Source organism: Sphingopyxis sp. P8 (genome assembly GCF_020622175.1).
In the GTDB taxonomy this organism is placed as follows: domain Bacteria; phylum Pseudomonadota; class Alphaproteobacteria; order Sphingomonadales; family Sphingomonadaceae; genus Sphingopyxis; species Sphingopyxis jiangsuensis.
This window is the reverse complement of the sequence record NZ_JACNMK010000001.1, coordinates 394,805-450,170: the sequence shown is the minus strand read 5'-3', so window position 1 is coordinate 450,170 and position 55,366 is coordinate 394,805. Positions and strand designations below refer to the sequence as shown.

Annotated in this window: 55 protein-coding genes and 2 tRNA genes (2 of these 57 cut by a window edge); 28 read left to right on the top strand and 29 right to left on the bottom strand. The window is 63.8% G+C overall.

The window, feature by feature from the left end; genetic code table 11:
• Positions 1-803 carry the 3' portion of a YeeE/YedE thiosulfate transporter family protein gene (locus tag H7692_RS02260; protein ID WP_201925513.1) on the top strand. Its footprint begins 139 nt before the window's first position, so only the last 803 of its 942 coding nucleotides appear in the window; its start codon lies off the left edge, out of view; the stop codon is at positions 801-803.
• A 68-nt stretch (positions 804-871) separates the two neighbouring features.
• Entirely contained in the window at positions 872-1,765 is an 894-nt protein-coding gene (locus tag H7692_RS02255) for a LysR family transcriptional regulator (protein ID WP_201925511.1), read from the top strand.
• An 11-nt stretch (positions 1,766-1,776) separates the two neighbouring features.
• Here the strand turns inward: H7692_RS02255 and H7692_RS02250 are convergent, their stop codons facing one another.
• Positions 1,777-2,166 (bottom strand): carboxymuconolactone decarboxylase family protein, encoded by a 390-nt coding sequence (locus H7692_RS02250; RefSeq protein ID WP_201925509.1) that lies wholly within the window; start codon positions 2,164-2,166, stop codon positions 1,777-1,779.
• Positions 2,167-2,277: 111 nt separating this feature from the next.
• Complete coding sequence (locus H7692_RS02245; protein ID WP_201925507.1) at positions 2,278-2,727, bottom strand: cupin domain-containing protein; 450 nt, start codon at positions 2,725-2,727, stop codon at positions 2,278-2,280.
• 228 nt (positions 2,728-2,955) lie between these two features.
• On the opposite strand from H7692_RS02245, the gene H7692_RS02240 reads away from it, so the two are divergent.
• From H7692_RS02240 to H7692_RS02220, 5 genes are all read left to right on the top strand, one after another.
• Positions 2,956-3,777: a 3-hydroxybutyrate dehydrogenase gene (locus H7692_RS02240; RefSeq protein WP_222136096.1), complete on the top strand. Its 822-nt coding sequence runs from the start codon at positions 2,956-2,958 to the stop codon at positions 3,775-3,777.
• Positions 3,689-5,197, top strand: a complete 1,509-nt coding sequence (locus H7692_RS02235; RefSeq protein ID WP_227339703.1) for an NAD(P)/FAD-dependent oxidoreductase — start codon at positions 3,689-3,691, stop codon at positions 5,195-5,197. The genes H7692_RS02240 and H7692_RS02235 overlap by 89 nt, the downstream gene beginning before the upstream one ends.
• Positions 5,194-6,327: a patatin-like phospholipase family protein gene (locus tag H7692_RS02230; RefSeq protein ID WP_222136097.1), complete on the top strand. Its 1,134-nt coding sequence runs from the start codon at positions 5,194-5,196 to the stop codon at positions 6,325-6,327. Before H7692_RS02235 ends, H7692_RS02230 begins: the two co-directional genes overlap by 4 nt.
• Before the next feature lie 138 nt (positions 6,328-6,465).
• On the top strand, positions 6,466-6,714 hold the full coding sequence (locus tag H7692_RS02225; RefSeq protein WP_390881105.1) for a DUF2282 domain-containing protein: 249 nt from the start codon (positions 6,466-6,468) through the stop codon (positions 6,712-6,714).
• Positions 6,715-6,977: 263 nt separating this feature from the next.
• Positions 6,978-7,517, top strand: a complete 540-nt coding sequence (locus H7692_RS02220) for a hypothetical protein (protein ID WP_222136098.1) — start codon at positions 6,978-6,980, stop codon at positions 7,515-7,517.
• 74 nt (positions 7,518-7,591) lie between these two features.
• On the opposite strand, the gene H7692_RS02215 is transcribed toward H7692_RS02220, so the two are convergent.
• Together H7692_RS02215 and folK are read right to left on the bottom strand one after the other, a co-directional pair.
• Positions 7,592-7,667 (bottom strand) — tRNA-Lys (locus tag H7692_RS02215).
• Positions 7,668-7,710: 43 nt separating this feature from the next.
• Complete coding sequence (gene folK, locus H7692_RS02210; RefSeq protein ID WP_201925496.1) at positions 7,711-8,232, bottom strand: 2-amino-4-hydroxy-6-hydroxymethyldihydropteridine diphosphokinase; 522 nt, start codon at positions 8,230-8,232, stop codon at positions 7,711-7,713.
• Positions 8,233-8,255: 23 nt separating this feature from the next.
• On the opposite strand from folK, the gene H7692_RS02205 reads away from it, so the two are divergent.
• Positions 8,256-8,945 carry a uracil-DNA glycosylase gene (locus H7692_RS02205; RefSeq protein WP_201925494.1) on the top strand — a complete coding sequence of 230 codons (690 nt, stop codon included), beginning with the start codon at positions 8,256-8,258 and terminating at the stop codon, positions 8,943-8,945.
• Here H7692_RS02205 and H7692_RS02200 read toward each other — a convergent pair.
• The 3 genes from H7692_RS02200 to H7692_RS02190 are packed head-to-tail and all read right to left on the bottom strand — an operon-like array spanning position 8,906 to position 10,490.
• Positions 8,906-9,382 carry an RNA pyrophosphohydrolase gene (locus tag H7692_RS02200; protein ID WP_201925492.1) on the bottom strand — a complete coding sequence of 159 codons (477 nt, stop codon included), beginning with the start codon at positions 9,380-9,382 and terminating at the stop codon, positions 8,906-8,908. The two genes, H7692_RS02205 and H7692_RS02200, sit on opposite strands and share 40 nt — an antisense overlap.
• Positions 9,379-10,326: an alpha/beta hydrolase gene (locus H7692_RS02195; protein WP_222136099.1), complete on the bottom strand. Its 948-nt coding sequence runs from the start codon at positions 10,324-10,326 to the stop codon at positions 9,379-9,381. Before H7692_RS02195 ends, H7692_RS02200 begins: the two co-directional genes overlap by 4 nt.
• Positions 10,327-10,346: 20 nt before the next feature.
• On the bottom strand, positions 10,347-10,490 hold the full coding sequence (locus tag H7692_RS02190; protein WP_201925488.1) for a hypothetical protein: 144 nt from the start codon (positions 10,488-10,490) through the stop codon (positions 10,347-10,349).
• 36 nt (positions 10,491-10,526) lie between these two features.
• Here H7692_RS02190 and H7692_RS02185 point away from each other — a divergent pair, with 36 nt between their 5' ends.
• The 5 genes from H7692_RS02185 to H7692_RS02165 all read left to right on the top strand — a co-directional run bounded on the left by H7692_RS02185 (position 10,527) and on the right by H7692_RS02165 (position 16,981).
• Positions 10,527-12,389, top strand: coding sequence for a 2-oxoacid:acceptor oxidoreductase subunit alpha (locus H7692_RS02185; protein ID WP_201925486.1), 1,863 nt, complete (start codon positions 10,527-10,529; stop codon positions 12,387-12,389).
• Positions 12,386-13,423, top strand: a complete 1,038-nt coding sequence (locus tag H7692_RS02180) for a 2-oxoacid:ferredoxin oxidoreductase subunit beta (protein WP_201925484.1) — start codon at positions 12,386-12,388, stop codon at positions 13,421-13,423. Before H7692_RS02185 ends, H7692_RS02180 begins: the two co-directional genes overlap by 4 nt.
• 40 nt (positions 13,424-13,463) lie before the next feature.
• Positions 13,464-14,420: a metal-dependent hydrolase gene (locus H7692_RS02175; RefSeq protein WP_201925482.1), complete on the top strand. Its 957-nt coding sequence runs from the start codon at positions 13,464-13,466 to the stop codon at positions 14,418-14,420.
• Positions 14,421-14,498: 78 nt separating this feature from the next.
• Positions 14,499-15,779, top strand: coding sequence for an SAM-dependent methyltransferase (locus H7692_RS02170; RefSeq protein ID WP_227339702.1), 1,281 nt, complete (start codon positions 14,499-14,501; stop codon positions 15,777-15,779).
• 173 nt (positions 15,780-15,952) lie between these two features.
• Positions 15,953-16,981: a serine hydrolase domain-containing protein gene (locus H7692_RS02165; protein WP_227339701.1), complete on the top strand. Its 1,029-nt coding sequence runs from the start codon at positions 15,953-15,955 to the stop codon at positions 16,979-16,981.
• A 12-nt stretch (positions 16,982-16,993) separates the two neighbouring features.
• On the opposite strand, the gene H7692_RS02160 is transcribed toward H7692_RS02165, so the two are convergent.
• From H7692_RS02160 to purF, 3 genes are read right to left on the bottom strand one after another with little or no spacing between them, the layout of a single operon-like run.
• Positions 16,994-17,386: a hypothetical protein gene (locus H7692_RS02160; protein WP_201925476.1), complete on the bottom strand. Its 393-nt coding sequence runs from the start codon at positions 17,384-17,386 to the stop codon at positions 16,994-16,996.
• A gap of 60 nt (positions 17,387-17,446) precedes the next feature.
• Entirely contained in the window at positions 17,447-18,181 is a 735-nt protein-coding gene (locus H7692_RS02155; protein ID WP_201925474.1) for an SDR family NAD(P)-dependent oxidoreductase, read from the bottom strand.
• Between the two features lie 4 nt (positions 18,182-18,185).
• The gene (gene purF, locus H7692_RS02150) at positions 18,186-19,643 is read right to left on the bottom strand and encodes an amidophosphoribosyltransferase (RefSeq protein WP_222136100.1); all 1,458 of its coding nucleotides are present in this window, start codon (positions 19,641-19,643) and stop codon (positions 18,186-18,188) included.
• Positions 19,644-19,785: 142 nt separating this feature from the next.
• On the opposite strand from purF, the gene hisI reads away from it, so the two are divergent.
• The 5 genes from hisI to H7692_RS02125 all read left to right on the top strand — a co-directional run bounded on the left by hisI (position 19,786) and on the right by H7692_RS02125 (position 24,580).
• Positions 19,786-20,148, top strand: a complete 363-nt coding sequence (gene hisI, locus H7692_RS02145; protein ID WP_222136101.1) for a phosphoribosyl-AMP cyclohydrolase — start codon at positions 19,786-19,788, stop codon at positions 20,146-20,148.
• A gap of 2 nt (positions 20,149-20,150) precedes the next feature.
• Entirely contained in the window at positions 20,151-20,678 is a 528-nt protein-coding gene (locus H7692_RS02140; RefSeq protein WP_227339700.1) for a hypothetical protein, read from the top strand.
• 64 nt (positions 20,679-20,742) lie between these two features.
• Positions 20,743-21,174 carry a MerR family transcriptional regulator gene (locus tag H7692_RS02135; RefSeq protein WP_201925468.1) on the top strand — a complete coding sequence of 144 codons (432 nt, stop codon included), beginning with the start codon at positions 20,743-20,745 and terminating at the stop codon, positions 21,172-21,174.
• Positions 21,175-21,241: 67 nt separating this feature from the next.
• Positions 21,242-23,041, top strand: coding sequence for an acyl-CoA dehydrogenase C-terminal domain-containing protein (locus H7692_RS02130; RefSeq protein WP_227339699.1), 1,800 nt, complete (start codon positions 21,242-21,244; stop codon positions 23,039-23,041).
• Between the two features lie 45 nt (positions 23,042-23,086).
• A complete protein-coding gene (locus tag H7692_RS02125; protein ID WP_227339698.1) occupies positions 23,087-24,580 on the top strand; it encodes a phospholipase D-like domain-containing protein in 1,494 nt (497 codons plus the stop codon).
• Between the two features lie 17 nt (positions 24,581-24,597).
• Here the strand turns inward: H7692_RS02125 and H7692_RS02120 are convergent, their stop codons facing one another.
• The 5 genes from H7692_RS02120 to H7692_RS02100 all read right to left on the bottom strand — a co-directional run bounded on the left by H7692_RS02120 (position 24,598) and on the right by H7692_RS02100 (position 29,985).
• Positions 24,598-25,449, bottom strand: coding sequence for an HpcH/HpaI aldolase/citrate lyase family protein (locus H7692_RS02120; protein ID WP_222136105.1), 852 nt, complete (start codon positions 25,447-25,449; stop codon positions 24,598-24,600).
• A 102-nt stretch (positions 25,450-25,551) separates the two neighbouring features.
• Positions 25,552-26,001 carry a MaoC family dehydratase gene (locus H7692_RS02115; protein ID WP_222136106.1) on the bottom strand — a complete coding sequence of 150 codons (450 nt, stop codon included), beginning with the start codon at positions 25,999-26,001 and terminating at the stop codon, positions 25,552-25,554.
• A 132-nt stretch (positions 26,002-26,133) separates the two neighbouring features.
• Positions 26,134-28,077, bottom strand: a complete 1,944-nt coding sequence (locus H7692_RS02110) for an acetyl/propionyl/methylcrotonyl-CoA carboxylase subunit alpha (RefSeq protein WP_222136107.1) — start codon at positions 28,075-28,077, stop codon at positions 26,134-26,136.
• On the bottom strand, positions 28,074-28,379 hold the full coding sequence (locus H7692_RS02105; protein WP_222136108.1) for a hypothetical protein: 306 nt from the start codon (positions 28,377-28,379) through the stop codon (positions 28,074-28,076). The genes H7692_RS02110 and H7692_RS02105 overlap by 4 nt, the downstream gene beginning before the upstream one ends.
• Positions 28,380-28,389: 10 nt before the next feature.
• On the bottom strand, positions 28,390-29,985 hold the full coding sequence (locus H7692_RS02100) for a carboxyl transferase domain-containing protein (protein WP_261312237.1): 1,596 nt from the start codon (positions 29,983-29,985) through the stop codon (positions 28,390-28,392).
• A gap of 206 nt (positions 29,986-30,191) precedes the next feature.
• On the opposite strand from H7692_RS02100, the gene H7692_RS02095 reads away from it, so the two are divergent.
• Complete coding sequence (locus H7692_RS02095; RefSeq protein ID WP_222136110.1) at positions 30,192-32,270, top strand: M13 family metallopeptidase; 2,079 nt, start codon at positions 30,192-30,194, stop codon at positions 32,268-32,270.
• Between the two features lie 21 nt (positions 32,271-32,291).
• On the opposite strand, the gene H7692_RS02090 is transcribed toward H7692_RS02095, so the two are convergent.
• Genes H7692_RS02090 through H7692_RS02080 form a run of 3 tightly spaced genes read right to left on the bottom strand, consistent with a single transcriptional unit; the run spans position 32,292 to position 34,080 of the window.
• Positions 32,292-32,579, bottom strand: a complete 288-nt coding sequence (locus H7692_RS02090) for a hypothetical protein (protein ID WP_222136111.1) — start codon at positions 32,577-32,579, stop codon at positions 32,292-32,294.
• Positions 32,576-32,914, bottom strand: coding sequence for a hypothetical protein (locus H7692_RS02085; RefSeq protein WP_227339697.1), 339 nt, complete (start codon positions 32,912-32,914; stop codon positions 32,576-32,578). Before H7692_RS02085 ends, H7692_RS02090 begins: the two co-directional genes overlap by 4 nt.
• Complete coding sequence (locus tag H7692_RS02080) at positions 32,911-34,080, bottom strand: isovaleryl-CoA dehydrogenase (RefSeq protein ID WP_227339696.1); 1,170 nt, start codon at positions 34,078-34,080, stop codon at positions 32,911-32,913. The genes H7692_RS02085 and H7692_RS02080 overlap by 4 nt, the downstream gene beginning before the upstream one ends.
• Before the next feature lie 133 nt (positions 34,081-34,213).
• Between H7692_RS02080 and cysD the strand changes: the two genes are divergently transcribed.
• The 4 genes from cysD to H7692_RS02060 all read left to right on the top strand — a co-directional run bounded on the left by cysD (position 34,214) and on the right by H7692_RS02060 (position 39,100).
• Complete coding sequence (gene cysD, locus H7692_RS02075) at positions 34,214-35,119, top strand: sulfate adenylyltransferase subunit CysD (protein ID WP_227339695.1); 906 nt, start codon at positions 34,214-34,216, stop codon at positions 35,117-35,119.
• Complete coding sequence (gene cysN, locus H7692_RS02070) at positions 35,119-37,020, top strand: sulfate adenylyltransferase subunit CysN (RefSeq protein ID WP_222136115.1); 1,902 nt, start codon at positions 35,119-35,121, stop codon at positions 37,018-37,020. The genes cysD and cysN overlap by 1 nt, the downstream gene beginning before the upstream one ends.
• Before the next feature lie 5 nt (positions 37,021-37,025).
• Positions 37,026-37,772, top strand: coding sequence for a 3'(2'),5'-bisphosphate nucleotidase CysQ (locus tag H7692_RS02065; RefSeq protein WP_222136116.1), 747 nt, complete (start codon positions 37,026-37,028; stop codon positions 37,770-37,772).
• 191 nt (positions 37,773-37,963) lie between these two features.
• The gene (locus H7692_RS02060; protein ID WP_222136117.1) at positions 37,964-39,100 is read left to right on the top strand and encodes a zinc-binding dehydrogenase; all 1,137 of its coding nucleotides are present in this window, start codon (positions 37,964-37,966) and stop codon (positions 39,098-39,100) included.
• Between the two features lie 50 nt (positions 39,101-39,150).
• Here the strand turns inward: H7692_RS02060 and H7692_RS02055 are convergent, their stop codons facing one another.
• The 3 genes from H7692_RS02055 to H7692_RS02045 are packed head-to-tail and all read right to left on the bottom strand — an operon-like array spanning position 39,151 to position 42,544.
• The gene (locus tag H7692_RS02055; RefSeq protein ID WP_222136118.1) at positions 39,151-40,299 is read right to left on the bottom strand and encodes a cell wall hydrolase; all 1,149 of its coding nucleotides are present in this window, start codon (positions 40,297-40,299) and stop codon (positions 39,151-39,153) included.
• 11 nt (positions 40,300-40,310) lie between these two features.
• Positions 40,311-41,231, bottom strand: coding sequence for a cysteine synthase A (gene cysK, locus H7692_RS02050; protein ID WP_201925425.1), 921 nt, complete (start codon positions 41,229-41,231; stop codon positions 40,311-40,313).
• Positions 41,228-42,544, bottom strand: coding sequence for an MFS transporter (locus H7692_RS02045; RefSeq protein WP_222136119.1), 1,317 nt, complete (start codon positions 42,542-42,544; stop codon positions 41,228-41,230). Before H7692_RS02045 ends, cysK begins: the two co-directional genes overlap by 4 nt.
• Positions 42,545-42,675: 131 nt before the next feature.
• Here H7692_RS02045 and H7692_RS02040 point away from each other — a divergent pair, with 131 nt between their 5' ends.
• Positions 42,676-44,397, top strand: coding sequence for a DUF885 domain-containing protein (locus H7692_RS02040; RefSeq protein WP_227339694.1), 1,722 nt, complete (start codon positions 42,676-42,678; stop codon positions 44,395-44,397).
• 12 nt (positions 44,398-44,409) lie between these two features.
• Here H7692_RS02040 and H7692_RS02035 read toward each other — a convergent pair whose 3' ends face one another.
• Entirely contained in the window at positions 44,410-45,705 is a 1,296-nt protein-coding gene (locus tag H7692_RS02035) for an RsmB/NOP family class I SAM-dependent RNA methyltransferase (protein WP_227339693.1), read from the bottom strand.
• Positions 45,706-45,760: 55 nt separating this feature from the next.
• Here H7692_RS02035 and H7692_RS02030 point away from each other — a divergent pair, with 55 nt between their 5' ends.
• Entirely contained in the window at positions 45,761-45,964 is a 204-nt protein-coding gene (locus tag H7692_RS02030) for a DUF1674 domain-containing protein (RefSeq protein ID WP_227339692.1), read from the top strand.
• Positions 45,965-46,043: 79 nt separating this feature from the next.
• Here H7692_RS02030 and H7692_RS02025 read toward each other — a convergent pair whose 3' ends face one another.
• The 3 genes from H7692_RS02025 to H7692_RS02015 form a co-directional block, all read right to left on the bottom strand.
• The gene (locus H7692_RS02025; protein ID WP_222136122.1) at positions 46,044-46,820 is read right to left on the bottom strand and encodes a SapC family protein; all 777 of its coding nucleotides are present in this window, start codon (positions 46,818-46,820) and stop codon (positions 46,044-46,046) included.
• Between the two features lie 109 nt (positions 46,821-46,929).
• A complete protein-coding gene (locus H7692_RS02020; RefSeq protein ID WP_227339691.1) occupies positions 46,930-48,354 on the bottom strand; it encodes an FAD-binding oxidoreductase in 1,425 nt (474 codons plus the stop codon).
• A 211-nt stretch (positions 48,355-48,565) separates the two neighbouring features.
• Positions 48,566-48,835, bottom strand: a complete 270-nt coding sequence (locus H7692_RS02015; RefSeq protein WP_227339690.1) for a hypothetical protein — start codon at positions 48,833-48,835, stop codon at positions 48,566-48,568.
• On the opposite strand from H7692_RS02015, the gene H7692_RS02010 reads away from it, so the two are divergent.
• Both H7692_RS02010 and H7692_RS02005 read left to right on the top strand, forming a co-directional pair.
• Complete coding sequence (locus tag H7692_RS02010; RefSeq protein WP_227339689.1) at positions 48,834-49,085, top strand: hypothetical protein; 252 nt, start codon at positions 48,834-48,836, stop codon at positions 49,083-49,085. The two genes, H7692_RS02015 and H7692_RS02010, sit on opposite strands and share 2 nt — an antisense overlap.
• Before the next feature lie 114 nt (positions 49,086-49,199).
• Positions 49,200-50,546, top strand: a complete 1,347-nt coding sequence (locus H7692_RS02005) for a DEAD/DEAH box helicase (protein WP_227339688.1) — start codon at positions 49,200-49,202, stop codon at positions 50,544-50,546.
• A gap of 232 nt (positions 50,547-50,778) precedes the next feature.
• Here H7692_RS02005 and H7692_RS02000 read toward each other — a convergent pair whose 3' ends face one another.
• Complete coding sequence (locus H7692_RS02000) at positions 50,779-51,795, bottom strand: NADP-dependent oxidoreductase (protein WP_222136123.1); 1,017 nt, start codon at positions 51,793-51,795, stop codon at positions 50,779-50,781.
• A 97-nt stretch (positions 51,796-51,892) separates the two neighbouring features.
• On the opposite strand from H7692_RS02000, the gene H7692_RS01995 reads away from it, so the two are divergent.
• Positions 51,893-51,968, top strand: a tRNA-Ala gene (locus H7692_RS01995).
• Between the two features lie 44 nt (positions 51,969-52,012).
• Here H7692_RS01995 and H7692_RS01990 read toward each other — a convergent pair.
• The 3 genes in view from H7692_RS01990 to H7692_RS01980 are tightly spaced (at most 50 nt apart) and all read right to left on the bottom strand, a layout consistent with a single transcriptional unit that may run on beyond the window.
• Positions 52,013-54,310, bottom strand: a complete 2,298-nt coding sequence (locus H7692_RS01990) for an ATP-dependent helicase (protein ID WP_222136124.1) — start codon at positions 54,308-54,310, stop codon at positions 52,013-52,015.
• 50 nt (positions 54,311-54,360) lie between these two features.
• Complete coding sequence (gene rsmD, locus H7692_RS01985; RefSeq protein ID WP_201925403.1) at positions 54,361-54,906, bottom strand: 16S rRNA (guanine(966)-N(2))-methyltransferase RsmD; 546 nt, start codon at positions 54,904-54,906, stop codon at positions 54,361-54,363.
• Positions 54,903-55,366, bottom strand: partial view of a pseudouridine synthase gene (locus H7692_RS01980; protein WP_227339687.1) — the 3' portion only. The gene runs 370 nt beyond the window's last position; 464 of the gene's 834 nt are visible here — the last part of the coding sequence; its start codon lies beyond the right edge, outside the window; its stop codon occupies positions 54,903-54,905. The genes rsmD and H7692_RS01980 overlap by 4 nt, the downstream gene beginning before the upstream one ends.

The following is a 55,366-nucleotide window of genomic DNA, read 5'->3' as shown; positions in this document are numbered from 1 at the left end:
CGCTCGCCGAGGCTGCATTGTGGGTTGGCGGAATGACCGCAATTGCCGCGGCGCTCGGTTGGCTGGCCATGCCGTCGGCGGCCTATACGGTCACAGGCGCGACGGTAGCTGGCGGCGTGCTGCTCGGCATCGGCGCATGGATCAACCGCGCGTGCGTGTTCGGAGCGGTGGCGCGCATCGGGTCGGGCGAGTGGGCCTATCTCGCGACTCCGGTCGGCTTCTTCATCGGTTGCCTCGTCCCGTTCGCCGCGCCGATGCGCGATGCTGCCCAAGTATCTGCGACCGACACGAGTGTTTCGCTCGTGGTCGCCATCCTTTTCATACCCTTTGCGCTTTGGCGGCTAGTCGAAGCGGTACGTGCGCCGCATCTCGGCAGACATCTGTGGCATCCCCACCGTGCAACCCTGCTTATCGCCCTCAGCTTCGTCACGGCGCTGCTCAGCGTCGGTTATTGGGCTTATACCGACGCGCTTGCCGCGCTCGCGCGTTCGATGGATGCGATGCTGAGCGTGCGCGGGGCGATGATCGTCGCGCTGCTTGCAGGCGCGATCGCGGGCGGCGCAATTGCCGGCAAGCTTCGTGCGCAGCCACCGCGCGCCGCGCTCGTCATCCGTGCACTCGTTGGCGGTGCGCTGATGGGAATGGGCGCCGCGCTCGTTCCTGGCAGCAATGATGGCCTTATCCTTCAAGGGCTTCCCGCATTCCATCCCCATGCCTGGGCCGCAGTAACAGTAATGACGGCGTCAATCGCGGCGGCGATCCTGCTCGACGCTGCTGTAACCCGTGCCCGCCGGTTGCCGTAATTATAGCAACTGGCGGCCGCGCTCGGTCGCTGATATTCTCCGACCCGCGTTGATTGGGGACGACGCTTATGGAAATGCAGCAGATCCGCTATTTCGTCGCGCTCGCGCAGACGCTCAACTTCACGCGCGCGGCGCAGCAGTGCAACGTCAGCCAGCCCGCGTTGACGCGCGCGATCCAGCAACTCGAACATGAACTCGGCGGCCCGCTGTTTCACCGCGAACGGAACAATACGCATTTGTCCGAACTCGGGCGAATGATGGCGCCCTATCTCGAAAGCGTTGCGGAATCCGCGCGCGCGGCCAAGCTGGCGGCGATTTCGGCAAGGCGGATCGAGAATGTGACGCTGACCCTCGGCGCTATGTGCACCATCGGGCCGCAGCTTGTCGCCGACCTGATTGTTCGTTTCCAGGCGGCGCACCCCGAAGTCGAAGTGAAGGTTGTCGATGGCGAGGCATCAGCGATGATCGCGGCGCTCGAGAAGGGCGACCTCCACCTCAGCCTTGTCGGGATTCCGGGGGAGCTACCCGATCAGTTCCATCAGCTTCCGGTGTTCAGCGAACGGTTCGTCATCGTCGTGCCGCGGGGCCACCCGTGGAGCGAGCGCAATGCGATCCGCGTCGCCGAACTCAACGGCGAACCCTATGTCGGGCGGTCGAACTGCGAAGTTTTCCAGATGGTGACCGAGGATTTTGCGCGCCGCGGCGTCGTGACGCGCAAGGTGTTCAGCAGCCCGCGCGACGAATGGGTGCAAAAGATGATCAAGGCCGGCCTCGGCTTCGGCTTTTTTCCCGAGCATAGCGTGACCGACCCCGATCTGATCGTTCGGCCGTTGATCGAACCCGAATATAGCCGCACCATCTATCTCGCGACGGTCCGCGGGCGCCCCCATTCGCCCGCACTCGGTGCGTTTGTGCGCGCGGCGCGGCAGCATAGCTGGCCGACACTCGACCAGGCCGCCTGAATGTGCCGGGGCTATTCGCAGTCGTTGGCAGAAATGGTGCGCTCGACGAGCAAGTCGTGACATTCGGCAAGCGCGTCGATTGCCGCAGCAACACCGGCATGAACCGACGTCTGGATCAGGATTTCGATGATTTCGGCCTGGCTCCATCCGAGGTGGAGCGCGGCAACGACATGCTCGCGCAATTGCGCAGTTGAACGACCGAGTGCGGCGAAGGCCGCCACGGCGGCAAGCTGGCGCGCGCGCAGATCAATACCGGGGCGGGCAAAAACCTCACCATAGCTGAAACCGACGGCGCTTCGGATAAAATCGGGCGCGACCTCTGCAGCGCGGTTGCGTCGTGTGTCCTGCGTCATCCCGGTTCGGGCAAGAATGTCGAGTCCGGCACGATAGGAATCGGTCAACACAGCGCTCCTTGCGCGAGGGAGGCGGCGCAGCCCGTACCAAATGATGGCCGGTGCCGCGCCGCGAGCGGTCCTGGACGGAGGCATGGACGCGCTCAAATCGAAAAGGCGTCAGTCGCGCGCTTTCACATCCGCAGAAAGGAGTACGGCCGGCATCTGGCCATTGTTACGCCACCAATGCGAAATGCCGTCGGACTCGCTCGAAATATCGCCGGCCTTGTGGTCGATGCCGACCGCGCAGGCGCTGCTGTATTCGGTGATCGATCCCGACACGACAACGATCAATGCAGGGCGACCGGCATGGCTGTGCACCGGGACGACGCCGCCCGGCTGGACGACGAGGCGCCGCATGCGAAGGTCGCGGTCGGCGACGCCGATTTCCTTGGCAAGGTCGACCGAACCGATCAGGTCGTCGGTCACGTTCGACGGTGCGGTCGGTGCTCCGGCAAGTGGGTTGTGCGCGGACTGGCCTGCAGGGCAGCTGCCGGCAAACGCCGGTGTGGCTGCCGCGAACGCAGCCGAAGCGGCAATCGCAGCCATAGTCAGGCGATTGATTTTCATTGCGAATTTCCTTTTCTTGAAAAGCCCATGTCCGCGGAAAGCGGCGACACCGACGCGAGGGAGCGGGGGGTCAGAACGGGTCCGCCACTTCCCGGGACGTCACCAAGCTAGGGCACCGAGCCGCAGGCGAATATTCGATTGTCGGTATCGATTCGATGCACGAACGGTATTTCAGCGATGCAGCGCGGCTGGGCATCATGGCTCCGGATTTTGATCAGGAGACTCCCCATGACCGTTCAGCCGCTCGCCGAACTCATCGCAGACAAGCCGCTCGCAGGCCGGGTCGCCATCGTCACCGGATCGACGAGCGGCATCGGTCTCGGCATCGCCCGCGCGCTCGCCGCCGCGGGCGCCGACCTTGTCATCAACGGAATTGGCGATGCCGGCGCGATCGAGGCAGTGCGCAGCGAACTCGAACAGGCGAACGGCGTCCGCGTGCTTTTTGACGGCGCCAATTTGATGCAGCCCGAAGGCGCGGTCGAAATGGTCGACAAGGCGCTGCTGCGCTTCGGCCGTGTCGACATCCTGGTGAACAACGCCGGCATCCAGCATGTCAGCCCGATCGAAGACTTCCCGGCCGAAAAATGGGACGCCATCATCGCCCTCAACCTCTCGGCTGCCTTCCACGCGATCCGCACGGCCTTCGGGCCGATGAAGGAAGCGGGGTGGGGACGCATTATCAACGTCGCCTCGGCGCATGGCCTCGTCGCCTCGCCCTTTAAGAGCGCCTATGTTGCCGCGAAGCACGGCATCGTCGGACTCACGAAGACGGTCGCGCTCGAAGGCGCGCGCTTCGGCGTCACATGTAACGCCATCTGTCCCGGCTATGTCTGGACCCCGCTTGTCGAGAACCAGATCGGCGACACCGCCGCAGCGCGCGGGATCAGCCGCGAAGAGGTTGTCGAAAATGTTTTGCTCGCTGCACAGCCGAGCAAGAAGTTCGCGACCGTCGACGAACTTGGTGCGCTCGCGGTCTTCCTCTGTTCGGACGGTGGCCAGTCGATTACGGGGACCGCGCTTCCCGTCGACGGCGGGTGGACCGCCCAATGACGCCCGCGCGCTCGCGTCGCGGCGCGCTGTCGCTGCCACCCCATCTTGCCGCCTTTTTCGCATCCAGGCCGGTGCAACCGGCGCCGCGCGGTTCGGGGCTTATCCCGCCGCGCGGCGTCCTGGCCGAACTCGCGGCGCGCGGGGGACGTTGATGCCCCAGGCAAACAGCCCTCTTCGGGTCGTGATTGTCGGTGCAGGCTTCGGCGGGCTCGCCGCCGCTCGCTCGCTTGCCCGCGCGAATGTCGACGTCACGTTGATCGACCAACGCAACCATCATCTGTTCCAGCCGCTGCTGTATCAGGTCGCGACCGCAGGTTTGTCGCCCGCCGACATAGCCGCGCCGATCCGCTCGATCCTGCGCCGCCAGAAGAACGCCCGCGTGCTGCTCGATACCGTCGTCGGCGTTGATACCGTGGCGCGCCGTGTCATCCTCGCGAGCCGACGGACGATCGGCTTCGACCGGCTGATCGTCGCGACGGGCGCCCGGCACAGCTATTTCGGCCGCGACGAGTGGGAGGCGCACGCCCCCGGCATCAAGTCGATCGACGATGCGACAACGGTGCGGCGCAAGGTGCTGCTCGCGCTCGAGCGCGCCGAGACCGAGACCGACCCGTTGCGACGCCAGGCGCTGCTCACCTTCGTGATCGTCGGCGGTGGCCCCACCGGGGTCGAGATGGCTGGCGCGGTCGCCGAGCTCGCGCGCCGATCGGTGTCGCAGGATTTCCGCAGCATCACCCCGCATTGCTCGCGCGTGCTGCTGGTCGAGGGCGGACCGCGCCTGCTCGCTTCCTTCCCTGAAGCATTATCGAAAAAAGCGCGCACCGCGATCGAGGCATTGGGCGTCACCGTGCACACTGGCGCGCGCGTCACCGCTATCACCGATTCCTACATCGATGTCGGCGACTTGCGCGTTCCCGCGCACACCGTCGTGTGGGCAGCGGGCGTTCGCGCCTCGCCCGCCGCAGCATGGCTCGGTGTCGAGCCCGATGTGGCGGGGCGCGTCATCGTCGGACCCGACCTGTCGGTACCGGGCCATGTGGGCATCTATGTCGTCGGCGATACGGCCTCTTTCACCGACCCGTCCGGGCGCACGCTCCCCGGAATCGCTCCCGTCGCCAAGCAACAGGGGCGCCACGTCGGCCGCCAGATAGCGCTCGGCCGCACCTCGCCCTTCCGCTACCGCGATTTCGGCAATCTCGCGACGATCGGACGCCACCGCGCGGTAATAGATTTCGGCTGGTTGCGGATGTCGGGCATCCCAGCGTGGTTCGTCTGGACAACCGCGCACATCTTTTTCCTCGCGGGATTTCGTAACCGGCTGCTCGTCGGCGCGAACTGGCTTTGGAACTACCTCACCTTCGAACGCGGCGCGCGCCTGATTACCGGCGGCGATGCGCATCTTCATGGAGAAAAGCGATGAATCTGCACAAGGAATTGAAGGCGCATGGCCAGCAGGTGCTCGTCCTCCAGGGCGGCGGCGCGCTCGGCGCCTATCAGGTCGGCGTCTATGAGGCGCTGCACGAAGCGGGCGTCGAGCCCGATTGGGTGATCGGCACCTCGATCGGCGCGATCAACGCGGCAATCATCGCCGGGAACGCCAAGGACGACCGGATGGACCGGCTCGGCGAGTTCTGGCGACGCGTCGAACATGGCCACATCTTCGATGAAGGCCTTCCCACTTCGATCGCTAGCTTTTTCCGCAATTTCACGACGATCGTCGGCGGTCTGCCGACCTTTTTCACGCCGAACCCGGCTGCATTCGGCAGTGTCTATGCGACGCTCGGTGCCGAACGCGCGGGCTATTATTCGGTCGACCCGCTGCGCGAGACGCTTTCGGACCTCATCGATTTCGACCGCGTCAACCGCTGCGAGATGCGGCTAACCGTTGGGGCCTCGGCGGTGACCACGAGCGAAATGCATTATTTCGATTCACGCGACATGCCGCTGGCGCTCGACCATGTCATGGCGTCGGGCGCGCTGCCGCCAGCCTTCCCTGCGGTACGCATAGACGGCGAGCTCTATTGGGACGGCGGCATTCTGTCGAACACCCCGGTCGAGGTCGTGTTCGACGACAATCCGCGCCGCGATTCGATGGTCTATGCGGTCCATATCTGGAACTCGCACGGGGCAGAGCCCGAAACGATTTGGGACGTGATGAACCGACAGAAGGACGTCCAATATGCGAGCCGCGCGGGCACGCACATTCGCCGTCAGCGCCAGCTTCACAAGCTGCGTCACGTCATCACCGAACTTACCGCGCAACTTCCCGACGATCGCCGCAAGGACCCCGCTGTCGCTCAACTTACCGCCTATGGCTGCCCGACCCGAATGCACGTGCTGCGCCTTCTCGCTCCGGCGCTCGCGGGCGAGGATCACAGCAAGGATATCGACTTCAGCCCGTCGGGCATCCGCGCGCGCCGCGCAGCGGGCTACGCCGATACGATGCGCACGCTCGAGGCGGCGCCGTGGCGGGGCGAGTTTGATCCGCTTGAGGGGTTCGTTCTCCACGAAACGATCGGTGGCCATATGGTCGAACCGACCTGCGGTTGACGCACGGTGCATCGAAACGATGCCCTTTCGGTAGCGGACGCTGGCGCGGCCATGCGCGACAACGCGCAGCGCCCTTCGGGCGCTCCACCGACGAAAGGACTTTCGATGAAGCCGATCAATATCGCCCTGACCGCCGCCATGCTCTCGATGCTCGGCGCCGCCGCCGCCGCCCAAGCAGGGCCGGTCGCCAAGCAGCCGAGCAAGGAAAAATGCTATGGCATTTCCTTGAAGGGCAAGAATGACTGCGCCGCCGGTCCGGGCACCAGCTGCGCCGGAACCTCGACGACCGATTATCAGGGCAATGCCTGGAAATATGTCGCCAAGGGAGCCTGCACCAAGATCAAGACGCCGAAAGGCGCTGGCTCGCTGACTCCGGTCAAGCGCTGATTCACGGCCCCCTGGCAGCGCATTCGCTTTGCCAGGGGCGCCCCGACTAACAAGGGTCCGGCATCGACACGCAGCGAACGCTGCGGCGGCCTTGGACCCGGGAGAGAGAGATGCCCAATCTTGCCACCGACCGGCGACATATTGCCGTGGCACGCGTCGTAGGTACCGCAGCTGTCGCAACGAGGCTTGAGACGGGGTGCCGTGCCGAGTATCTCGCGCGAAGCTATCCGACCGTCGCGGCGATTATGGGTCGCGCTCCCTTCATGGACCTCGCCGCGGTATTCGCCGCCGAGACCGAGTTGGACGATGCCCAGTTTCCCGACTGGATCGGCCAGCATCGAACGGATCAAGTCCTGCCCTATCTGTCCGGCGTAGCCGCGATCGATCGGCTGCGCTGCGAGGCCGAAGGGGCCGCGCCCGACGCCGCTGTTGCGCCGGCGGTCGCCGCAGCCCTCGCCGCTGACGAGTGGATGCGGAGTCGGATAAGACTTCATGCCGCCACGCGTTTCGGATGGTTTTCGGTTCCCGCACCGTCAATATGGCTCGCGCATTTCGATGCCGCACTCGTCGATCCAGCGCCGGAGTGGCGCGCCGAGGGTATTTTGATAACGCGTCCCGGCGGCACGCTTCGTGCGCGCCGTATCGGCCCCGCCGAGCACCGCATCCTCGCCGGGATGCGGATCGGCGAAGCAGTCGACGTGGCGACCTCCGCCGCGCGCGCACTTTATCCCGAAGCCAATATTGAACTCGCTATCAAAGATATCATTGATAGCGGCGCGGCCGCGACGCGTCGGTCAAGTTAACAGCGCGTCCGCTGTATCGCGGTCGCGCAGGAAGAGTTATTCCAGCGGCACAATATTCCGGTCGGGTGATTTTTTGGTGAGCCCTGCTGGGTTCGAACCAGCGACCTACTGATTAAAAGTCAGTTGCTCTACCGACTGAGCTAAGGGCCCATCCCGGTGCCGGATATGTCGGCATCCGAAGTGAGCCGTCGCCCTAATCGGCATGAACGACTTGGTCAACCGGCTTCGGGCGACGATATTGTGCGAAAAGCTGGCGGACCGTTCGCTGGACGAGTGGATGGCGCCATTGCGGCGCGATGCGGTTCAACGGGCCGAGCACGAATTCGCGATCCGCGATCGCTGGATGCGGAATGGTGAGACGGTTGTCGCTCCAAACCCCACCAGACCATAGCAATATATCGAGATCGAGCGTGCGAGCGCCCCAACGCTGGCCGATGCGCGCCCCGAACTGCGCTTCAACGGCCTTCAGGCGGTCGAGCAGGGCGGGGGGCGCAAGCGGTGAAGCTATGAGGGCGACCGCGTTGGCAAATTGCCGTCGCGACGGGCCCAGCGGCGCGCTGGAAATAATCGGGCTCGCATCGACGGGCTCGATGTCGTCGCTCTCGATCGCCGCGAGTGCGGCAATCAGCACATGGCGCGGATCCCCGAAACGCGCGTGACGCCGGTTCGAGCCAAGACCTACGGCGTAGAGGGGCAGGGGCGTTGCGCTGTGCATCGATTGGCGCCTATCGCAGCACCATGGAGATTGATAGCCCTCTCCCCGAGACGGAGCCGCCGCACGATTGTCCGCGGTGCCCCCGTCTCGTCGCGTTGCGCGCCGAATGCCGCGCCGAGCATCCCGATTGGTGGAACGCTCCGGTTCCCGCTTTCGGTGATCCATGTGGCTGGCTGGTGCTTGCCGGGCTGGCGCCGGGAAAGCATGGCGCGAACCGGACCGGGCGGCCGTTTACCGGCGACTATGCGGGTGACTTGCTGTTCGCGACGCTTTCGCAATTCGGACTGAGCCGCGGAACCTATGACGCACGCATCGGCGACGGGCTGGTTCTCGACGGCGCGATCATCGTCAACAGCGTTAAATGCCTGCCTCCACAGAACAAGCCCGATTCATCCGAAATTGCGGCCTGTGGTCCCTTTTTCGAAGCCCAGATCGCGGCGCTTCATTCGGCGCGCGTTGTCATTGCTCTTGGGCGCATTGCCCATGACGCTGTGCTGCGGGCGATGGGGTTGCGGCTGTCGGCGTGCCGGTTCGCGCATGGCGCAACGCACGCGCTGCCCGGCGGACGATGGCTTGTCGATAGCTATCATTGCTCGCGTTACAACACGAACACCGGACGGCTGACGGCAGAGATGTTCGCCGATGTCTTCAGGACCGCTTGTGCCCTCCGTAATCAGACAAGCGGGCGAAACTCCTCGACGACTGCGCGATAGAGCGTGCGTTTGAACGGCACGATGAGCTTTTCGAGATCGTCGAGTTCGGCCCAGCGCCATGCGCGAAATTCCTGATGCTTCGTGGCGATGTCGACGTCGCTGTCTTCGCCCATGAAGCGCATCAGGAACCAGTACTGCCGCTGGCCGCGGAACTTGCCGCCCCACATCTTTCCCATCAGATGGTCGGGAAGGTCGTAGAAATGCTCGGTCTTGCTGCGCGCGATGATGTCGACGAGTCCGGCGTGAACGCCCGTTTCTTCTTCCAGCTCGCGGATCGCCGCAATCTCGGCGTCCTCGCCCGCATCGATCCCACCCTGCGGCATTTGCCACGCCTCGCTCGACGAATCGAGCCGCTGCCCGACAAAAACGCGCCCGGCGCGGTTGGCGAGCATGACGCCCGCGCAGGGGCGATAAGGGAGTTTGTTAAGGTCGATCATGCCGTGCCGGTAGCTTCGGCGACGATCGCCTTCAAGGCGGTCAGCGCCCCCCGTATGTCGTTCTTCGCGCTCGGGATCGCCTGCGACAGGTTGATATAGCCGTGAATGGTGCCGACGCCCTCGCGATAGACAGTGGTCACGCCTGCCTCGACCAGCTTTGCAGCATAAGCGCGCCCCTGGTCGCGCAGCGGGTCGAGCCCGGCGGTCACGAGCACCGTCGGCGGCAGGCCGTCCGCCGGGAAATCGAGCGGCGAGGCGCGATAATCGGCGGGGTCGGCGGCATAGTGATCGCCGAACCAGGTCATGCTGCCTTCGGTCAGCAGATGGCCCTCGCCGAAATCGCGATAACTTTGCCAGTCGTTATGCGTGGTCACCGCCGGATAGATGGGGTGGATGGCGATTACCGGTTTCGACGCGGGCTTGTCGCGGAGCGTCAACGCCGTGGCGATCGTCAGATTGCCGCCCGCGCTCTCGCCCGCCAGCACCAGACCGGAGCACGGGACATTGTCTGCCACCCAGCGCGCCGCCGCCTCGCAATCCTCGGGTGCGGCGGGGAAGGGATGTTCCGGGGCCAAGCGATAATCGACTGCAACCACCGGCATGTCGAGTTGCCGCGCCGCCTCGGCGCACCATCCATCATGCGTGTCGAGGTCGCCGATCACCCAGCCGCCGCCGTGGAAAAAGACCATCACCGGACCGATCGCACGATCGGGGCGCGTGTCATAGAGGCGCACCGGAATCTCGCCCGCTGGCCCCGGGATTGCCCGATCCTCGACCGTGGCAATCTCGCCGCGCGGACTATCGGCCATCTGCGTCATCGCACGGAACATCTCGCGCGCGCCGGCGGGCGGCAGTTCTTCCATCTTCGGCCCTTCCTGCGAATTCAAAAAGGCGAGGAAGGCCGCCACGTCGGGGCGGGTGAAATGGGTCGTGCCGTCGGCCATGCTGCGCTGCTCCCTGAACTTTATATATCGCGCCAGCTATTCGGCATCGGCAGCGACATTTCAATCGTGATTTGCAACGCATCGGGGCCGGTGCCGCGGCTTTCCTGTTTGCGGCGCACAATTTTTTCTGAATTGCGGCTTGTTCGCGAGAGGCCTAGGCCCATGTCACAGGTTCGCAAGATTCAAAGGCAGAAGTTTAAATGGCGACAGCGGTAGTGGACAGGGCCGGCGAAGGGCAGGCCCCCCTTTCCGATGCGGTAGTGGTTCGGTTTGCAGGCGACAGCGGCGACGGGATGCAGTTGACCGGCGGGCAGTTTACGCTGTCCTCGGCGCTGGCAGGCAACGACTTTGCGACCTTTCCCGACTTTCCGGCAGAGATCCGCGCGCCGCAGGGGACGCTGTTCGGCGTTTCTGCCTTTCAGATCAATTTCGGCTCGTCGGCGATCGATACCGCGGGCGACGCGCCCGATGTGCTCGTCGCGATGAACCCCGCGGCGCTCAAGACCAACGTCGCGGCGCTCAAGCTCGGCGGGCTCATCATCGCCGACGAGGGTGAATTCAACGATCGCAACCTCGCCAAGGCGAAGTATGACAGCAATCCGCTCGAGGATGGCAGCCTTGCCAAATGGCAGCTTTTGAAGCTCAACATCAGCCAGGCGACGCTCGATGCCGTCAAGCCATTCGGGCTCGGCAACAAGGAAGCGCTGCGCTGCAAGAATATGTGGACGCTGGGGCTCGCGCTATGGATGTTCGACCGCGACCGCCAGCCGCTCATTGACTGGCTGAACGCCAAGTTCGCAAAGCTGCCCGATCTGGCGGCGGCGAACGTCGCCGCTCTCAACGCGGGCCATGCCTATGGCGAGACGGCCGAACTTGCAGGGCCGCTCAAGCAGCATCATGTCGGACCGGCGCCCGTCGAACCCGGCCTTTATCGCACGCTGACCGGCGCCGAAGCCGTCGCACTCGGGCTCGTGGCGGGCGCACAGCTCGCGAAGCTGCCGATGTTTTTCGGCGGCTACCCGATCACCCCAGCCTCGGCGATCCTGCACCATCTGTCGCGGCTCAAGGAATATGACGTCACGACCTTTCAGGCCGAGGACGAGATCGCGGCGATCTGTTCGGCCATCGGCGCGAGCTATGGCGGTTCGCTTGGCGTCACGTCGTCGTCGGGGCCGGGTATTGCGCTGAAGGGCGAGGCGATGGGCCTCGCGATCATGACCGAGCTGCCGCTCGTCATCGTCAATTCGCAGCGCGGCGGTCCGTCGACGGGCTTGCCGACCAAAACCGAGCAGTCGGACCTTTATCAGGCGGTCTATGGCCGCAACGGCGATGCGCCGATGCCGGTGATCGCCGCGCGCTCCCCCGCCGACGCCTTCGAGTGCGCGATCGAAGCGTGCCGCGTCGCGGTGCAATATATGACGCCGGTGATGCTGCTGACCGACGGCTATATCGCCAATGCGGCCGAGCCTTGGCATGTGCCCGACCTGACTGCCTATGAAGACTTCCCGGTGCAATTTCTGACCGAGGCGCCCGAAGGCGGCTTCAAACCCTATGGCCGCGACGAAAAGCTGGCGCGCCCGTGGGTCAAGCCCGGCACGCCGGGCCTGCTCCATCGCATCGGCGGGATCGAAAAGGAAATCGACACCGGCCATATCAACTATGCGCCGGCGAACCATCAGGCGATGACCGACATTCGCAAGGCAAAGGTCGACGGTATCAAGGTGCCCGACCAGGGGGTCGAACTCGGCGCCGAGGGCGGCAAGCTGGCCGTTGTCGGCTGGGGTTCGACCTTTGGCCCGATCCACCAGGCGGTGCGCCGCAAGCGTGCCGAAGGGGCGGACGTCAGCCATATCCACATCCGCCATATCTGGCCGCTGCCCGCCAATCTGGGTGAGCTGCTCAAAAGCTATGACAAGGTGATCGTGCCCGAAATGAACACCGGCCAGCTCAAGACCGTGCTGCGCGACCAGTATCTGGTCGATGCGAAGCCGGTGAACAAGGTGTCGGGCCAGCCCTTCACCATTGCCGAAATCGAAAGCGCGATCGAGGAGGCGCTGAAATGAACGAGATGACCACCGTCGCGCGCACGACGACGCTCAAGGATTGGGAAACCGATCAGGAAGTCCGCTGGTGCCCCGGCTGCGGCGACTATGCCATCTTGAAGGCGGTGCAGCGCACCATGCCCGAGATCGGCACGACGCCGGAGAATACCGTGTTCGTCAGCGGTATCGGCTGCTCGTCGCGCTTTCCCTATTATATGGAAACCTATGGCTTCCACACGATCCACGGCCGCGCGCCGGCGTTCGCGACGGGGCTGAAGCTGGCGAATCCCGACCTCGACATCTGGATCGTCACCGGCGATGGCGACGGGCTGTCGATCGGCGGCAACCACACGATGCACCTGATCCGCCGCAATCTCGATTGCCAGATCATGCTGTTCAACAACGAGATTTACGGGCTGACCAAGGGGCAATATTCGCCCACGAGCCGTGTCGGAACGACCAGTCCGTCGACGCCGTTCGGCTCGGTCGACCGGCCCGCGCAGCCCTGCGCCTTCGCGCTCGGTGCGGGCGCGCGTTTCGTGGCCCGCGGTTTCGACGTCTCAAAGGAATTGCCGAACGTTCTCAAGGCCGCACACGCGCACAAGGGCGCGGCGTTCATCGAGATATTCCAGAATTGCATCGTCTATAACAAGGATGTGTTCCAGGATTTCGCCGCTCCCAAGGGCGCCGAGGATCGTCAGCTCTGGCTCCAGAATGGCGAGCCGATGCTGTTCGCAAAGGGCACGAAGGGCATCGCCCTCGACAGCGAAGCACTCGAGCTCAAAGTCGTCGATGTGGTCGACGGCGATTGGCAGGCGGCGGGCGTGATCGTCCATGACGTCACCAACCGCAGCGTCGCGCATATGCTCGTTGAGATGCGCTTCGGCGAATTCCCGATGGCGCTCGGCGTCCTCTACGACGATCCGCGCCCGACCTTCGAAGCCGATGTCGTTCGCCAGAATGCCGCAGCGCGCGAGGGCAAGACCGCCGATCTGCAGAGCCTGCTCAAGAAGGGGCAGACGTGGACGGTGGAAGAGGGCGGTCCTGAACTTTGACGTCTTGCCAGGGGCTTATGGACCGTCTCTATAAGCCTTCATGGACAATCTGACGCACAGTCTGGTCGGCGCACTTCTTGGGCAAATGGGGCTCAAGAAGAAGTCGGCCTATGCAATGCCGACGCTGATCATAGCGGCAAACCTGCCCGACATCGATGCGAGCTGCGCCATCTATGGCATCGAGTCGCTGGCGATGCGGCGCGGAATCACCCACGGGCCGATCGCGCTGATCCTCCTTCCGGTCATATTGTGGGGGATCATATTGGCGTTCGATGCCTGGCAGGTTCGGCGCGGAACGCGACCAGCGCAGCGTGCTCCGCTCCACAAGGGCTGGCTGCTTGTGCTGGCGTTCATCGGATGCTTCAGTCATCCGGCCCTCGATTGGCTGAACAATTACGGTATTCGGCTGCTCGAACCCTTCAGTTCACGCTGGTTCTATGGCGATACGCTGTTCATCATCGATGTCTGGATCTGGGCGGCGCTCGGATTGTCGATCTGGATTTCGTTGCGCCGTGAAGTGCGCGGCGGACAAGACTGGTCGAAGCCGGCGTGGACGGGTTTTCTGGCCGTTTCTGCCTATATCTTCGCCAATGGCCTGATCACCGGCTCGGCCGAGCGAACGGCGCATGACGCGCTGGCGGCTGCGGGCAGGCAGGATATCCTGGTCGTTGCCAGCCCGCCGCCGCTGACCTTCTGGCGCCGCGACATTTTCTGGCGGGCCCAGGATCGTTTTGGCGGCGGCGATTTTGTGCCCGGCGTCGGGGGCTCGATCGATATCAGCGGCACTCTGACCGGAATGGACGATCCGCAGATCGCCGAGTGGGCGAAATCCGATCCGGCGGCGCGCGCATTCCTCTTCTGGGCGCGAATGCCGTTTGCGAAACGCGAAGCGGACGCGATCGTGTTGCACGACCAGCGTTTCGACCATCCGCTGGCGCAGGATCGCTTCACCGTGCGGCTGAAAGCCCCGGATATCAATGCTTCCGAGGCTCCGTAGGCGGCGAAATCTGCGTGGCGTCATGCCGCCGCGGCGTGGCAATTGTCAGAAGCAGCGGATTAGGGCAGGAAGGCGGATATGAACACGCATGTCAGCCCGAAGCGTGGCAGGAGCTTGCTGCGGGCCGACCGGGCCTTCCGGTCGGGCGGGAGCCTTGCGCTGATGACGCGCCTTGTTCCCGCGCGGGTCTTTCATGCGATGCTCGACCGCATCGATGCGGGTCTTGCTGAAGGAACAATCGAGGGCCATTTGCCCGACGGAACATTGCGTATTCTCGGCGGGCGCGGCGCCGGCCCTTTGGCGGTTGTGCATCTCAAGAGCTGGGCCGCGCTGGTCCGCCTTGCGCTGTCGGGATCGGTGGGCTGGTATCGTGCGTGGGACAAGGGCGAATGGACGTCGCCCGATCCGGTGCCGCTGTTCGACCTTTTCATGCGCAACGGCGACGCGCTCGGTCAGGCGGGTCGTGCGCGCGGTCCGTGGCGGCTGCTCAATCGGATGATCCATGCGTTGAATCGCAACAGCCGGCGCGGCGCGCGCCGGAATATTCACGCCCATTATGATTTGGGCAATGATTTCTATCGCTTGTGGCTCGACGATGCGCTGAATTATTCCAGCGCGCTGTTCGACGACCCGGAGCAGACGCTGGAAGAGGCCCAGACCACGAAAGTCGACGCGATCCTCGACCGCCTCGACCTGCGGTCGGGCGGGCGGTTGCTCGAAATAGGATGCGGATGGGGCGCTCTGGCTGAACGTGCGGTCGAGCGTCATGACGTGATCTACACCGGAATCACGCTCTCGCCGTCGCAGGCCGATGTCGCATCGGCGCGGCTGAACGCGATAGATTTGACCGCACGATCACGGATTGCACTTTGCGACTACCGCGATGTCGAGGGGCCGTTCGATGCGATCGCCAGCGTTGAAATGGTCGAAGCGGTGGGAGAGGCCTATTGGCCCGCCTATCTCGACGCAATCGCGCGGCTCCTGCGGCCCGGTGGCAAGGCCGCGATCCAGTATATTTCGATGAAGGAGTCGCTGTTCGACCATTATGCGGCGAGCACCGATTTCATCCAGGCCTATATTTTCCCCGGCGGATGCCTGATTTCCGAGAGCCGTTTTCGCGCCTTGGCCGAGGCGCGCGGGCTCGTGTGGCGCGACGTGCGGCATTTCGGTGCCGATTATGCCGAAACGCTCAGACAATGGCGCGAGCGGTTCGACCGCGTCGTGGCAAGCGGAAGCCTCCCGTCGGGGTTCGACGAGCGTTTCGTGCGGCTGTGGCGATTCTATCTGCAATATTGCGAAGGCGGTTTTCGCGGCGGCGGGATCGACGTGGCGCAGGTGACGCTGGAAAAACAAATATAAACAATCGAGGGGAGGCCGTTCTGGTTATGCGACGATATATGGCTGCGGCGTTCATGGGGGCCGCTGCGATGGCGGGCGTTTGCTCCGCATCCGCCCAGACGAGCAACCAATTTCCGGAGGATCTGAACGTGCTTTTCTGGAGCCAAGACCAACGCGATGCAGCCTTTCGGACCATGGAGACCGTCCCGAAGGTAGTGGTGAACCGAATCGCTGCCGGTGGACCGGTCTATCCGTTGCCGGAAGGTGAGCCGCTTGACATCGGTCTCGACGTCGATGCGCATATGGCCGCGCAGCGCAATGCCGGGTTGATCATCGTGCAGGACGGCAAGGTTCGCTTGGAGAAATACGCGCTCGGCTATGATGCAGGCGGGCGCTGGACCAGCTTTTCGGTCGCGAAGAGCTTTACCTCCACGCTCGTCGGTGCCGCCGTCAAGGACGGCTATATCAGGAGCCTCGACGACAAGGTCACGGTCTATATCCCGGACCTTGCCGGCTCGGCCTATGACGACGTCAGCGTTCGCCAGCTGCTGACGATGACGTCGGGGGTCAAATGGAATGAGGATTATACCGATCCCAATTCGGACGTCGCGCGCTTCAGCCTTCAGAAGCCCGTCCCCGGCGAGGACATAACGGTCAGCTATATGAAGACGTTGCCCCGCGAAGCTCCGGCAGGATCAAAGTGGGTTTACAAGACCGGCGAGACCAATTTGATCGGTGTGCTCGTGTCGAGTGCGACGGGTAAGACGCTGTCCGACTATCTCTCCGAAAAGGTCTGGAAGCCGTTCGGGATGGAGCAGGACGGCGTCTGGATGCTCGGTGCGACGGGGCACGAGATCAGCGGCTGCTGCATGTCGGCAAGTTTGCGCGACTATGCGCGTTTCGGCCAGTTCATCTTGAACGGAGGCATCGCGGGTGGCGAAAAAATTCTCCCTGACGACTGGCTGGCTTCGGCGACGACCAAGCGGGCGGACATCGACGTGCCGGGCCGCGGCTATGGCTATCAGTGGTGGACCAACGACGACGGAAGTTTCGCTGCCCAGGGCATTTTCGGGCAGGGGATTTTCATCGACCCGGCGCGGAAGTTGGTGATCGCTTCGAACGGGAATTGGCCGACTGCGACCGACCCGGAAGGCGTAGGAACTGCGCGCGAGACATTTTACAAGACGGTGCAGGCCGCTATCGACCGCGAATCCGCGCCTTAGCGGGCAGCACTCTCACGCAGGATGGACAGGCGCCAGCGCCGATGCGCGCTGCGCGGCCCATGCTGCGGCCAGCGGAATGACGATGCCGATCGCCATGACCCACCACTGGTCTGCCAGCGTCACGGCGCGGTAGAGGCTCGCCCCGAGTATCGCGCCCGCGACGACCCAGCCGGCGCCTGAATTGCCCGACACGCGCATCGCGAGCCAGCTTCCCGCGAAGGTGCCGACAAACCAGCCGATGAAGAGCGCGATTGTCGAACCGATGGGGATCAAAACTTCTCCCGTCGACGGATCATAGACATCGGGCGACAGCGCGCTCCCGGCATATTGCGCAATCCAGAGAAGCGCGAAGGCAACCAATATGCCGGCCATCGTCCCGGCAATGCCGCGCACGGTCGAATTCATTGTGCGAACCCCTGATGTTCCAAACCGCAGCCCTTGTGCCACTGGAACGCAAAAAGTGCGTTAAGCGTCGGCCATGACTTTGGGCAATTCGTGGAATGCCGTGCTGTCGAAGCCCTCGGCCATCATGCGGGCGACAAACTCGCCGACCGCTGACGGTTCCTTTATGCTTTGCGGATCTTCGCCGGGATAGGCGCGAGCGCGCATTTGCGTGCGTGTCGCGCCGGGGTTGAGGATCGCGGTGCGAACGCCCGAAATATTCTGCATTTCTGCGCCGTAGCTGGTGACAAGCGCCTCGAACGCCGCCTTCGACGCCGCATAGGCACCCCAATAGGCCCGCGGGCTGCGCGCAACGCTGCTCGACAGGGCAACAAGACGGCCGTTCGAAGCGCGGCGGAGCAGTGGATCGAAATTGGCGATCAGCGCTTGTTGCGCGATCAGGTTGAGTGTCAGGAGGCGATTGAATTCCTTGCCGTCGATCGCGGCCACCGGCGTCAGCGTTCCGAGCATCGCGGCATTGAGCACGAGCATGTCGAGCTTGTTCCAGCGTTCGGCCATCGCGCTCGCAAGGCGCGCAATGCTGTCTCCGTCAGTCAGATCGAGCGGCGCGATCGTCGCGCTGCCGCCAGCATCGTGGATGCGATCCTCCAGCGCCTCGAGCCCGCCAGCCGTGCGCGCCGTGATGACGACGTGGGCGCCGCGCGTCGCGAGTGAATAGGCGATGGCCTCGCCAATACCGCGGCTCGCCCCGGTGACGAGCGCAACCTGCCCGCCCAATTCTTCGGTTTTCGTGGTCATTTCGTCAGACAACCCGCTCGGCAAGAAGCGAAAACTGATCCTCGAGACTGTTTTCGTCAAAGTCGGTCAGCGTCGTCGGATAATCGCCCGTGAAACAGGCGTCGCAATATTGCGGGCAATCGTCGGCGCGCTTTGCTTCACCGAGCGCGCGATATAGCCCGTCGATCGTCAAGAACGACAGGCTGTCGGCATTAATGAAGTTCGCCATCTGTCCCACCGTCATCTGCGCGGCGAGCAGCTTCGCGCGTTCGGGTGTGTCGACGCCATAGAAGCAGCTGTGCGACGTCGGCGGGCTAGCGATGCGCATATGCACCTCTGCCGCCCCGGCATCGCGCATCATCTGGACGATTTTCAGACTGGTCGTGCCGCGAACGATCGAATCGTCGATGAGGACGATGCGCTTGCCCGCAATCAGCGCGCGGTTGGCATTGTGCTTGAGCTTGACGCCAAGGTGGCGAACCTTGTCGCCCGGCTGGATGAAGGTGCGGCCGACATAGTGCGAGCGAATAATGCCGAGTTCGAACGGAATCCCCGATTCCTGGGCATAGCCGATCGCCGCGGGCGTCCCCGAATCGGGGACCGGGATGACCAGATCGGCCTCGACCGGATTCTCGCGGGCCAGTTCCGCGCCGATCGCCTTGCGCACCGAATAGACGCTCGTCCCGTCGACGATCGAATCGGGGCGCGAGAAATAGACATATTCGAAGATGCACGGACGCGCGGGGCGCTCGGCAAAGGGATGGTGCGACGTCAGTTCGCCCTCGCGGATGATGACGAGCTCGCCGGGCTCAACCGAGCGGACGAACTCGGCGCCGACAACATCGAGCGCCACCGTTTCTGACGCCAGAATATGCGCGTTGCCGAGCTTGCCGATGACCAACGGGCGGATGCCGAGCGGGTCGCGGCAGCCGATCATGCCTTCTGCGGTCAAGCAGATCAGCGAATAGGCCCCCTCGACCTGCTTCAGCGCGTCGATGAACCGGTCGAGCAGGGTGCGGTAATTGGAGGTGGCGACGAGGTGGATGATGACTTCGGTGTCGCTCGTCGATTGGAAGATGGATCCACGGCGAACCAATATCTTGCGTAGCGCCGTGGCGTTGGAGATGTTGCCGTTATGCGCGACCGCGAAGCCGCCGGTGGCGAGGTCGGCAAACAGCGGTTGTACGTTGCGAAGCGCCGTTTCGCCGGTCGTGGAATAGCGTACATGGCCGATCGCCGAGCTGCCCGCGAGTTGGCGCATGATATCGTCGCGGTCGAAATTGCCCGCGACGTGGCCCATCGCGCGATGGGTATGAAATTCCTTGCCGTCGAAGGCCGTGATGCCGGCGGCTTCCTGACCACGGTGCTGGAGGGCATGGAGCCCCAACGCCACGACCGCGGCGGCGCTTTCGGCGCCGTGAATACCAAAGACGCCGCACTCCTCGCGGAGCTTGTCGTCGTCAAAAGGATGGGTCGTCAGCATTTCGTTCCGGGGGCAGGGGGCTGGGACTGCCGCGCATATAGGGGCCGCAATCGCAAATGTCGCCCCCCCAATTTGGACTCTTTGATGACAGCGACCAGTCTTGGCTTGGCAGCGACAGTTTTCCTGCCCTAAAGCCGAATTCATGGATCAGGCCCGTGACGAATCCGCCCGTTTTGACCCGCGTTTTGACGCAGCGGGTCTGGTAACCGCGATTGTCGTCGATGCCGCCTCCGGCGACATATTGATGGTGGCACATATGAATGACGCGGCGATTGCAAAGACGCAGGCGACCGGATTGGCGCATTTCTGGTCGCGCTCGCGCGGCCGCCTTTGGCAGAAAGGTGAGACCTCGGGCAATGTGCTGACGGTCGTCGATCTTCGCGTCGACTGCGATCAGGATGCGTTGCTGCTGCGCGTCGAGCCATCGGGGCCAGCCTGTCATACGGGACGAAGAAGCTGCTTTTACCGCAGGATAGAGCCCGACGGCCGATTGGTGTTCTTGTAACAATGGCTAGGTTGGCGTTGCTGTGCACGGTCGCGCTGCTGGCGGCATGTGATCGTCATCCGAATAGCGGCGGAGCGGTCGATCTCGAGAACCCGCTCGAAATAGCAGCGCGAGAACGCGGACTCGTCCATAACCCGTCGGCAGACCCGTCGGGCGTACTCGAGCGACGCCACAATCTGGGTCGCGACGTGATGTGCATTGTTCCCGATGGACAAGATGAATGGCGTTTCGTGCTCTCGGCATCCTTCGGTACCGAACTGACGTGCAGCGCTTCCGGCGGGATAGGGCGCGAGGGCGACAGTTGGCGCCTTGCATTTTCAGGGCACGACGGTTGTGAACTCGTCGTTTACGAGGAGGGTGACGAGTTGCGCCTGCCCGGAACCTTTCCCGAACAATGCGAAAAACTGTGCTCCGACCGCGTTTCGCTCCGCGGATTGCGCCTTCCGCGCGCAAGCTGGTCGGCGGACGATGCCCGACGCTTGCAGATACCCGATAACCGGGGCAATATGGGCACGCCCTGCCGTGATTGAAGCGGCGGTTTCTGGCCCGCTGCGCGGCCTTGACGTTCACGTCAACGGAAACTAGTCTTCGCGCATGACCGACACCTACGGCCACGCGCATATCGATACGCCCGATCATCTGGGCCGCGAACAATATAGTATTACCGATCTGTCGACCGAATTCGGTGTGACGGCGCGGGCGCTGCGTTTCTACGAAGATGAGGGGCTGATCAGTCCGTCGCGCAAGGGACTGTCGCGTATCTATTCAAAGCGCGATCGCGCCCGACTTGCCTGGATTTTGCGTGCCAAGCGCACGGGGTTCAGCCTCGCCGACATCCGCGAGATGATCGATCTTTACGACGTCGGAGACGGCCGCAAATTGCAGCGGCAGGTGACGATTGAAAAGTGCCAGGAACGGATTGCGCTGTTGCAACGTCAGCGTGATGATATCGATAGCGCGGTCGATGAGCTGACGCGATTCATCGAGACGGTCCGAAAAGTCGACGCCAAGCAAAAGGCGCGCTGACCTTCGCTTTCGCCGCCTCCCCGGGCAAGCTATATTCTCTCACCGCTGATTTTCAGAAAGTATCCGCATGCCTGTTTATCGCGCCCCCGTTCAGGACACGCTTTTCCTGATCAACGATGTCCTCGGCATCGAACGTTATGCCAATCTGCCGGGCTTTCAGAATGCGACCCCCGACATGGTCGAGGCGGTGCTCACCGAAGCGGGCAAGTTCTGCGAAGAGGTGCTTTTCCCGATCAACCAGTCGGGCGATCTGGAGGGCTGTACGCGTCATGACGACGGGTCGGTCACCACGCCTGAGGGCTTCAAGGAAGCGTATAAGGCCTATTGTGATGCCGGCTGGACGCTACTCACCCAGCCCGAAGAGTTTGGCGGACAAGGCCTCCCGCACATTGTCGGCTTTCCGGTCGAAGAGTTTCGCATGGCCGCCAACCAGGCGTTCGCCATGTATCCAGGTCTGACCCAGGCCGCGATTGCCGCCATTCTCGTCAAGGGCTCGGACGAGCAGAAGGCAACCTATGTCCCCAAGATGGTGTCGGGTGAATGGGGCGGGACGATGAACCTGACCGAACCGCACTGCGGCACCGACCTCGGCCTCATCCGAACGCGCGCGGTGCCGAACGGCGACGGCAGCTATGCAGTCACGGGCACCAAGATCTTCATTTCGTCGGGCGAGCATGACCTGACCGAGAATATCGTCCATCTCGTGCTCGCAAAGACCCCCGACGCGCCCGACAGCGTGAAGGGGATTTCGCTCTTCATCGTCCCCAAATTCCTTATCAACGCCGACGGCAGCCTTGGCGAGCGCAACAGCCTGTCGTGCGGGTCGATCGAGCACAAGATGGGCATCCACGCCAACTCGACCTGCGTGATGAATTACGACGGTGCGACCGGCTGGATGGTGGGCGAGGAGAATAAGGGTCTCGCCGCGATGTTCGTGATGATGAACGCGGCGCGCCTCGGCGTGGGTATCCAGGGGTTGGGACAGGCCGACATCGCGTTCCAGAATGCCGTCGCCTATGCGCAGGACCGTCGTCAAGGGCGTGCGCTCACCGGCCCCCAGGATCCGCAGGAAAAGGCCGATCCCTTGTTCGTGCACCCCGATATTCGCCGGATGCTGATGGATTCGAAAGCCTTTGTCGAAGGACTGCGCGCACTGTGCATCTGGGGCGCACTGCAGGTCGACCTGTCGCATGCCGCCGCAAGCGAAGAGGAGCGGCAGCAGGCCGATGACCTCGTCAGCCTGCTGACGCCGGTGATCAAGGGCTATGGCACCGACAAGGGCTATGAAGTCGCGACCAACGCGCAGCAGGTGTTCGGCGGCCACGGCTACATCGAGGAACATGGCATGAGCCAATATGTCCGCGATGCGCGCATCACGATGATCTACGAGGGCGCGAACGGCGTGCAGGCGATGGACCTCGTCGGTCGCAAGCTTGCGCAGAGCGGCGGCCGCGCGGTCCAGCTTCTCTTCGCGACGATTGACGCCGAATGTGCCGACGCGAAAGACGGGCCGCTCGCCGATTTCGCGACGCGCCTCGAAAAGGCGAATGGCGAGCTCAAGGCGGCGACCATGTGGTTCATGCAAAATGGCATGACCAACCCCGACAATGTCGGTGCGGGTGCGTATCATTATATGCATGTTATGGGGATCGTTTCCCTAGGACTCATGTGGTTGCGGATGGCGACGGCGGCGCAGGCGGCGCTCGACGAAGGGCGCGGCAGCAAGGCGTTCCTCGAAGCGAAGCTCGTCACCGCGCGCCATTTCGCCGAACGCTTCATGCCCGACGCCGGCGCGCTGCGGCGCAAGATCGAGGCGGGAAGCGAAGCGATGATGGCGCTGACGCCGGAGCAGTTTCACGCGGCCTGACCGCCCGGCACGCAACCATCGCCGCCGCCATGCGTGTCGGCGGCGATGACCGATACTGTCCCCCCCATCGTCGCCGAGGGGCGCAATTGCTGGCGAATAGAAGGCGCCGACGCGGCCCGCCTGATCGTCGATGCCGCCGACTATTACGCGCTGCTTGCCCGCCTGATGGATGGCGCAAAAGAGCGCGTGCTGTTGATCGGCTGGGATTTCGACCCGCGCATCTCGCTGTTGCCGGGCAGCGACGGCAAGGGCGAATCGCTCGGCCATTACATGCTCCGCCTGGCGAAAGAGCGCCCCGACCGCGACATCGACATTTTGCGATGGAGTTTCGGCGCGCTCAAACATTTCGCGATCCCGCGCATCCTCGCGATGGTCCTGCGCTGGAAAGTGACGCGGTCGATCAGCTTCCGGCTCGACAGCGCGCATCCCGTGGGATGCAGCCATCATCAGAAGGTCGCGGTTTTCGACGACCATCTCGCGGTGTGCGGCGGGATCGACGTGGGCTCGCGTCGCTGGGACACGCGCGCACATCGCGACGACGAGCCCTGCCGCGTCGCGCCCGACGGCGCCACTTACATGCCGTGGCACGATTCGACGATGATGCTCGCGGGCAGGGTCGGCGAAGCGCTCGCCGAACTCGGCAACGAGCGCTGGCAGCGCGCGACGCGCAAACCGCTGCGCGATCTGAGCGGCGTTGGCGAGAATTGGCCCGACGACCTCGATCCGCATTTTCGCAACGTCGACGTTGCGATTTCGCGCACACGCGCCGAATATGACGGGTGCGAGCCGGTGCGTGAGATCGAGCAACTCTATCTCGACATGATCGCGGCAGCCAGGCGCTTCGTTTATATCGAAAATCAATATTTCACCTGCGCGACCATCGCGGCCGCAATCGCCGAACGCCTCGACGAAGACGACGCGCCCGAATTTGTCCTGGTGATGCCCGCGACTGCCGACGGCTGGCTCGAGCAAAAGGCGATGGACGCCGCGCGCGTCGTGCTGGCCCGCCAGATCGCGAAAGCGCGCCACGGCGACCGGCTGCGCATCTATGTCCCGCGCACCGCAGGCGGCCAGCCCATCTATGTCCATTCCAAGACGACGATCATCGACGACCGCGTGATCCGTGTGGGGTCGGCGAACCTCAACAACCGTTCGATGGCGCTCGACAGCGAATGCGATGTCACCATCGACGTCGGCCTTGCCGCCAATCGCGATGTCGGTCCGACCATCCGGATGCTGCGCGAATCGCTGCTCGCCGAGCATCTGGGCGTCGATCCGGACGATGTTGCGCGGCGTTTCGACGCGTGTGGCTCGCTCATCGAAACGGTTGAATCGCTGCGGGGGAAGGGGCGGACGCTCGACCGCCTCGACCTGACCGCACCCGGCCCGCTCGACGAGTTCATTGCGGAGAATGAACTGCTCGACCCCGCCAGTCCCGACCAGATGTTCGAAGGCTTTGCCGCGCGCGGACTTCGCAAGCATTGGCGGCGCGGCAAGAAATGGGCGAAACGCCACCGCCCATTTCGCGGCAAGCGTTAGCGGCCAGGGTCAGAACCCTAGTCGGCAAGCGACAATATGTGCAGCGCCTGCTTGAGATGCGGCGCATCGACCATCTTTCCGTCGACCTGCAACACGCCCGCGCCGGGGCTTGCGGCAAAGGCGTCGACAATCGCCTGCGCGCGGTGGACCTCTTCGACAGAGGGGGTGAAGGCAGCGTTGATCGGTGCCACCTGCGACGGGTGGATCGCCATCATGCCGGTAAAGCCATCGCGGCGCGCGCGGGCGGCATAGGTTGCGAGGCCGGCTTCATCCTTGATCGCCGGAAATACGGTGTCGATGGCGGCTACGCCCGCCGCGTGCGCGGCAAAGAGCGTCAGAGCGCGGACGACGCGATAAGGGTCGGTGTAATTTCCATCATCCTCACGGCTCGTCGCCGCACCGATGGCGGCAGGCAGGTCCTCCGCGCCCCAGGTGAGGCCAACGAGGCGGCTCTTTGCCTCGCGGTAGCTGCCGAGCGTGAAGACCGCCGTTGGGGTTTCGGTCGCAATCGGCAGGATCGCGGGAAGCGATGCCGCATCGCCGCCTTCGCTGCGCAGGATGGTATCGAGCTGCGCGATGCTCGGTGCGCCCTCGGCCTTCGGGAGCATGATCGCGTCGGGGCGTGCGTCGACGATGGCGGCGACGTCCGCTGCCGTCATATGCCCGTCGAGCGGGTTGACGCGAACGAGCGTGAACACCGCGCGCGCGCCCGCAAGATAATCGGCGACATGGCCGCGCGCGGCCTCCTTGTTGGCGAGCGCAACCGAATCCTCGAGGTCAAGGATGATCGCGTCGGCGCCCGAAGCCGCGGCCTTGGCGAAACGCTCGGGGCGGTCGCCCGGGACGAAGAGGAGCGAGCGGAGTCTCATGCCATCACCTATGCCGTTCGGGTCGAGCGAAGTCGAGACATGCGAGGGGTCAGTGATTCTCGACTTCGCTCGAACCAAGGGTCCTGACCCTAAGAGGACGAATCAGTCTTTTCGCTTGATCAGCGCCGAGCGTTCGCACTGGCACACAATTTCGTCGCGCTGGTTGATCGCCTTGTGCAGGAAGGTGACGATCCCGGCGTTGGGCCGCGATTTCGATTCCTTGAGCGCGATCACCTCGCTCGTCGCGCGGAGCGTGTCGCCGATGAACACGGGCTTGGGCATCACGAGCTTGTCATAGCCGAGGTTCGCGACGAGCGTGCCGAGCGTCGTGTCGCCGACCGACAGCCCGACCATCAGGCTGAAGGTGAAGGTGCCGTTGACGAGGATCTGCCCGAACTCGGACGCCTTCGCCGCTTCGACGTCGAGGTGCAACGGCTGGGGATTGTGCGTCATCGTCGTGAACAGAAGATTGTCGGTTTCGGTCACCGTGCGCCGGATGTCGTGGGTCAGCGTGTCGCCGATGGTCCATTCGTCGAAAAATTTGCCGGCCATTCTTTAGCTCCCAAAAATCGTGATGCTGAGTTTGTTACAGCATCCATGGCCTGTTCTTTCGTCTGGCGCGGCGTTGAACGTAACGACCGGCGATGGGCCCCGGATCAAGTCCGGGGTGACGAACAACAGGGTCTATTCTTCTGCCGCGTCGATCTTCACCAGCAGTGCCTCGACCTGCACCTGCGCCCCGGCGACCGCGTTGAGTTCGGCCACCACCCCGTCGAAGGGCGCGGTCAGGCTGTGCTCCATCTTCATGGCTTCGAGGGTGAGCAGTTTCTGGCCCTTCACGACAGTGTCGCCCGCCGCGACTTCGACCGCGATGATCTTGCCGGGCATGGGGGAGAGGATTGCGCCGTCGCCCGCCGTGCCGGCGGTGCCGCCATGGAAACGCGACTCCAGAGTGAAGCGATGGACAAACCCCTCGCCCAGTCGGCTCCATGCGTCGCCATAGCGGCCGTAGTGCTTGTTCCGATTGCCAAGAAGCGGTTCGGCCAGCCTGACGCTGGTGGGCTCGCCATCGACGGTCATCCGGATCAGGCGGTTGGGAGCATTGTTTAGTCGAAAACCAAATAAGCTATTCAGTCGTGAACTATTGTGCACCGACCAATCGAGAGAGCCATCGGGCCTTTGAAGCGGCGATCGCATTGGATCGCCGCTCTCCGCTCGGAGCAGGTTCAAGACGCCTGCGCTCTTCTCGGCATCGTCAACAGGGGGCGCGGTAGTCAGTGCATCCACTTTGCGCTGGATCAATCCTGTATCGAAATTGCCCGCTATGAAGTCCTCGTCCAGAAGGCATGAGCCGAGAAACGCTGCATTGGTTTTGACGGGCCAAACCTGAACTTGGCGAACAGCTTCAAGCAATCGATATCCGGCCGCGTGTCGATTTGGCCCCGATGTGATGAGCTTGGCGATCATCGGATCATAGTAGGGCGAGATCAAATCACCTAGTTCGACGCCCGAGTCGATGCGGGCTCGATAACCCAAGTCGAACTCGACGAGCGTGCCAGTGCTTGGAAGAAAACCCGTTGTAGGATCCTCGGCATAAAGCCGCGCCTCCATCGCCCAGCCGTCGATTGCGAGCTCGTTCTGCGCCAGCGGGATCGGCTCGCCGCTGGCCACGCGCAATTGCCATTCGACAAGGTCGACGCCGGTGATTTCCTCGGTCACCGGATGTTCGACCTGCAACCGCGTGTTCATTTCCATGAACCAGATGCGGTCGGCGCGCAGGCCTTCGGACGCGTCGGCGATGAACTCGATCGTTCCCGCGCCGACATAATCGACGGCTTTTGCTGCGCGTACCGCGGCGGCGCACAGCTCGGCGCGCGTCGCTTCGTCCATGCCGGGAGCAGGGGCCTCCTCGATCACCTTCTGGTGGCGGCGCTGGAGCGAGCAGTCGCGCTCGAACAGATGGACGACATTGCCGTGCGTGTCGCCGAATATCTGCACCTCGATATGGCGGGGGGTGAGGATATATTTCTCGATCAGCACATGGTCGTTGCCGAACGATGCCGCCGCTTCGCGCTGGCACGAGGCGAGCGCGTCGGCGAAGTCGGCGGCGCTGTCGACCTTGCGCATCCCCTTGCCGCCGCCGCCAGCCACGGCCTTGATCAGCACGGGGTAGCCGATTTCGGCCGCCTGTTCGGCGAGATAGTCGGGGTCCTGATTTTCGCCCATATAGCCGGGGGTGACGGGCACCCCTGCTTCGGCCATCAGTTTCTTGGCGGCATCCTTCAGTCCCATCGCGGTGATGCTGGCGGGATTGGGACCGACCCAGACAAGCCCGGCGTCGACAACCGCTTGCGCGAATTCGGCATTTTCGGAGAGGAAGCCGTAGCCCGGATGGATCGCCTGTGCGCCGCTCGCCTTCGCGGCGGCAATGATCTTCTCACCCACCAGATAGGACTCACGCGTCGGCGACGGCCCGATATGCACCGCCTCGTCGGCTTGCCGGACGTGAAGCGCCTTTGCATCGGCGTCCGAATAGACCGCGATGGTCCGAATGCCCATTTCGCGCGCGGTACGAATGATCCGGCAGGCAATCTCGCCGCGATTGGCGATGAGGAGGGATTGGATCATGCGTTGGTGCTCACTTCGAAATGCAGGACTGTCGGTTCCTGCTCGATTAAAAAATCCGCGTCGAAATCATAATATTTCGCAGCGTCGAGCGGGCTTCCGGCGAAGGCTTCGATTGCCTGGTAACTATCCCAGAACGTCAGCATTTCGAAATGAACCAGCGCACCGTCTTCTCTTGTCAGACACCACGCACCGCGATTGCCGGCGATCGACCGATAATCCGGAATCGCGACTTCGATCATCAGCCTGCGGTAGGCGTCGGACTTTTCGCGGGGAACGATACCGTGCCAGCGACGGGCAATCATTGCAGCATCCTTACATTCTGAACACGCCGAACCCGCGGTCTTCGACCGGGGCGTTCAGCGTTGCGGCGAAGGCGAGGCCCAGCACGTCGCGCGTCTGCGCGGGGTCGATGATGCCATCGTCCCACAGCCGCGCGGTGGCGTGATAGGGATTGCCTTCATCCTCATATTTCTGGCGGATCGGCGCCTTGAAGGCTTCGGCTTCCTCCGCCGTCCATTTGTCGGCGTCGCGGTGGACGGTCGCCAGCACGCTCGCCGCCTGCTCGCCGCCCATCACGCTGATCCGCACATTGGGCCAGGTGAAGAGGAAGCGGGGCGAATAGGCGCGGCCGCACATGCCGTAATTGCCCGCGCCGAAGCTGCCGCCGATCAGCACCGTGATTTTCGGCACGGTGGCCGTTGCCACGGCTGTCACCAGCTTTGCCCCATGTTTTGCAATACCTTCTGCCTCATATTTCCCACCGACCATGAAGCCGCTGATATTCTGGAGGAAGAGCAGGGGAATGCGGCGCTGCTGCGCCAGTTCGATGAAATGCGCGCCCTTGACCGCGCTCTCGCTGAACAGCACGCCATTGTTGGCGAGGATCGCGACGGGGATGCCCCAGATGTGCGCGAAGCCGCAGACGAGCGTGCTGCCGTAGTTCGCCTTGAACTCGTGAAACTCGCTGGCATCGACGATGCGCGCGATCACCTCGTGGACGTCATAGGGGGCGCGGACATCCTCGGGGATGATGCCGTAGAGCTCTTCGGGGTCATATTTGGGCGGGCGGGGTTCTCTAATCCCGTTCGCATCGAGCGAAGCCGAGATGCCCATCGCACGCGCATGACCGCCCGGTGTCTCGACTTCGCTCGACACGAACGGACCAGAGAGGTGCGACATAATATCGCGCACGATCGTCAGCGCATGTTCGTCATTCTCGGCGAGATGGTCGACGACGCCCGATTTCTTCGCGTGCAGATCGCCGCCGCCAAGGTCTTCGGCGCTGATCTCCTCGCCCGTTGCGGCCTTCACGAGCGGCGGTCCGGCGAGGAAGATCGTGCCCTGGCCCCGCACGATCACCGTCTCGTCCGACATCGCGGGCACGTAAGCGCCGCCCGCGGTGCAGCTTCCCATCACGCAGGCGATCTGCGGGATGCGCTTTGCCGACATATTCGCCTGGTTGAAGAAGATGCGCCCGAAATGGTCGCGGTCGGGAAATACCTCGGCCTGATGCGGCAGGTTCGCGCCGCCGCTATCGACAAGGTAGATGCAGGGCAGGCGGTTCGCCTCGGCAATCTCCTGCGCGCGGAGATGCTTCTTGACCGTCATCGGATAATAGGTGCCGCCCTTTACCGTCGCGTCGTTGCAGACGATCATCGCCTGCCGTCCCGACACACGGCCAATGCCGGCGATCATCCCCGCGCCGGGGACTTCGCCGCCATACATGTCGCACGCCGCGAGCTGGCCGATTTCGAGAAAGGGCGAGCCCGGATCGAGCAGCCGCTCGACGCGCTCGCGCGGGAGCAGCTTGCCGCGGCTCGTATGGCGTTCGCGCGATTTTTCGCTGCCCCCAAGCGCCGAGGCGGCAACCCGCGCCCACAGATCGTCGCGAAGCGCGCGATTGTGCATCGAACGCGCCTGCGTTGCCGCGTCGTCGGCGTTATAAAGCGTCGTAAGATCCGGTGCGGCCACTGCTCATCTTCTCCCATCCAAGGCTGCGGGTTAGCCTGTCGCTGGTCGATTGGGAAGCACCGCCCGGCGAATTTGGTTGGCATTGAAACGAACTGGCGAGAGGGCTATCGCTCCCGTAACTTTCCAAAACCATAGGGTAAAAGATGAGACATTCCGTACTTGCCGTCCTTTTGGCGACGACCGCGATCGCAGTGGGCACCGCAGCCTGCACCAGCGCCGAAAAGGAGTCGGTGTACACCGTCGGAACCGAGCTTGGCATCAGCAAGACGGCCATGGACACCTCGGTCAACCCGGGTGACGATTTCTACGCCTATGCGAACGGCAATTGGCAGAAAACGACCGAAATTCCCGCCGATCGGTCGTCGATCGGTTCCTTTTACATCGCGTTCCTCGAGACCGAGAAGCGTAACCGCGAACTCGTCGAGGCGATTCTGAAGGGCAAGCCGGCCGAGGCCAGCAACGAGGCGCGCATCGCGTCCTTCTATAACGCCTATATGGACACCGCCGCGATCGACGCTGCCGGAATGAAGCCGGTCGAGGCCGATCTGGCGCGTTTTTCGGCAATCGCGGACAAGGCCGGCCTTGCAAAGGTTCTGGGTGAGCAGGCACGCGTCGATGTCGATCCGCTCAACTTCACCGATTTCCATACCGAGAATCTGTTCGGCCTGTTCGTGACCCAAGGGCTTTCGACGCCGGGCGAGGTGCTCCCCTATATGCTGCAGGGTGGACTCGGCCTTCCCGAGCGCGAATATTATCTGTCGGACGACCCGAAGATGGGCGAGATCCGCGCGGCCTATCGCGCCTATATTGTCCACCTGCTGACCTTGTCGGGCATCGCCGATGCCGAGGCCAAGGCGGCACGGATCTATGACCTCGAAACGAAGATCGCGCGCGCGCACGCGCCGCGCGAAGAGAGCGAGGATTTCACCAAGTCGGCCACGGTGTGGACGCGCGCCGATTTCGACAAGAAGGCGCCGGGACTCGATTGGCAGGCCTATTTCGCGTCATCCAACCTCGGCAAGGCGGGCAAGTTCGCCGCCTATCACCCCGCCGCCATCACGCGCCTGTCGAAACTGGTCGCAAGCGAGCCGCTCGACGCCTGGAAAGACTGGCTCGCCTTCCATCAGATCAACATGCACACCGATGTGCTGCCGACGAAACTCGATCAGGCGCATTTCGCCTTTTACGGTACGACCTTGTCAGGGACGCCCGAACAGCGCAGCCGCGACAAGCGTGCGCTGGCGGCGTTGAACCAGTACCTCGGCGACGCCGTGGGCAAGGCCTATGCCGATAAATATTTCCCGGCCGCGGCAAAGGCCGAAGTCGGCGACATGGTCGAAGGCATCAAGACCGCCTTTGCCAAGCGCGTCGAAACGATCGACTGGATGGCACCCGCAACGAAAAAGGAAGCGATCAAGAAGGTCGAAACCATCGTCGTCGGGGTCGGCTACCCCGATACATGGCGTGACTATGGGCGTTTCAACGTCGGGAACAGCGCTTATGCCAACGCCGTCGCGGGCGAAAAGGCCGAAACGGCGCACCAGCTTGCCAAGATCGGCAAGCCGATGGACCGCGACGAATGGTGGATGACGCCGCAGACGGTCAACGCGATCAACCTGCCCGTGCAGAACGCGCTGAACTTCCCCGCCGCCATCCTTCAGCCGCCCTTCTTTAACCCCAAAGCCGATCCCGCGTATAATTACGGTGCGATCGGCGCGGTTATCGGCCACGAAATCAGCCACAGCTTTGACAATAATGGCGCGGCCTTCGATTCGACCGGCGCGCTGCGCAACTGGTGGACCGACGCCGACCTCCGGAAGTTCGAGGAAGCAGGCCAGGCGCTCGCCGAGCAATATGACCAGTACAAGCCGTTCCCCGACCTCGCGATCAACGGCAAGCTGACGCTGGGCGAAAATATCGCCGACGTTGCCGGGCTGCAGGCGGCCTATGACGCCTATCGCGCGTCGCTGGGCGGCAAGGAGGCGCCGGTCATCGACGGCTTCACCGGCGACCAGCGTTTCTTCATTGCCTTTGCGCAGACCTGGGCGACAAAGATGCGCGACGCCGCGCTGCGCCAGCGCGTTGCGACCGACGGCCACGCGCCGGGCATGTATCGCGCGCTGACGGTCCGAAACCTCGACGCCTGGTACAAGGCGTTCGACGTCAAGCCGACCGACAAGCTGTATCTGCCGCCCGAAAAGCGCGTCCGCGTCTGGGGCTGAGTGGGCGAACGGGCGGGGCGGTCAATCCGCTCCGCCCTTTTCCTTTCCGCCCTCAGGTCGGTCCTTGCGGATCAGGTAGCGATAAACGCCGACACAGTTGATCGCGAGCAGCGCGATATTCTGCCATCCGATGCCTTCGCTGTCGTCCTGAAGAAAACCCCATGCGATGAGCGCCATGCTGCTCGTCACGAACACGACAAACGCCCACCCGGTCCATCGCCGACCGAGGTTGAGCGAGACGATGAGCGCGGCGAACGTCGCCGCCCCGGCGCCATAATATTGCAGCGCGTCGAGGATGGTCTGGTTCACAGCGCGCCCGCGATGGTGAGGATGCCAGCACCCGCCAGCAGCAGCCACATGGGGTGGCGCAGTCGAAGATACGCAGCATTGACCAACCCGGTTCCGAGCCAACCGCCGCCGATGAGCAAGACGAGTCCACGCGGTGTTGCCGGCCACGCCACCGCGGCCGCGCACAGCAGCATGAGCACCGCCGTCGCGTGCCACGCAAATCGTGCCGCGCGGACCGCAAAGTCCTGGGGCTCCAAGCCAGCCAGAAGCGGCGCCAGCAGGCGGCGCTCACCGATAAGCGAATGGACCAGCGCGGCCGCCACCATCGCGGCGGCGGCCAGCGCGGTCAGCGTCATGCACCCGCGCCGATCAGCTCGCGACCGATGAGCATGCGGCGAATTTCGTTCGTGCCCGCGCCGATATCGAGCAGCTTGGCGTCGCGCCAATAGCGCTCGACCGGCCAATCCTTCGTATAGCCCGCGCCGCCGAGCGCCTGGATCGCCTCGCCTGCGACCTTCACCGCGCTCTCGCTGGCGAGCAGGATCGCGCCCGCCGCATCGAAGCGCGTCGTCTGGCCGGCGTCGCACGCCTTGGCGACGTTATAGACATAGGAGCGCGCCGAATTGAGCGCGACATACATGTCGGCGACCTTCGCCTGCATCAGCTGGAACGAGCCGATCGGCTTGCCGAACTGCTTGCGCTCGCGGACATAGGGAATGACCGTGTCGAGGCACGCCTGCATGATGCCGAGCTGGAGCCCCGCGAGCACCACGCGTTCATAGTCGAGCCCCGACATCAGCACGCCGACACCGCCATTTTCGGGGCCCATCACCTGGTCCTCAGACACTTCGCAATCGGTGAAGACCAGCTCGGCCGTGGGCGAACCGCGCATCCCGACCTTGTCGATTTTCTGGCCGATACTGAAGCCCGGCATATCCTTTTCGATCAGGAAGGCGGTAATTCCTCGCGATCCCGCTTCGGGCGAGGTCTTGGCATAGACGACCAGCGTGTCGGCGCAGGTCGCGTTGGTGATCCAGAATTTCGTTCCGTTGAGGACGTAGCCGCCCTGAACCTTGTCGGCCTTCAGCTTCATCGACACGACGTCGCTGCCCGCGCCGGCCTCCGACATGGCGAGGCTGCCGACATGCTCGCCCGAAATGAGCCTGGGCAGATATTTCGCCTTCTGCTCGGGATTGGCCCAGCGACGGATCTGGTTGACGCAGAGGTTCGAATGCGCGCCATAGGAGAGGCCGATCGCGGCGCTCGCGCGGCTCACTTCCTCGACCGCGATCACATGTTCGAGATAGCCGAGCCCGAGCCCGCCGAACTCTTCGTCGACAGTAATGCCGTGCAGGCCAAGGTCGCCCATCTGCGTCCAGAGTTCGTCGCGCGGGAACCAGTCCTCGGCGTCCGCCTTCGCCGCGAGCGGCGCAATCTGCTCGTCGGCAAACCGGGCGGTCGTTTCGCGTATCATTTCGGCCGTTTCGCCGAGTGCAAAATCGAATTCGGGGGTGGCGCGCATATTGTCCTCTTTATCTGGTTTCAAATGCGACTAGCAGGCTAGCCGGAGGAGTTGAAGGGGACACAAGAATGGCTTGCATGACGAAAAGTCCATACAGCTTGCCTGTCACCCGCATGCACGGCAAGGGCAAGGCATGACCGATACGTTGACCCATCTCGACCGGCTCGAGGCCGAGAGCATTCACATCATGCGCGAAGTGATGGCCGACGCGGCAAAGCCCGTGATGCTTTATTCTGTCGGCAAGGACAGCGCGGTGATGCTGCACCTTGCCCGCAAGGCCTTTTATCCCTCGCCGCCGCCGTTTCCGCTTTTGCATGTGGATACGACGTGGAAGTTCAAGGCGATGTACGAGCTGCGCGACCGCATGGCGGCCGAGAGCGGGATGGAGTTGATCGTCTATCAGAACCCCGACGCAAAGGCGCGCGGGATCAACCCGTTCGATCACGGTCCGCTGCATACCGACATGTGGAAGACCGAGGGACTCAAGCAGGCGCTCGACCTTCACGGATTCGACGTTGCCTTTGGCGGCGCGCGGCGCGACGAGGAAAAGAGCCGGGCGAAGGAGCGCATCTTTTCCTTTCGCACCGCGAGCCACGGCTGGGACCCGAAGAAGCAGCGGCCCGAGCTGTGGAACCTCTACAATTCCCGCAAAGCGAAGGGGGAGAGCATCCGCGTCTTCCCGATCTCGAACTGGACCGAGCTCGACATCTGGCAATATATCGCGCGCGAGAATATCCCCATCGTGCCCCTCTATTTCGCCGCGCCGCGCCCCACCGTCGAGCGCGACGGCCTGTTGCTGATGGTCGACGACGAGCGATTCCCGCTCAACGAGGGCGAGGTTCCGGTCGAGCGTTCGGTACGCTTCCGCACGCTTGGCTGTTACCCGCTGACCGGCGCGGTCGAGAGTGAGGCGGCGACGCTCTCCGAAGTCATCCAGGAGATGCTGCTCACCACCACGAGCGAACGGCAGGGGCGCATCATCGACAAGGATGGCGGCGATGCGTCGATGGAGAAGAAGAAGCAGGAGGGGTATTTCTGATGACCGACCCCATCTATGTCACCGATGCCCTGATCGCCGAGGATATCGACGCCTATCTCGCGCGGCACGAACAGAAGTCGCTGCTGCGTTTCATCACCTGTGGCAGCGTCGATGACGGCAAGTCGACGTTGATCGGGCGGCTGCTCTACGACAGCAAGATGATCTTCGAGGACCAGCTCGCGGCGCTCGAGGCGGACAGCAAGCGCGTCGGCACGCAGGGGCAGGAGATCGATTTCGCGCTGCTCGTCGACGGCCTTGCCGCCGAGCGCGAGCAAGGGATCACGATCGACGTCGCCTATCGCTTTTTCACGACCGAGAAGCGCAAGTTCATCGTCGCCGACACGCCGGGGCACGAGCAATATACGCGCAACATGGTCACCGGCGCTTCGACCGCCGACCTTGCGGTCATCCTGATCGACGCGCGCAAGGGCGTGCTGACCCAGACGCGGCGGCACAGCTTTCTCGCGCACCTGCTGGGCATTCGGCACATCGTGCTCGCGGTGAACAAGATGGACCTCGTCGGCTATGACAAGACGGTCTTCGAGCGCATTCTGCTGAGCTATCGCAGTTTTGCGAGCGAGATCGGGATTACCGATTTCACCGCCATCCCGATTTCGGGCTTCAAGGGCGACAATATTACCGCGCTCTCGTCCAACACGCCCTGGTACAAGGGGCCGACGCTGGTCGAGCATCTGGAAGGTGTCGAAGTTGCCGCGCAGCGTGACGTAAATTCCAATTTTCGCTTTCCGGTTCAATGGGTTAATCGCCCAAACCTTGATTTTAGAGGCTTTTCGGGGCAGATCGCGGGCGGATCGGTCAAGCCGGGCGATGCCGTGCGCGTCCTCCCCAGCGGCAAGCAAACGACGATCGAGCGCATCGTGACCCTCGGCGGGGACCTCGATGAAGCGGTCGCGGGCCAGTCGGTGACGCTGACCTTTGCCGACGAGGTCGATTGCTCGCGCGGCGATGTCATCGCGGCAGCAGACAATCCTCCGCAGGCGGCCGACCAGTTCGAGGCGACGCTGGTGTGGATGGCCGACGAGGCGATGATCCCCGGACGCGCCTATTGGCTGAAGCTCGCGACGCAGAGCGTTTCGGCGACGGTGCAGGCGCCGAAGTACGAGATCAACGTCAACACGCTCGATCACCTGGCGGCGAAGACGCTCGAGCTGAACGGCATTGGCGTCGTCGAGGTGACGACCGACAAGCCGATCGTCTTTGAATCCTATGCCGACAACCATATGCTCGGCGGTTTCATTCTGATCGACAAGCTCACCAACGCGACGGTTGCGGCGGGCATGCTGCACTTCAGCCTGCGCCGCGCGCAGAATGTCCATTGGCAGGCGAGCGACATCAGTCGCGAGATGCGCGCCGACATGAAGAACCAGAAGCCCGCCTTGCTCTGGTTCACCGGATTGTCGGGGTCGGGAAAATCGACGATTGCCAACCTTGTCGAGAAAAAGCTGCACCGGATGAACCGGCACAGCTTCCTGCTCGACGGCGACAATGTCCGCCACGGGCTCAACCGTGACCTGGGATTCACCGAGGCCGACCGGATCGAAAATATCCGCCGCGTCGGCGAGGTCGCCAAGCTGATGACCGACGCCGGACTGATTGTCATCACCGCCTTCATCTCGCCCTTCCGCGCCGAGCGCGAGATGGTGCGCGCGATGCTTCCCGAGGGCGAGTTCATCGAGGTGTTCATCGACACCCCGCTCGAGGAAGCCGAACGCCGCGATGTGAAGGGCCTTTACAAGAAGGCGCGCGCCGGACAGCTCAAGAACTTCACCGGCATCGACAGCCCCTATGAGGTTCCCGAAAGCCCCGAGATCCGCATCGACACCACGGCCATAACGCCCGACGAAGCCGCGGACCTGATCATCGACCGGTTGCTGGGATAAGCGCGATGGGGGAGAGCGACGAGCAACTGGCCGAACGGCTGGCGCGCCAAGCAGGACAAATCCTGCTCGATCTGCGCGCGCGCGGCGATCTCGACGGCAAGGCGCTCGGCAAGGCGGGGGATGAGCAGGCCAATGCCATGCTGTGCCGCGAACTGCGCGCCGCGCGACCCGGCGACGCGCTTTTGTCCGAAGAGGAGAAGGACAATGTCGCGCGCTGCGCGCAAAGCCGCGTGTGGATCGTCGATCCGCTCGACGGCACGCGCGAATATGGCGAGGGGCGCAGCGACTGGGCGGTGCATGTCGCGCTTGCAATCGACGGCATCGCCACCGTCGGCGCGGTCGCGCTGCCGGGCCTCGGGTTGACATTGACATCGGGTGCGCCGCCCGCGCTCCAGCCCGCGAACAATCCGCCCAAAATGCTCGTCAGCCGGACGCGTCCCGCCGCCGAAGCGGTGTTCGTCGCCGAGCGGATCGGCGCCGAACTGCTCGCCATGGGATCGGCAGGCGCAAAGGCTATGGCGGTGGTGCTTGGGCAGGCCGACATCTATCTCCACACCGGCGGCCAATATGAATGGGACAATTGCGCGCCGGTCGCGGTTGCGCAGGCCGCGGGCCTCCACGTCAGCCGCGCCGACGGGGCGCCGCTGCGCTACAACAACCGCGACACCTATCTGCCCGACCTGCTGATTTGCCGAAAGGAACTGGCGGATGAGGTGCTGCGCGTTGCAGGTGAATATCGCCCCGCTTCTTGATCGTCATCCCGGCGAAGGCCGGGATCTCCTCCTAGCGGATCGGCGCACCGGCGAGATCCCGGCCTTCGCCGGGATGACAAGATTGGGTGTTACGCTCCAACCTGTCGGTATTTTTCGAGCCTGGGCGATTGCCTCCACCGTCCCACCATCCTATTCCGTTTCATCGAGAAACCGAACATGGGAGACGCACGATGACCGACTTGCCCGACACCAACCTTGTCATGCTGACGCTGGTGAAGCCCGAGGGCGAGCTCGAGGTGTTCTTCGAGCGTCGCCCGATGCCAACGCCCAAACCGCACGAGGTGCTGGTGAAAGTGCACGCGACGCCGATCAACCCGTCGGACCTTGGCCTGCTGTTCGGCGGCGCGGATATGTCGACCGCGCGTGCCTCGACGCGCGACGGGCTCCCCGTCATTACCGCCGACGTGCCGCCGCCCGGCATGCGCGCGATGTCTGGACGCATCGGCGAGGCGCTGCCGATCGGAAATGAAGGAAGCGGCGTGGTCGTCGCCGCGGGCGACTCGCCCGAAGCGCAGGCGCTGCTCGGAAAGACCGTCGCGATGCTGGGCGGAGAAATCTACGCCGAATATCGCTGCCTCCCCGTCGGCATGTGCCTGCCGCTGCCCGACGGCACCGATCCTGCAGACGGCGCGTCCTGCTTCGTCAATCCGCTGACCTCGCAAGCCTTTGTCGAGACGATGCGGATGGAAGGGCATAGCGCGATCGTCCATACCGCTGCGGCCTCGAACCTGGGCCAGATGCTTGTCAAGATATGCGCGGCGGACGGCGTCCCGCTCGTCAACATCGTGCGCAGCGAAGCGCAGGTAAAGCTGCTCAAGGATCTGGGCGCCGAGCATATCGTCAACAGCAGCGACGATGATTTTCAGGACAAGCTGATCGCCGCGATCGTCGAAACGGGCGCAACACTGGGCTTTGACGCGATTGGCGGCGGCAAGCTTGCGGGCCAGATGCTGGCGGCGATGGAGGTCGCGGCGGTCAAGCGCATGGCGACCTACAGCCGCTACGGCTCGGATACGTTCAAACAGGTCTATATCTATGGCGCGCTCGACCTCGGCCCGACGATCCTCAATCGGAGTTTCGGCCTAACCTGGTCGCTGTCGGGATTCCTGCTGACGCCGTTCCTGCAAAAGGCCGGTGCCGAAGTCGTCGGTCGCCTGCGCCAGCGCGTTGTCGACGAGCTCACCACGACCTTCAAGAGCCATTACAGCCACGACATCTCGCTGACCGAGGCGCTCGATCTGGAAGTGGCGCATGCGTACAATGCCAAGCGGACGGGCGAGAAATATCTGATCCGGCCCAATGGGTGAGAAGCCGGGATGACGGACACGGGTTGTTCGACGTTCGGCAGCCCCAACCGTCACCGCTTCATGCACTGCCGCGCATCGTCGCGCTTGTACTCGCTGCAGTTCCACAGCGCCTTTTCGAACCCCGCCTTGTCGTCGCGCAGGTAGGAAAAGCTCATCGCGTTGCGTTGCATGTCGGACATCGCGTCGCTCTCGGGCTTGAGCATCGGGTTGGTCCAACCCATGAACTTGCAATAGGGGCGCTCGTCGCAGAGCCGGAGCGCGGTGGTGACGAAGCTTTCGGCGGTCGCGCTGCGGTCGAGCTGGACATAGATGGTGTCGCGGTCGCCGTTTGCGCCGGATCGCGTTGCGACGCGCGGTTCGCCCACTTCGGCGGGCGCGTCATTGCTTGCAAGGCCCGAGGGAAGGCCCAGCGCGGCGGCGTGAAGCGGCGACAGGGCGGCGAGCTTGGCCACGGCGCCGTCATTACCCGATACAACGCCGCGAAAGGCGCCGGGTGTCCCCCAGAAGCCGGGCCAGCGAAAGAAAAGATGCGTGCCGTCGATAGCGATTTTTTCGAAACTGTCGCTCCAGTAAGGGCGCACCCAGTCGGTATGGTAATGCGTCGCGAGGCCGACCGGCGCATAGGTGGCCCCCGAAAGCATCGCCTCTGCATTGGCCTGCGCGCGTGCCCACGCCGCCGCCGAATTACGCCGTGACAGCGCCCCATCGCAGGTGAAAGTGAATTGGCAGCCGGTCGTCCGCTCCGAACCCTGAAACACGACACCACAGATCGACTTGGGAAAGGCAGGGTGCCGCGCGCGGTTGATCACGACCTGACCGACCGCCTGCTGTCCGCGCGCGTCGTCGCCAGCTTCGTAAAGCATCGCCGCGGCGAGGCAGTCGCGGGCGCGGGCGCGTCCATCACCATTTCCTGAATAGCGGAACGGCGCGGGTGCGACCAAACCCGTCGTGACGAAGGGGATGCGCGCATTGGCGGCGCGCGCGTCCTCCTCGGCTATCGGCGCCAGTTCCATCGCCGGCACTTCGGGCACGACGTCCGGCGGCGGAGCGACGGGGTGAGGCCGGGCGAGCTGGCCGGGGCCGCGTTGGTTGTCGCTCGCATGAAGGACAGCCACGATCGCCGCGACGGCGATCAGGACGAACAGCCAGCCCGTCCCGTCGCGCCAAAGCGGCAACGCCTCTGTGGCATCGCTGCGCATGGACCGGGGCTTCAGATTTCCGGCAGGAAGTCGGGCACCGACAGATAGCGTTCGCCGGTGTCATAGTTGAAACCGAGCACGCGGCTGCCCGGCGGAAGCTCGGCAAGCTTTTGCTGGATCGCGGCCAGCGTCGCGCCCGAAGAAATGCCGACGAGCATGCCTTCCTCGGTGGCCGCACGGCGCGCCATGTTCTTGGCGTCGGCGGCGTCGACCTTGATCACCCCGTCGAGCAAATCGGTATGGAGGTTGCGCGGGATGAAGCCCGCGCCAATGCCCTGGATCGGGTGCGGAGCGGGCTGCCCGCCCGAAATGACGGGCGACGCGACAGGCTCGACGGCAAAGACCTTCAGGTTGGGCCAATGTTCCTTGAGGAACTGGGCGCAGCCGGTGATGTGGCCGCCGGTCCCGACCCCGGTGATCAGTGCGTCGATCGGGCTGTCCTTGAAATCGGCGAGAATTTCGGGCGCGGTCGTGCGCAGGTGGACGTCGATATTGGCTTCATTTTCGAACTGCTGCGGCATCCACGCACCGGGGGTCGTCTCGACAAGCTCGATCGCGCGCTCGATGGCGCCCTTCATCCCCTTTTCGCGCGGGGTGAGGTCGAAGGTCGCGCCATAGGCGAGCATCAGACGGCGGCGTTCGAGCGACATGCTTTCGGGCATGACAAGGATGAGCTTATAGCCCTTCACGGCCGCGGCCATGGCAAGGCCGATGCCGGTGTTGCCCGACGTCGGTTCGACGATGGTGCCGCCTTCCTTCAGGCTGCCGTCGCGCTCGGCCGCCTCGATCATCGCAAGGCCGATGCGGTCCTTGATCGAGCCGCCGGGATTGCTGCGTTCGGACTTCACCCAGACTTCGGCGTCGGGGAAAAGTTTCGTCATGCGGATGTGCGGCGTGTTGCCGATGGTGTCGAGGATCGAATTGGCTTTCATGTCGTCGGTCCTGTCTTGAATTGCGGTTCGAAAGTTCGCGCCCGGCGCAGCTCGGGGAAGAGCCATGACCATAGCGCGGTGACGCCAATCGCGCCAGCGCCGCCGATGACGACTGCGCCAACCGGGCCAAGCACCGCCGCCATTGCACCGGCGCGCATTTCGCCCAGTTCGTTCGATGCCGAGATCGCAAGACCCGACGCCGCGCTGACGCGCCCGCGCATCGCATCGGGGGTGTTGAGCTGGATCAGCGTGCCGCGCACAAAGACCGAGAACATGTCGGCCGCCCCCATGATCGCGAGCAGCGCGAGCGACAGGAAGAAATTGGTCGAGATGCCGAAACCCACCGTCACCGCGCCGAAGACGGCGACCGCCCACAGCATCTTGACCCCGACATTCCGTTCGATCGGACGGAACGAGAGGCCGATCGCGACCGCGGCGGCGCCGAGCGCGGGAGCAGCGCGCAGGAAGCCCAGTCCTTCCGACCCCGTTTGCAGGATGTCGCGCGCATAGACCGGCAGCATCGCGGTCGCGCCTGCCAGGATCACCGCGAACAGGTCGAGCGTGATCGTGCCGAGGAGGAAGCGATCGAACCAGACAAAGCGCAGCCCGTCGACCATCTCGCGCAAGGGATGGCGGCGCACCTCTGCCGGCGGCGGCAGAACCGGTCGCACGCGGCTGATCAAAAAGGCCGAAACGCCGAGGAATACGGCCGAAAAAACATAGACCGACGTCGGGCTGGCGGCATAGAGCAAACCGCCCGCTGCGGGACCGATGACCGATGCCGACTGCCATGCAATGCTCCCCATTGCAATTGCTCGCGGCAGGACGTTTGCGGGCACGATGTTCGGCGCAATCGCGCTCATGGCCGGCCCCGAAAAGACGCGCGCAACGCCGTGCAGTGCGGCGAGGGTGAACAGGAGTGGCAGCGTGAGCGCGTCGATCCAGGTGAACCAGCCGAGCGCCGCTGCAATCAGCAGATCGATGAGGTTCGAGAAAATGGCGACGCTGCGCCGCTCGAACCGGTCGGCGGCCCATCCGGCGACGGGGGTGAGGATGGCGAGCGGGACGAACTGGACGAGCCCGAGCAGCCCGAGCTGGAACGACGCCTCCTTGATCGACATGCCATAGTCGGTGCGCGCGGTGTCATAGAGCTGGTAGCCGATGACGACGACCATCGCGATCGTCGCCATCACGGCGGTGAAACGCGCGAACCAATAATAGCGATAGTCGCGAAATCGCAGCGGGGAAGGGGGCGGGCCGACCGGGGCCGGCAGCACCGGGTCATAGCCTTCCGAAGGGGGGAGAGTCGCCATCGCGCCCTCCCGTAACCGGCATTTCTGTTCTGTCCAGTATCGAATAGACTGTCGTTCGTCGATTTATTGCTGCCACGGCACCGGTCGGGTGGCAGATGTGCCGGCAGGTCCGGGTAAAGGGAGGAGCCAGAATGGCACGGAATTTCAAACGATTGGGGCAAGTCGCGCTCGCAGCGTCGTTGCTTGCGCTGGGCGCGTGCGATGCGGCGTCGGACAAGTCAGCAGCGACGGCCAATGGCAAGAGCTGGAATGCGTTTCGCGATACCTTCCTTAAAGGCTATTTTCCGCTCAACCCGACCTTCGCCGTCTATCAGGGCAAGCATGATTTTGACGGCAGGCTGCCCGACTGGTCGCCCGAAGGGTTGGAGAAGCAAGCCGCCTTCCTTGAACAGGCGATCGCCGACGCCAAGGCGTTCGATGGCCCGTTGACCGACGCCGAACGCTTCGAGCGCGACTATCTGATCAAGGTTGCAGAGGGGCAGCTCTTCTTCCTCCGCGATACGGATTTCGCGAAGAAGAACCCTGCCTTCTACGACGGCGCGCTCGACCCCAACGTCTATATCGCGCGGCCCTATGGCGATGCCGAAACGCGGATGAAGGCGTTCATCGCTTATGCCGAGAATGTCCCGGCGGCGGCGGCGCAGATCAAGGCGAATCTGGAGCTTCCGCTGCCTGCGACCTTCGTCAGATATGGCGCGGCAGGCTTCGGGGGCTTTGCCGATTATTATACCGGCGACGCCAAGGCGGCCTTTGCCGAGGTCAAGGACGAAGCGCTCCAGCAGCGGTTTGACGAAGCGGCGGCGAAGGCCGCGGCGGCGATGAAGGATCTGGCGAACCATATCCAGTCGCAGCCGGGAACGCCGGGTGGTTTCGCGCTTGGCGCCGAACGATTTTCGAAGATGCTTCTGACCAACGAGGGCGTCGAGACCTCGCTCGAAGAACTCGAAGCGATCGGCCGCGCCGATCTCAGGCGCAATCAGGACGCGTTGAAGGCGGCTTGCGCAAGATATGCCGCCGGACAGACGATCATCGACTGCATGAAAAGGATGGCAAGCAACAAGCCCGCCGACGGACCGGTTGCCGAGGCGCGGCGCCAATTGCCGATGCTGCGCGCGTTTCTCGTCGAGAAGGACCTGGTGTCCATCCCTGGCACCGAGGAGGCGCAGGTGCAGGAATCGCCGCCCTATAACCGCCAGAACAGCGCCTATATCGATATTCCCGGTCCCTATGAGACGGGGCTTCCGTCGGTCTATTATATCTCGCCGCCCGACCCGTCATGGGACCGGCAGACGCAACTCGACTTTGTGCCTGGCACGAAAGACCTGATGTTCACCTCGGTCCACGAGATATGGCCGGGCCATTTCCTCCACGCACTCCACTCCAACCGTGCCGAAAGCATCTTCGGCAAGCTGTTCGTCGGCTATGCCTTCGCCGAGGGCTGGGCGCATTACACCGAGGAGATGATGTGGGAAGCGGGACTCGGTGACGGCGATCCCGAAATGCACATCGGGCAGTTGTCGAACGCGTTGCTGCGCAACTGCCGCTATCTGTCGGCGATCGGCCTGCACACCCAGGGCATGACGGTCGAACAGAGCGAACAGCTGTTCAAGGAAGAATGTTTCCAGGACGAAGGCAATGCGCGCCAGCAGGCGGCGCGCGGGACTTATGACCCGCTCTACCTCAACTATACACTGGGCAAGCTGATGATCCGCAAGCTGCGCGAGGATTGGACGAAAGGCGACCGGACGAAGTGGAAGGCGTTCCACGACGAATTCCTGTCCTATGGTGGTCCGCCGATCCCGATGGTGCGCGCGGCAATGATGAAGGAAGATGCGCCGCGCGCGGTCTTCTGACCGGCGCGCCGGTCAAGCCGCCGGCGCGCGCAGCCGCGCGATAAAGAAACCGTCGAGCCCGCCCTCTTCGGCCAGCAAGCCCGGGAGGGTGCGGACATAGCCCGATGCGTCGGGGGCGATATCGCCGGGGAGTTCTTCCGCGCGCGCGGAAGCGACTTCCCAACCTGCATGCGTCGCCAGAAAGGCCGCCACCTGATCCTCGCCCTCGGCCCTTTCTAGCGAGCAGGTTGCATAAACGAGCGTCCCGCCCGGTTTGAGCCACTTTGCGGCGCGTGCGAGCAATTCGGACTGGAGCGCCGCCATTTCGGCTATCTGGCGCGGTTCGATGCGGTGCAGGACGTCGGGATGGCGCCGGAATATGCCGGTCGCCGAACAGGGGGCATCGAGGAGTACGGCGTCCACCGGCGCCTCGGGCTGCCAGTTGCGGATATCGCCCTGGACGATCGTTGCAGACAGACCGGTTCGCGACAGATTCTGTTCGAGCCGACCGAGGCGCTTGGCGCTCGAATCGACGGCGGTAACAGCCCACCCCGCAGCCGCAAGCTGCATCGTCTTGCCACCGGGGGCGGCGCAGAGGTCGAGGATAGTCCGCCCATGCCCTTCGCCGAGCAGGCGCACCGGCAAGCTCGCGGCGAGATCCTGGACCCACCAGCCGCCTTCGCCGTATCCGGGGAGCGTATCCACGGCATTTCCACGGTCCAGGCGCCGGTGTCGGGGCGCGAGCGCGGTAGCCTCTGGCCATTGGCCGGCATCGGGTTCGTTCGCGAAACTGAGGTCGAGCGGCGGCGCGGCGCTCCAGCTTTCCGACGCTGCGGCAACCATCGTGTCGCCCCACTGGGCGCGCCAGCGCTCCTCGACAGGAGCGGGAAGGCGCGCCGATACCGGGAGTGCCCATTGCTCTTGCTGGGCACGAGAAAGTATCGCGTGGACGAGCCGTCGCGGCCCTCCGTCGACGAGCGGCAGCGCGGTCGAGACGACGGCGTGTCCCGGCGTTTTGAGCACCAGAAGCTGGGCAAGCGCGAGGCGCAGCACGGCGCGGGACTTGACGTCGTCGGGCAGCGGTTGCGCCGTTGCGCCATCGATCAGCGCATCGATTTCGGCCATCCAGCGTAGCGTTTCGGACACGATGGCGACGCCAAAGGCGCGATCGGCGGGAGGCAAGCCCTGCATCGCCGCATGGGCCGCAACGTCGAGCGGATCACCACGCCGCAAGATGGCGTCGAGGAGGCGGAGCGCGGCTCGCCGGACGCCCGTACCCGGCGGCTCGCCGTTTGGCCGACGGCGCGGGCGGCGGCGATTGTCAGCCACGACGGGGGAACGGACGGTTGGCGCGGTGCATCGAAACTCCTATATCGATCAGGCTATGGCAAAGGACAAAGACACCATCGGCGGAACGCCGCGTGCGCAGACGCGGCCGCCCCATGTGAAGCCGCCGACCGACTGGGTCAACTCGCCGATCCCCGAACCCGCGGCGTGCGAAGCGATTGCAGCCGAGGATCAGCCGGGAGGCCGCAATCCTGTCCGCTATGGCGACTGGGAGCTCAAGGGCATCGCCATCGACTTTTAGACGCATTGGACCGCGCGGACGAAAATGGCGCGCGAGCACCCGTGCCCGCGCGCCACTCGAATCGATGTTGAACCCGCGCTTAGACTTGCGGGGCTTCGGTAACCTGCGGCATCTTGCCTGCGGCGACCTGCGCCGCAAAGACTTCGCGCATCAGCTGAAGCGAGAAAAGATGTGCGAAGATCAGCGGCATGATGCCGTTCTGGACCATCTTGCGCATCACGTCGCCGCGCAGTTCACGCAGCTTGTTCTCGTCGATCATCTGAAAACCGCGATAGATGAAGGGCTTGTCCGAATTTTCGGGCTGGATGCTGACTTCGCCGTCCATCAGCAGCTCGGCCTTTTTCAGCTCTTCGACGAACATGGTCGTCCGCTGGCCTGCCTCTTCGAACTGCTGACAGAATTGGAGCACGGCGTTGACCGCTTCCGACGGCTTGCCGTCGACGAAAAGCGCGTCGCCTTCGTCACCCTTTGCAATCGCGCCCGACGTGGGGTCGAAGCACAGCGAGAGTTCGTCGGAATCGGGACGCAGCCGTGCAAGGAGGAAGGGGTAGCGGCGGATATAGGCGGGGACATAGACCGGGTTCTTGAGCTTGCCTTCGTCGTCGACAAAGGTGTTCACGCCCTCGTTCAGGCCCATCAGGGCCAGCGGCACAGGCTTGTCGCCAGCCGAAAAGACGATGGGGTAAAAGCGGCTCGCCGCGACAAATTCGTCCGACGTCAGCGGCACGGCGTGCTGTTTGACAAGGAAATCCGCCTTTTCAAGGCCGCGCGCGCGAAAATCGGCGTGGTCGACGCTCGAAAGCGGTTCGAGGTCGTTGTAAAACAGCGGCAAAGCATTTTCGGGCGCAGTGGCCATGATCGAACTCCGGTAAAGGTCCCGCGCATTCGGGACAAAATGATGATGCAGCGCCTTATTGGCACGCGTCCCGCGGCGCAAGGGGCGATGCTCCGAATCGCGGGGTCAATCAGGCAATCAGCTTGCCCGGATTGAACAACCCCCGGGGGTCGAGTCCCGCCTTGATTCCGCGCAGCGCCGCCAGTCGCGCCGGGCTGTCGAGTTCGGCGAGCAGGTCGCGCTTCATCTGGCCGATGCCATGCTCGGCCGAGATCGACCCGCCGAGTTCGAGGACATGCCGATAGACAAGGCGGCTCACGGCTTCGCCATTCGCTGCCAGCCATTGCACCGCATCGACATCGGGCGGCGGTTTGACGTGGTGATGGACATTGCCGTCGCCCAAATGGCCGAACGACATGGCGCGCGCGCCGGGAAATTCTGCGACGAGGCGGTGCGGGTTCTCCGCGATAAAGGCCGGCATAAGGTCGACCGGCACGCTGATGTCATGTTGCAGCGCGGGGCCGTTGGCGCGCTCCGCCTCTGAAATCGAGTCGCGAATCCGCCAGAACTCCTCGCTTTCGCGTTCGTTTTGCGCGACGACGGCATCGTCGATCAGCTTCGCGTCGAGCGCAGCTTCCAGCCCCGCTCGAAGCGCTTCGTCGAGCGGCTCCTCGTCTTCGCCAGCGAGTTCGATCAGCACATGCCACGGCGTCTTTGCATCGAGCGGCGCACGCGTCTGCGGGATGTTCCGCAACACCGATTCGATGCACGATTGGGGCATGATCTCGAACCCCTCGAGCGCCCGGCCGAGCGCCGCGTCGAGGCGACGCAACAGTTGCAGGGCTGCGTCGGGCGAAGCAATCCCCACCCATGCCGTTCGCCGCGCTGTCGCCGCCGGAACGAGCTGCAAGGTCGCGGCGGTTACGATCCCCAAGGTCCCCTCGGCGCCACAGAACAGCTGGCGCAGATCATAGCCGCGATTGTCCTTCTTGAGCGCCGCGAGGCCGTTGAAAAGACTGCCGTCCGGGAGCACTGCCTCGACACCGGCGACGAGCCCGCGCATTGTCCCGTGGCGCAGCACCTGCGTGCCGCCGGCGTTGGTCGAGACAAGCCCGCCGATCGTCGCCGACCCCTTGCCGCCCAGCGTCAACGGGAACCGCAGGCCGTGCGCAAGGGCTGCGGCATGAAAATTCTCGAGGATAACACCGGCCTCGACGACCGCGAGTTGAGCCCCGGTGTCGATTTCGCGCACCCGGTTCATCCGGCGCATGCTGACGAGGAGTTGCGCCCCCGACGCGTCGGGCGTGGCGCCGCCGACCATGCCGCTGTTGCCCCCCTGCGGAACGAGGGGAAGGCCGTATTCGGCGCAGATTTTCACGAGCGCCGCCGTTTCGTCGCTGTCGGCGGGCGAGAGCATCGCCGCGGCGGCACCGCGATACTTGCCGCGCCAGTCGGTGAGCCACGGCGACATGATGTCGGGATCGGTCGTGAAGCCCTTGGGGCCGAGCAGATCGGAAAGCGCGCGCAATGCGGCGGGAGAAGGGGTTCCGGTCATCGGCATGGCTTCGCAGCTTCGTGCTTTGGCAAATGTCGCCGTACCGGCACTTTGGGGTCTCGACAGCAATTCATTTGATGTTCAATCATCATCGCTAGGGTGGGGATGGACGAAAAGCAGCAATTCGTCCAGCGCGCACCGCTACGGGAGCCGAATGTGATCGACGAAGCCTGTAATATTTTCCCGGAATCGGCGATCCCGACATGCTGAGTCACGCCTTGGCGCTTCTCGCGGCGGCGGCGCCGACTTCCGACGTTCCGCCGCCCGCCGCCCCGCCCGAACCGATTGCGACTGCGATACCCTTGCCGCCACCAGCCGATACGCCGCAGTGGCAGATCGTCATCGACCAGCAGGTCATCATACGCGTCCCGGCGCAGCGCTCGTCTCTCAACAACTTTGCTCCCAGCTCCGCGCCAACCGTCCGGCGATACGATATGCCGATCGAATGGAAGGAGAAGAAGGGGCCGAAATGTGTGGCCATGCGCAATATTGTCGGAATGCAGGCCGCGCAGCGCGACAGCATCGACCTTATAACCCGTCAAAAACAGCGGCTTAGGGCTCACCTTAACCGCGGATGCCGTGCGCTCGATTTCTATGCCGGCTTTTACATGCAGGGTAACGAGGACGGCAATCTCTGTGCGGGACGCGACGAGCTCCACGCGCGTACGGGCGCCAAATGCGAAGTCGACAAGTTCCGGGTGATGGTCGCTGTCCCGCGCGACGACGATTAATTGCCCGCTTCGTTCGGCTTTCCTTGACTTTTCCCCGCACTTTCCCCTAGTGGCGCCCGAGTGCTGGCGGGCGTGGGACGTCGCGCTGTCATCTTTTCCGGACATGTTGACCTTATGAAATTTGCCGACCTCGGCCTATCCGACGAACTTTTGCGCGCCATAATCGAGGCGGGCTATGACACGCCAACACCGATCCAGGCGGGCGCCATCCCCTCGGTGCTGATGATGCGCGACATGATCGGCATCGCGCAGACGGGGACGGGCAAGACCGCCTCCTTCGTCCTGCCGATGATCGACATATTGGCGCACGGCCGCACCCGCGCGCTGATGCCACGCTCGCTGATCCTCGAGCCGACGCGCGAACTCGCGGCCCAGGTCGCCGAAAACTTCGAGAAATACGGAAAGTATAACAAGCTTTCGATGGCGTTGCTGATCGGCGGCGTACAGATGGGCGACCAGGTCAAGGCGCTGGAAAAGGGCGTCGACGTGCTGATCGCAACGCCGGGCCGCCTGATGGACCTGTTCGAGCGCGGCAAGATTTTGCTCACCGGCTGCAACCTTCTGGTGATCGACGAGGCCGACCGGATGCTCGACATGGGCTTCATCCCCGACATCGAGCATATTTGTACCAAGCTGCCCGCGAACCGCCAGACGCTGCTCTTTTCGGCGACGATGCCGCCGCCGATCAAGAAACTCGCCGACAAGTTCCTCTCGAATCCCAAGACGATCGAGGTGGCACGCCCGGCGAGCCGCAACGAGAATATCGAGCAGTTCGTCGTCAAGACCAGCGAACGCGGCAAGCGCGACACGCTGCGCGCGCTGATCGAGGAAGAAGACGTCGGTACGGCGATCATCTTCTGCAACCGCAAGACCACGGTGCGCGAACTGGCAAAGTCGTTGCAACGCTATCGCTATCGCGCCGGCGAGATCCATGGCGACATGGACCAGTCGAGCCGCATTGCCGAACTCGATCGATTCAAGAATGGCGACATCAACATTCTGGTCGCATCCGACGTCGCCGCGCGCGGGCTCGACGTGAAGGGCGTGAGCCATGTGTTCAACTTCGATGCGCCCTGGCACCCCGACGATTATGTCCACCGTATCGGCCGCACGGGCCGCGCGGGGGCGCAGGGGCGGGCGTTCACGCTCGTCACCCCGTCGGACGACGAAGCGCTCGACAATATCCAGAAGCTGACCGGCTACAATATTCCGGTCCACGGTGGCACGGCCAAGGCTTCGCCGGTCGCCGACGAGACCGAAGCGCCGCGCGAACCGAAAAGCGGCCGTCGCGGAGCGAACCGAAACAAAGGTCGCGACGACGCCCCTGAAGCGCCGCGCGCTCGCGCCAAGGCGCCGCCCAAGCCCCCGAAGGCAGCGCCGCGTCCGCCGCGCGACGACGAATCCGACGACGGGTGGAACGGCCCGCTGCCGGACTTCCTCTCGGTGGGTTTCGGAAGCTGATTTCGCCGATCATTGCAGAGCGCAGTTTGAACTGACGTCGGCCTTGGGGCGGGGAGCGGACATTTAATCCTCCCTGTGGCGAAGCTATCGGGAGGGAGGAGGCCACGCCCGCAAGGCGTGGTGGAGCGACGGCGAAGTCGCGCCAATCGCCCCTCCGGCAGCGACACTTATATATTCGACGCATCCGTCCGTCGTTTCGGTCGCTTCAAGGGCGTTTCACGCGAGGCCCCGCCTAGATCCGGACCAGCATCTTTCCAATGTTTTCGCCCGCAAACAGGCCGAGGAATGCCTCCGGCGCGGCGTCGATGCCATCATGGACCGTCTCGCGGATCGTGACCGCGCCGCTGGCGATCAACGCGCCCATGTCGGCATAGAATTCCTCCATGCAGTCGAAAAACTGATCGGTGTAGATAAAGCCTTCCATACGGATGCGCGCCGGGATGGTGCGGATCAGATATTTCATCTCCTGCGGATGTCCGTCGTTATAGACGTCGATCATCCCGCAGATCGCAAAGCGCGCGAAATCGTTGGCGACCGCGAACGCCGCGTCCAAATGCTCGCCGCCGACATTGTCGAAATAGACGTCGATGCCGGGCTTTCCGAGGCCTTCGAGGGCGGCGGCAAGTTGGGGCAGGACCGGACCGGCCTTGTAATCGACCGCGGCGTCGGCACCGATGTCGGCGACCCACGCGCATTTCTCGGCTCCGCCCGCCGAGCCGATGACCGTCATTTCGCGCGCCTTCGCAATCTGGACGACCGCCGACCCCACCGCACCCGCGGCCGCCGACACGAAAACCGTTTCGCCCGGCTTGGCGGCGGCGACTCGGAGCAATCCTATCCACGCGGTGCCGCCCGTGAGTCCCATGTTGTGCAGGAAAGTCTGAGGCGGCATGCCCGCGTCGAGAAGCTGCCTTGGCAGTTTGTTGGGCATCAGGTCGAGCCCGATGACACCGCCATCGCGCCAGCCGCCCATGTGGAGGATGAGGTCGCCGGGCGCGAAGCCGTCCATCCGGCTTTCGACCACCTCGCCGATCGCGCCGCCGGTCATCGGCTCACCGAGCTGGAAACTGGCAGCGTAGCTTTTCGCGTCGTTCATCCGGCCACGCATATAGGGATCGACCGACAGCCAGCGATTGCGCACGCGAAGCTGGTTCGCTTCAAGCGGCTGGTCGGGCAAATCGCGCAGCGCGAAATTATCCATCGTCGGCAAGCCCTGCGGACGACTCACCAAATGCCATGCCTTCGCCATCGGAACCCCCCATTCCCATGTTTCAACGCGTAACCGGCTCTTTGGTCAGAAAAGCCGTTGCCACTGTCAAGCGGGATCGTTAAGACGCCGCCGTCGCGGGGCCGTAGCTCAGATGGGAGAGCGCTGCAATCGCACTGCAGAGGTCAGGGGTTCGATTCCCCTCGGCTCCACCAGCGACCCTTTTCCGGACAGGCAATAGCGTGCCGTTACGACACGATCAGGCGGGCTGGACGAAGCCGTCGAGGACGCGCTTCGTGCCGGCCTGTTCGAACTCGACCTCCAGCTTGTTGCCGTCGATGTCGGCAATTGCCCCATAGCCGAATTTTTCATGAAACACGCGCATCCCGATCGCCAGATCGGCGCGCGGCCTGGCGCCAACGGATGCCGCGGGGCCTTTTTCGCTGGGCGCGGGGGCGCGGGTGATCGTCGAGGATTGCGCCACGGCGCGCTGCCACGCGGGTCCGCGGGTCATCGTCCGCGAAGGCTGGCGTTCGGCGACATGTGCGAAGGGATCGCCCTGCGCCGACCAGTTGGCGCGCCACAGGCTTTGTCCGCCGCCGAAGCTGTTCTGGCTTTCGACATGTTCGGGCGGAATTTCGCCGATGAAGCGGCTGGGAATGCTGCTCATCCACTGGCCATAGATGCGACGGTTGGCAGCATGATAGATGCTCGCGCGGCGGCGCGCGCGCGTGATCGCGACATAGGCGAGGCGGCGTTCTTCCTCGAGGCTGGCGGTGCCGCCTTCGTCCATCGCGCGCTGTGACGGAAACACGCCGTCTTCCCACCCGGCGAGGAATACATGGTCGAATTCGAGGCCCTTGGCGGCGTGGATCGTCATGATCGTCACGGTTTCCGACTGATCGTCATTGTCGCGGTCCATGACGAGGCTGACATGCTCGAGGAACGCTTCGAGCGAATCATATTCCTCCATCGCCCGAACGAGTTCGGAGAGGTTCTCGAGCCGCCCCGCGGCCTCGGCGCTGCGATCGGCCTGCAGCATCGCCGTATAGCCCGATTCGTCGAGGATAAGCTGGGTCAGCTCGGGGTGCGACAGTTCGCCCGCCTTCGCCTGCCAGCCACGCATCTGCGCGACGAAGCCGGAAAGGCTGCGCCGCGCTTGCGGCGTGAGTTCGTCGGTCTCGGTGATCCTTGACGCGGCGTGGAAGAGCGGCGCGCGTTCGATGCGCGCGAACTGGTGGATGCGTGCGAGCGCCTTGTCGCCGAGGCCCCGCTTCGGGACATTGACGATGCGTTCGAACGCAAGGTCGTCGGCGCTCGACTGAACGAGGCGCAGATAAGCGAGCGCGTCGCGGATTTCGGCGCGCTCGTAGAAGCGATAGCCACCGACGATGCGATAGGGCATTCCGATCGCGATAAAGCGGTCTTCGAACTCGCGCGTCTGGAATTGCGCGCGCACAAGGATTGCGGCGCGGTCGAGCGAGATGCGCTGGCGTTGCAAATCCTCCAGCTCTTCGCCGATCCGCCGCGCTTCTTCGGGTCCGTCCCATACGCCGACGACGCGCAGCTTGTCGCCGGGGTCAAGGTCGGTCCACAGCGTCTTGCCGAGCCGGTCCGAGTTCTGCGCGATCAATGCCGATGCGGCAGCGAGGATTTGCGGCGTCGAGCGATAATTTTGTTCGAGCCGGATCACCGTCGCGCCCGGGAAATCCTTTTCGAAGCGAAGGATATTGGCAACCTCCGCGCCGCGCCACGAATAGATCGACTGGTCGTCGTCACCGACGCAGCAGATATTCTTGTGTGCCTGCGCGAGCAGGCGGAGCCAGAGATACTGGCTCGCATTGGTGTCCTGATATTCGTCGACGAGGATATATTTGAAGCGTTGCTGATATTGTTCGAGCACGTCGCGGTGCGTTTTCAGGATGACGAGCATGTGGAGCAAGAGGTCGCCGAAGTCGCAGGCGTTGAGCGTCTTCAGCCGCGCCTGATAGAGCGCGTAGAAATGCTGTCCCTTGCCGTCGGCATAGGCTTCCCTGTCGGCGGCATCGAGGTCGGCGGGGGTGAGGCCGCGGTTCTTCCACCGGTCGATCAGTCCCGCAAGCTGGCGCGCGGGCCAGCGCTTTTCGTCGAGCCCTTCGGCCTGAATGAGCTGCTTGAGCACGCGCAACTGGTCGTCGGTGTCGAGGATGGTGAAATTGCTCTGGAGCCCGACGAGTTCGGCGTGGCGACGGAGCATTTTCGCCGCGATGCTGTGAAAGGTGCCAAGCCAGGGCATCCCCTCGACCGCATCGCCGATCATCCGCCCGATGCGTTCGCGCATCTCGCGCGCCGCCTTGTTGGTGAAGGTGACCGCAAGAATTTCCGACGGCCAGGCGCGCCGCGTCGCGATGATGTGCCCGAGCCGCGCGGTGAGCGCGGCGGTCTTGCCCGTCCCGGCGCCCGCGAGCATCAGCACCGGTCCCTCGGTCGTCAGCACCGCCTGCCGCTGCGGCCCGTTGAGGCCGGCGAGATAGGGCGGGTCGGATGCGTCGGGCAGGGGGGACGGGGTATCGGTCACGCGCGAACGATTAGGGAACGCGGGGAGGGCTGTCCAGTGCGTCGCCGCGATTATGCGGCGGGTCGCAAGAGTGTGAGCTTTGCCTTGCCGACCTTGCGCTCGGCGTCGATTTCATACCCTGCGACGTCGACCTTTTCGCGCTCGCCCGTCTCGATCGACACCCAACTGTCGGGCGCGATCCAGCCGAGGCGTCCAAGCTTGTCGAGCGCGACGCTGCCCGCGCCGGTGGCATATGGCGCGTCGAGCAGGAGCAGGTCGAAGGCGCGCGGTGCGGGACCCAGAGCGAGGACCGAGCCGGCGCGCACCTCGGCACGCGTCGCGGCCCCCAGCGCAGCGATATTCTTGCGCAGCGCATCGAGCGCGTCGCGGTCCTGCTCGGCAAACAGGCAAAGCGCTGCGCCGCGCGACAGCGCCTCGATGCCAAGCGCCCCCGATCCGGCGAAGAGGTCGGCGACGGCCAAGCCTTCGAAGCTGCCGAGCCGGCTTGTCAGCATCGAAAAAAGCGTTTCGCGCGTCCGGTCGGCGGTCGGGCGGGTCGCCTCGTTTCTGGGCGCGAGCAGTTTGCGGCCGCGCCATTCGCCAGCGATCACCCTCATTTGTCGAGACGGCGGCGAAACTGGAAAAGCGCGTCGCGCGGAACAACCTCGACTGCGCCGGTATCGAGTCCGTCGAGCAGGAATTCGCCATAGCGCGTGCGGATCAGGCGGCTGACCTGCAGCCCCAGATGTTCGAGCACGCGGCGGACCTCGCGGTTCTTGCCTTCGGTCAGCGTCAACTCGATCCACTGGTTGCGCCCGGTGCGGCGCTCCAGGTTGGCGTCGATCTTGCCATAACGGATGCCGTCGATCTCGACGCCGAGCATCAATTCTTCGAGCTGCGCCTGGCTGATGTCGCCAAAGGCGCGTGCCCGATAGGTGCGCTCGACCCCGCTCGCGGGCAATTCGAGCTGGCGTTTGAATTCGCCGTCGTTGGTGAGCAGCAACAGCCCCTCGGTATTATAGTCGAGCCGACCCACGGGCATCAGCCGCGGCAGGTCCTTGGGCAAAAGGTCATAGA

Coding starts and splice junctions, on each gene's coding strand:
- H7692_RS02200 (WP_201925492.1), bottom strand. CDS start 9,382: ATGATCGACCTTAACAAACTCCCTTATCGCCCCTGCGCGGGCGTCATG.
- H7692_RS02205 (WP_201925494.1), top strand. CDS start 8,256: ATGGAGATTGATAGCCCTCTCCCCGAGACGGAGCCGCCGCACGATTGT.
- H7692_RS02125 (WP_227339698.1), top strand. CDS start 23,087: ATGACCGATACTGTCCCCCCCATCGTCGCCGAGGGGCGCAATTGCTGG.
- H7692_RS02100 (WP_261312237.1), bottom strand. CDS start 29,985: ATGCACAATCGCGCGCTTCGCGACGATCTGTGGGCGCGGGTTGCCGCC.
- H7692_RS02230 (WP_222136097.1), top strand. CDS start 5,194: ATGAATCTGCACAAGGAATTGAAGGCGCATGGCCAGCAGGTGCTCGTC.
- H7692_RS02255 (WP_201925511.1), top strand. CDS start 872: ATGGAAATGCAGCAGATCCGCTATTTCGTCGCGCTCGCGCAGACGCTC.
- H7692_RS02245 (WP_201925507.1), bottom strand. CDS start 2,727: ATGAAAATCAATCGCCTGACTATGGCTGCGATTGCCGCTTCGGCTGCG.
- cysK (WP_201925425.1), bottom strand. CDS start 41,231: ATGAAAGCCAATTCGATCCTCGACACCATCGGCAACACGCCGCACATC.
- H7692_RS02170 (WP_227339702.1), top strand. CDS start 14,499: ATGAACACGCATGTCAGCCCGAAGCGTGGCAGGAGCTTGCTGCGGGCC.
- H7692_RS02040 (WP_227339694.1), top strand. CDS start 42,676: ATGGCACGGAATTTCAAACGATTGGGGCAAGTCGCGCTCGCAGCGTCG.
- cysN (WP_222136115.1), top strand. CDS start 35,119: ATGACCGACCCCATCTATGTCACCGATGCCCTGATCGCCGAGGATATC.
- H7692_RS02085 (WP_227339697.1), bottom strand. CDS start 32,914: ATGACGCTGACCGCGCTGGCCGCCGCCGCGATGGTGGCGGCCGCGCTG.
- H7692_RS02065 (WP_222136116.1), top strand. CDS start 37,026: ATGGGGGAGAGCGACGAGCAACTGGCCGAACGGCTGGCGCGCCAAGCA.
- H7692_RS02055 (WP_222136118.1), bottom strand. CDS start 40,299: ATGCGCAGCGATGCCACAGAGGCGTTGCCGCTTTGGCGCGACGGGACG.
- H7692_RS02225 (WP_390881105.1), top strand. CDS start 6,466: ATGCTCTCGATGCTCGGCGCCGCCGCCGCCGCCCAAGCAGGGCCGGTC.
- H7692_RS02045 (WP_222136119.1), bottom strand. CDS start 42,544: ATGGCGACTCTCCCCCCTTCGGAAGGCTATGACCCGGTGCTGCCGGCC.
- H7692_RS02030 (WP_227339692.1), top strand. CDS start 45,761: ATGGCAAAGGACAAAGACACCATCGGCGGAACGCCGCGTGCGCAGACG.
- H7692_RS02025 (WP_222136122.1), bottom strand. CDS start 46,820: ATGGCCACTGCGCCCGAAAATGCTTTGCCGCTGTTTTACAACGACCTC.
- rsmD (WP_201925403.1), bottom strand. CDS start 54,906: ATGAGGGTGATCGCTGGCGAATGGCGCGGCCGCAAACTGCTCGCGCCC.
- H7692_RS02115 (WP_222136106.1), bottom strand. CDS start 26,001: ATGGCCGGCAAATTTTTCGACGAATGGACCATCGGCGACACGCTGACC.
- H7692_RS02105 (WP_222136108.1), bottom strand. CDS start 28,379: ATGATTGCCCGTCGCTGGCACGGTATCGTTCCCCGCGAAAAGTCCGAC.
- H7692_RS02195 (WP_222136099.1), bottom strand. CDS start 10,326: ATGGCCGACGGCACGACCCATTTCACCCGCCCCGACGTGGCGGCCTTC.
- H7692_RS02005 (WP_227339688.1), top strand. CDS start 49,200: ATGAAATTTGCCGACCTCGGCCTATCCGACGAACTTTTGCGCGCCATA.
- H7692_RS02155 (WP_201925474.1), bottom strand. CDS start 18,181: ATGACCACGAAAACCGAAGAATTGGGCGGGCAGGTTGCGCTCGTCACC.
- cysD (WP_227339695.1), top strand. CDS start 34,214: ATGACCGATACGTTGACCCATCTCGACCGGCTCGAGGCCGAGAGCATT.
- H7692_RS02015 (WP_227339690.1), bottom strand. CDS start 48,835: ATGGCCACACATTTCGGCCCCTTCTTCTCCTTCCATTCGATCGGCATA.
- H7692_RS02130 (WP_227339699.1), top strand. CDS start 21,242: ATGCCTGTTTATCGCGCCCCCGTTCAGGACACGCTTTTCCTGATCAAC.
- H7692_RS02000 (WP_222136123.1), bottom strand. CDS start 51,795: ATGGCGAAGGCATGGCATTTGGTGAGTCGTCCGCAGGGCTTGCCGACG.
- H7692_RS02190 (WP_201925488.1), bottom strand. CDS start 10,490: ATGGGCCTAGGCCTCTCGCGAACAAGCCGCAATTCAGAAAAAATTGTG.
- purF (WP_222136100.1), bottom strand. CDS start 19,643: ATGCTGACGACCCATCCTTTTGACGACGACAAGCTCCGCGAGGAGTGC.
- H7692_RS02095 (WP_222136110.1), top strand. CDS start 30,192: ATGAGACATTCCGTACTTGCCGTCCTTTTGGCGACGACCGCGATCGCA.
- H7692_RS02120 (WP_222136105.1), bottom strand. CDS start 25,449: ATGAGACTCCGCTCGCTCCTCTTCGTCCCGGGCGACCGCCCCGAGCGT.
- H7692_RS02010 (WP_227339689.1), top strand. CDS start 48,834: ATGCGCAATATTGTCGGAATGCAGGCCGCGCAGCGCGACAGCATCGAC.
- H7692_RS02060 (WP_222136117.1), top strand. CDS start 37,964: ATGACCGACTTGCCCGACACCAACCTTGTCATGCTGACGCTGGTGAAG.
- H7692_RS02135 (WP_201925468.1), top strand. CDS start 20,743: ATGACCGACACCTACGGCCACGCGCATATCGATACGCCCGATCATCTG.
- folK (WP_201925496.1), bottom strand. CDS start 8,232: ATGCACAGCGCAACGCCCCTGCCCCTCTACGCCGTAGGTCTTGGCTCG.
- H7692_RS02110 (WP_222136107.1), bottom strand. CDS start 28,077: ATGATCCAATCCCTCCTCATCGCCAATCGCGGCGAGATTGCCTGCCGG.
- H7692_RS02020 (WP_227339691.1), bottom strand. CDS start 48,354: ATGACCGGAACCCCTTCTCCCGCCGCATTGCGCGCGCTTTCCGATCTG.
- H7692_RS02080 (WP_227339696.1), bottom strand. CDS start 34,080: ATGCGCGCCACCCCCGAATTCGATTTTGCACTCGGCGAAACGGCCGAA.
- H7692_RS02180 (WP_201925484.1), top strand. CDS start 12,386: ATGAACGAGATGACCACCGTCGCGCGCACGACGACGCTCAAGGATTGG.
- H7692_RS02175 (WP_201925482.1), top strand. CDS start 13,464: ATGGACAATCTGACGCACAGTCTGGTCGGCGCACTTCTTGGGCAAATG.
- H7692_RS02140 (WP_227339700.1), top strand. CDS start 20,151: ATGGCTAGGTTGGCGTTGCTGTGCACGGTCGCGCTGCTGGCGGCATGT.
- H7692_RS02160 (WP_201925476.1), bottom strand. CDS start 17,386: ATGAATTCGACCGTGCGCGGCATTGCCGGGACGATGGCCGGCATATTG.
- H7692_RS02185 (WP_201925486.1), top strand. CDS start 10,527: ATGGCGACAGCGGTAGTGGACAGGGCCGGCGAAGGGCAGGCCCCCCTT.
- hisI (WP_222136101.1), top strand. CDS start 19,786: ATGGATCAGGCCCGTGACGAATCCGCCCGTTTTGACCCGCGTTTTGAC.
- H7692_RS02220 (WP_222136098.1), top strand. CDS start 6,978: ATGGACCTCGCCGCGGTATTCGCCGCCGAGACCGAGTTGGACGATGCC.
- H7692_RS02240 (WP_222136096.1), top strand. CDS start 2,956: ATGACCGTTCAGCCGCTCGCCGAACTCATCGCAGACAAGCCGCTCGCA.
- H7692_RS02165 (WP_227339701.1), top strand. CDS start 15,953: ATGGAGACCGTCCCGAAGGTAGTGGTGAACCGAATCGCTGCCGGTGGA.